At 36.9% G+C, this 42,449-nt stretch carries 33 protein-coding genes; 24 read left to right on the top strand and 9 right to left on the bottom strand.

Annotated features, from left to right (window positions below):
* From ABYT26_RS11310 to ABYT26_RS11240, 15 genes are all read left to right on the top strand, one after another.
* The coding region (locus tag ABYT26_RS11310) for a hypothetical protein (RefSeq protein WP_372753922.1) at positions 1-217 on the top strand (217 nt) is incomplete at its 5' end.
* A gap of 259 nt (positions 218-476) precedes the next feature.
* Positions 477-1,910, top strand: coding sequence for a hypothetical protein (locus tag ABYT26_RS11305; RefSeq protein ID WP_372753920.1), 1,434 nt, complete (start codon positions 477-479; stop codon positions 1,908-1,910).
* Positions 1,911-1,946: 36 nt separating this feature from the next.
* Entirely contained in the window at positions 1,947-3,602 is a 1,656-nt protein-coding gene (locus tag ABYT26_RS11300) for a sulfatase (RefSeq protein WP_372753918.1), read from the top strand.
* Positions 3,603-3,677: 75 nt separating this feature from the next.
* Positions 3,678-6,101, top strand: a complete 2,424-nt coding sequence (locus ABYT26_RS11295) for a glycoside hydrolase family 3 N-terminal domain-containing protein (protein ID WP_372753916.1) — start codon at positions 3,678-3,680, stop codon at positions 6,099-6,101.
* Positions 6,102-6,156: 55 nt separating this feature from the next.
* The gene (locus ABYT26_RS11290; protein WP_372753914.1) at positions 6,157-6,978 is read left to right on the top strand and encodes an alpha/beta hydrolase; all 822 of its coding nucleotides are present in this window, start codon (positions 6,157-6,159) and stop codon (positions 6,976-6,978) included.
* A gap of 132 nt (positions 6,979-7,110) precedes the next feature.
* Positions 7,111-9,786 carry a hypothetical protein gene (locus tag ABYT26_RS11285; RefSeq protein ID WP_372753912.1) on the top strand — a complete coding sequence of 892 codons (2,676 nt, stop codon included), beginning with the start codon at positions 7,111-7,113 and terminating at the stop codon, positions 9,784-9,786.
* 109 nt (positions 9,787-9,895) lie between these two features.
* Positions 9,896-11,110 carry a glycoside hydrolase family 88 protein gene (locus ABYT26_RS11280; RefSeq protein ID WP_372753910.1) on the top strand — a complete coding sequence of 405 codons (1,215 nt, stop codon included), beginning with the start codon at positions 9,896-9,898 and terminating at the stop codon, positions 11,108-11,110.
* Positions 11,111-11,131: 21 nt separating this feature from the next.
* The gene (locus ABYT26_RS11275; RefSeq protein ID WP_372753908.1) at positions 11,132-12,727 is read left to right on the top strand and encodes a sialate O-acetylesterase; all 1,596 of its coding nucleotides are present in this window, start codon (positions 11,132-11,134) and stop codon (positions 12,725-12,727) included.
* A 28-nt stretch (positions 12,728-12,755) separates the two neighbouring features.
* Complete coding sequence (locus ABYT26_RS11270) at positions 12,756-13,445, top strand: SGNH/GDSL hydrolase family protein (RefSeq protein WP_372753906.1); 690 nt, start codon at positions 12,756-12,758, stop codon at positions 13,443-13,445.
* A gap of 48 nt (positions 13,446-13,493) precedes the next feature.
* Positions 13,494-14,426: an ROK family protein gene (locus ABYT26_RS11265; protein WP_372753904.1), complete on the top strand. Its 933-nt coding sequence runs from the start codon at positions 13,494-13,496 to the stop codon at positions 14,424-14,426.
* Between the two features lie 51 nt (positions 14,427-14,477).
* Positions 14,478-15,656, top strand: a complete 1,179-nt coding sequence (locus ABYT26_RS11260; RefSeq protein WP_372753902.1) for a sugar MFS transporter — start codon at positions 14,478-14,480, stop codon at positions 15,654-15,656.
* 812 nt (positions 15,657-16,468) lie between these two features.
* Positions 16,469-18,238, top strand: a complete 1,770-nt coding sequence (locus ABYT26_RS11255) for an MAG1210 family protein (protein WP_372753900.1) — start codon at positions 16,469-16,471, stop codon at positions 18,236-18,238.
* A gap of 36 nt (positions 18,239-18,274) precedes the next feature.
* Positions 18,275-18,943: a LemA family protein gene (locus ABYT26_RS11250; protein ID WP_372753898.1), complete on the top strand. Its 669-nt coding sequence runs from the start codon at positions 18,275-18,277 to the stop codon at positions 18,941-18,943.
* An 882-nt stretch (positions 18,944-19,825) separates the two neighbouring features.
* Positions 19,826-20,335: a hypothetical protein gene (locus ABYT26_RS11245; RefSeq protein ID WP_372753896.1), complete on the top strand. Its 510-nt coding sequence runs from the start codon at positions 19,826-19,828 to the stop codon at positions 20,333-20,335.
* 370 nt (positions 20,336-20,705) lie between these two features.
* Entirely contained in the window at positions 20,706-21,452 is a 747-nt protein-coding gene (locus ABYT26_RS11240; protein ID WP_372753894.1) for a lysostaphin resistance A-like protein, read from the top strand.
* A 481-nt stretch (positions 21,453-21,933) separates the two neighbouring features.
* On the opposite strand, the gene ABYT26_RS11235 is transcribed toward ABYT26_RS11240, so the two are convergent.
* Positions 21,934-22,602 carry an NAD(P)H-dependent oxidoreductase gene (locus tag ABYT26_RS11235; protein ID WP_372753892.1) on the bottom strand — a complete coding sequence of 223 codons (669 nt, stop codon included), beginning with the start codon at positions 22,600-22,602 and terminating at the stop codon, positions 21,934-21,936.
* A gap of 18 nt (positions 22,603-22,620) precedes the next feature.
* On the bottom strand, positions 22,621-23,286 hold the full coding sequence (locus ABYT26_RS11230) for a 4Fe-4S binding protein (protein ID WP_372753890.1): 666 nt from the start codon (positions 23,284-23,286) through the stop codon (positions 22,621-22,623).
* Between the two features lie 282 nt (positions 23,287-23,568).
* Here ABYT26_RS11230 and ABYT26_RS11225 point away from each other — a divergent pair, with 282 nt between their 5' ends.
* Positions 23,569-23,949 (top strand): winged helix-turn-helix transcriptional regulator, encoded by a 381-nt coding sequence (locus tag ABYT26_RS11225; protein WP_372753888.1) that lies wholly within the window; start codon positions 23,569-23,571, stop codon positions 23,947-23,949.
* 183 nt (positions 23,950-24,132) lie between these two features.
* Here ABYT26_RS11225 and ABYT26_RS11220 read toward each other — a convergent pair whose 3' ends face one another.
* Positions 24,133-24,837, bottom strand: a complete 705-nt coding sequence (locus tag ABYT26_RS11220; RefSeq protein WP_372753886.1) for a queuosine precursor transporter — start codon at positions 24,835-24,837, stop codon at positions 24,133-24,135.
* A gap of 475 nt (positions 24,838-25,312) precedes the next feature.
* Here ABYT26_RS11220 and ABYT26_RS11215 point away from each other — a divergent pair, with 475 nt between their 5' ends.
* Together ABYT26_RS11215 and ABYT26_RS11210 are read left to right on the top strand one after the other, a co-directional pair.
* On the top strand, positions 25,313-25,573 hold the full coding sequence (locus tag ABYT26_RS11215) for a metallophosphoesterase (RefSeq protein WP_372753884.1): 261 nt from the start codon (positions 25,313-25,315) through the stop codon (positions 25,571-25,573).
* 13 nt (positions 25,574-25,586) lie between these two features.
* Positions 25,587-26,003 carry a hypothetical protein gene (locus ABYT26_RS11210; protein WP_372753882.1) on the top strand — a complete coding sequence of 139 codons (417 nt, stop codon included), beginning with the start codon at positions 25,587-25,589 and terminating at the stop codon, positions 26,001-26,003.
* A 68-nt stretch (positions 26,004-26,071) separates the two neighbouring features.
* Here ABYT26_RS11210 and ABYT26_RS11205 read toward each other — a convergent pair whose 3' ends face one another.
* Complete coding sequence (locus ABYT26_RS11205) at positions 26,072-26,635, bottom strand: DUF2179 domain-containing protein (RefSeq protein WP_372753880.1); 564 nt, start codon at positions 26,633-26,635, stop codon at positions 26,072-26,074.
* A 165-nt stretch (positions 26,636-26,800) separates the two neighbouring features.
* Between ABYT26_RS11205 and ABYT26_RS11200 the strand changes: the two genes are divergently transcribed.
* Both ABYT26_RS11200 and ABYT26_RS11195 read left to right on the top strand, forming a co-directional pair.
* Positions 26,801-27,688: a DnaJ C-terminal domain-containing protein gene (locus ABYT26_RS11200; RefSeq protein WP_372753878.1), complete on the top strand. Its 888-nt coding sequence runs from the start codon at positions 26,801-26,803 to the stop codon at positions 27,686-27,688.
* 1 nt (position 27,689) lies between these two features.
* Positions 27,690-27,983, top strand: coding sequence for a chaperone modulator CbpM (locus ABYT26_RS11195; protein WP_372753876.1), 294 nt, complete (start codon positions 27,690-27,692; stop codon positions 27,981-27,983).
* Between the two features lie 51 nt (positions 27,984-28,034).
* On the opposite strand, the gene ABYT26_RS11190 is transcribed toward ABYT26_RS11195, so the two are convergent.
* Positions 28,035-28,916: an AraC family transcriptional regulator gene (locus ABYT26_RS11190; RefSeq protein WP_372753874.1), complete on the bottom strand. Its 882-nt coding sequence runs from the start codon at positions 28,914-28,916 to the stop codon at positions 28,035-28,037.
* 136 nt (positions 28,917-29,052) lie between these two features.
* On the opposite strand from ABYT26_RS11190, the gene rhaT reads away from it, so the two are divergent.
* The 4 genes from rhaT to ABYT26_RS11170 all read left to right on the top strand — a co-directional run bounded on the left by rhaT (position 29,053) and on the right by ABYT26_RS11170 (position 34,482).
* A complete protein-coding gene (gene rhaT, locus ABYT26_RS11185) occupies positions 29,053-30,123 on the top strand; it encodes an L-rhamnose/proton symporter RhaT (RefSeq protein ID WP_372753872.1) in 1,071 nt (356 codons plus the stop codon).
* A gap of 143 nt (positions 30,124-30,266) precedes the next feature.
* The gene (locus ABYT26_RS11180) at positions 30,267-31,532 is read left to right on the top strand and encodes an L-rhamnose isomerase (protein ID WP_372753870.1); all 1,266 of its coding nucleotides are present in this window, start codon (positions 30,267-30,269) and stop codon (positions 31,530-31,532) included.
* Between the two features lie 74 nt (positions 31,533-31,606).
* Entirely contained in the window at positions 31,607-32,983 is a 1,377-nt protein-coding gene (locus ABYT26_RS11175; RefSeq protein WP_372753868.1) for an FGGY-family carbohydrate kinase, read from the top strand.
* A 200-nt stretch (positions 32,984-33,183) separates the two neighbouring features.
* The gene (locus ABYT26_RS11170) at positions 33,184-34,482 is read left to right on the top strand and encodes a class II aldolase/adducin family protein (RefSeq protein WP_372753867.1); all 1,299 of its coding nucleotides are present in this window, start codon (positions 33,184-33,186) and stop codon (positions 34,480-34,482) included.
* Positions 34,483-34,534: 52 nt separating this feature from the next.
* Here ABYT26_RS11170 and ABYT26_RS11165 read toward each other — a convergent pair whose 3' ends face one another.
* The 4 genes from ABYT26_RS11165 to ABYT26_RS11150 form a co-directional block, all read right to left on the bottom strand.
* Entirely contained in the window at positions 34,535-37,885 is a 3,351-nt protein-coding gene (locus ABYT26_RS11165; RefSeq protein WP_372753865.1) for a two-component regulator propeller domain-containing protein, read from the bottom strand.
* 484 nt (positions 37,886-38,369) lie between these two features.
* The gene (locus ABYT26_RS11160) at positions 38,370-40,025 is read right to left on the bottom strand and encodes a M1 family metallopeptidase (RefSeq protein ID WP_372753863.1); all 1,656 of its coding nucleotides are present in this window, start codon (positions 40,023-40,025) and stop codon (positions 38,370-38,372) included.
* A 20-nt stretch (positions 40,026-40,045) separates the two neighbouring features.
* On the bottom strand, positions 40,046-41,437 hold the full coding sequence (locus tag ABYT26_RS11155) for an aminopeptidase P family protein (RefSeq protein ID WP_372753861.1): 1,392 nt from the start codon (positions 41,435-41,437) through the stop codon (positions 40,046-40,048).
* Between the two features lie 196 nt (positions 41,438-41,633).
* Positions 41,634-42,449 (bottom strand): alpha/beta hydrolase family protein (locus ABYT26_RS11150; protein WP_372753859.1); only part of this gene is annotated, 816 nt, incomplete at its 5' end.

The raw sequence follows: 42,449 nt of genomic DNA, 5'->3' as shown, positions 1-42,449 counted from the left end.
TGGTGTGGAATGGAACTTATTTAAGAATCCATTGGCATACAGTCGTAAGGTTTTGTGGGACGATGGAACAACGACCTATCAAAATCATTTTGAACGACCTTTCCTTTTGATTGAAGATGGCGTGCCGACTCATTTTTTCGCTGCTACCGGAAATGGGAAAAAAGCCTGGAGTTTCACAAAAACATGGAATATGGTAATTCCTTTGAAAAAAGAGTAGAAGTTCATTTTTTTCCTTGTAAAAGCATTTATCTGGGAAAGATGAAAAGAGGAATGTTTTTAAATTCTATTCGTGGTGAAAACGACATGCATTCGTAAACTCAGTTAAACGACTTGTACGCATTATATAGCGGACTATTTGAAAAATAGTCCGCTTTTTTTTTGCAACATTTTTCCTATTCTTTGAAATTTATATTCTACCAATCAGAATCGTATTTCAGTAATTTGCACTCCTATTAAATTATAAAACGAAAGCGATAATGATATTTTTTGTGAAAAGGTTTAAAAGTAATTTAGCGATACAATTACAGAAAATTATTCTGTTTTGTTGTGCTTTTCTTGCTGTTCAATCAGCATTTTGTTCTGTAAAAGTGAATTCTTTGGTTGAGCTGTTACCCTATCTGAAACAAGATAATGTAGATGTAAAATTAGCTGCTGGAACCTATAGTATATCTCCTGTTGATATTGAAAAAGGAATCTATGGAACAACCGATTTTGAGGATAGAGCTAAAATACTATTGCAATTTTCCGGCAACAACAGCATTTACGATTTTACTGGGGTAACCTTAACTATTGAGACTTCGGTATTTAATTGCTTTGGAACTTACAGAGTTCATGAACTTGTGGTAACAGGTAGCCATAATGTGTTGAAAAATCTTACTATGGTGGATCTCGGTTCGGAACAGGACCAGCCAAACAAAGGGGCTTTAGGCGTTTGTATGGATGGAAGAGATAACCGGGTGGAAGGTTTTCACATGACAGTTAAAGGATCATATCCTTATGGTTATGGCGATGCATTTGGTAAAGGAAAAAGAAACGTAATCAGGCATTTTAAACATTCTGCATTCTTAGTTCGCGGATTACGAAATCATGCTAAAAACTGTCATATTATTCATCGTTCGTATGGTCATGCGATTTTCATGCAGGCAGCAAGTTATCCAACTATTGAAGGATGCGTGGTAGAAGGAAAAATGCGCAGTACGGATGATATTTTAGCAGAAACGTCAGGACCAGCTTTTGATGTTGATTTTAAAACAATTTGGGGATACAAACTTCCTGCTGGTTATATGTTGAGTCTTGGTGAAGCAGGAATCCGAGCTTATGATGGTGGTTCAACCATTATTGATGGGGAAATTTATAAGAGAGGAACCGATAACCCAACAGTTCTAAATTGTACCATAAAACACATGAGAACAGGGGTAACACTGGCACATGCGACGGGCAAAAAATATGTTAAAGGCTGTGTGGCTATAGGATGCGAGAATGGCTATTCTCTGGGTTCGGGTGAAGTAGTTGATTGTAAGGCTGATTGTGCCTATGGTCCTGTGTATTCAAGTACTTACGAACGAGATAGAAACTATAATGCAGATATTACAATAATTCCTGCTGAGGATGAATATTGCAATGGCTCGGGTAGTGTGGCCTACATCGGAGGTAGCGGTCATAAAGTTACTTTGCGAGGTGCAGCCGAAGCTCTAGATCAGGGTTTATCGATAAAAGTGGGTGGCGATAAAGGTAATATTCGTCTTTTGAATGGAAATTTTCCAAATCAAAATAACGTTAAAGGCGCCGATTTTGAGCTTATTAATAGGACTGACTATCCTGTAATATTATCCTCGAAAAGTTCAGGAGTAACAGTTAAATCTGAGGGGGAAGTTATCGATAATGGAACCGATAATCGGGTAATAAAATAAGAAATCAATTGTAATTATTAAAAAAAATAAGGGATTATGAAATTTCAAAAAATTGTATTTGTATTCTTTTGTACAGTGCTTTTTTCTTGTCAAACGGCAAAAAAAGAGAATACAGCGAAAAAGGAATTACCCAAGCGACCCAATATTATTTTCATGATGTCGGACGATCATGCTTATCAGGCAATAAGTGCTTATTCTAATCGTTTGATAGAAACGCCAAATATTGATAGAATCGCAAATAATGGAATGAAATTCACCAATGCTTGTGTTACCAATTCTATTTGCGGACCTTCCAGAGCTACCATATTAACCGGTAAGCATTGTCACATACATGGAAAAACCGATAATGTTTTCCCTTTTGATGAATCACAAATAACATTTCCTCAATTGTTACAAAAAGCAGGTTACCAAACTGCGATGTTTGGAAAATTGCATTTTGGAAACAATCCAAAGGGAATCGATGAATTTAAAATTCTTCCAGGTCAGGGTAGCTATTATAATCCTGAATTTGACACCAATGAAGGTAAAATTACCGTTGAAGGATATGTTACTGATATTATAACAGACATGTCAATCGATTGGTTGGACAATCGCAGAAAAAAGGATGAGCCTTTTGTGATGTTTTATATGCACAAAGCTCCTCATCGCGAATGGTTACCAGCACCACGCTATTTTAAAGAATATACAAAGAAAACATTTGTAGAGCCTGAAACTTTGTTTGACGACTACGAAGGTCGTGGAACTGCTGCTAAGACCGCCGAGATGAACTTGTTGAAGCACATGAACTGGGCAGGAGATTCAAAGCTTTATCCGGAAATGATGGCTGAACTTGGTATTAAAGATGCTTCTGGATGGGATTTGTCCGCTTTTGATAGAGAAGTTGGTCGTATGAATGCTCAACAACGTGCAGTTTGGGATTCAACCTACATGCCTTTAATGGAAGGTTTTAAAGAAAAATATCATAATATGAGTGATACAGAACTAATGAAATGGCGTTACCAGCGTTATATGCAGGATTACCTGGGCTGTATTGCTGCTGTAGATGAGAACGTTGGTCGATTATTGGATCATCTGGAAGAGGAAGATTTAATGGATAATACGATTATTGTTTATACTTCGGATCAGGGATTTTACCTGGGAGAACACGGTTGGTTCGATAAGCGTTTTGTATATAACGAATCGTTTAAAACACCTTTACTAATTAGTTGGCCGGGAGTTGTAGAACCTGGAACAACAAATACAGAAATGGTTCAAAATCTAGATTTTGCGCAAACTTTTCTGGAAGCTGCGGGAGTAGATGCACCTGACGATATGCAGGGAGAAAGTTTAATTCCTTTATTGCAGGGGAATGATGAGGAGTGGACCAGAGATGCGGTTTACTACCATTATTACGAATATCCATCTATTCATATGGTGAAAAGACATTATGCAATTATTACTCAGGAATATAAATTGATTCATTTTTATTACGATGTTGACGAGTGGGAGCTTTACGATCGTAAAAAGGATTTGAATGAAATGCATAATGTTATTGATGATCCTGCTTATGCAGATATTGTTGTAAAGCTTAAGAAAGAGTTAGTAGAAATGCGTAAAAAATATGGAGATAGTTCTCAATTGGATCAGGAATTAATTGATAAATATATTCAGATGAAAGAGAATCCAGACGCAAATTTGGTTCCACTTCATTAAAAATAAGTTGAGCTGCTAAATGAATCGCTTTCGATTCTTTTAGCAGCTTTTTTTACACAGATTAAATAGTAAAGTATGCAATACCGAATTCGAATACAATTGACAACGGTTTTATTACTTTGTTTCGTTTTGTTCTCAGGAATGAAAAAATCTGACAAAGTGATTTATCACAAAGGGTGGATTGATTTTAATAAGAATGGAGTCAAGGATATTTTTGAAGATCCTACTCAGAATGTTGATAGTAGAGTTAAAAATCTATTGTCTCTGATGAATTTAGAAGAGAAAACCTGCCAAATGGCAACACTTTACGGATATGCACGAGTTTTAAAAGATGAGCTGCCAACCGAAGAATGGAAGAATTGCGTTTGGAAGGATGGTATCGCGAATATCGATGAGCATTTAAATACCATTCATAATCGGGAAAAAACATATACACAGTATTCCTTTCCTTACAGTAAGCACGCCGAAGCGATTAATACGGTTCAAAAGTGGTTTGTTGAGGAAACCCGAATGGGAATTCCTGTAGATTTCACCAACGAAGGAGTTCATGGTTTGTGTCATAAAAAAGCAACTCCACTTCCTGCTCCAATTGGTATCGGTTCTACCTGGAACAAAGATTTGGTTTATCAGGCTGGAGAAATGCTTGGGCGTGAAGCAAAAGCTTTGGGCTATACGAATGTGTATGCTCCTATTCTTGATGTTGCCACAGATCAGCGTTGGGGAAGGGTTCTGGAGTGTTATGGCGAATCGCCTTTTCATATTGCCGAAATGGGCAAGCAAATGACTTTAGGAATTCAGTCGCAGGGAGTGGCTTCAACCTTAAAGCATTTCGCTGTTTATAGCATTCCCAAAGGCGCTCGCGATGGTGATGCTCGTGCCGATCCTCATGTTGCGCCTCGTGAAATGCATCAGCTTTACCTTTATCCTTTCCGAAGAGTGATTCAAGAGGCCAAGCCTTTAGGTGTGATGAGTAGTTATAATGATTACGATGGTGTTCCGATTACCGCAAGTCACTATTTTTTAACGGAATTGCTGCGTGAGCAATATGCTTTCGAAGGATATATCGTTTCCGATAGCGAAGCGGTTGAATATGTTTCTGATAAGCATCATGTAGCTGAGGATTATAAAGAGGCGGTAAGACAGGTGGTGGAAGCGGGTTTGAATGTTCGAACTACTTTCCGTACAGCAGAATCGTATATCGAGCCTTTGCGTGAGTTGATTGCAGAAGGGAAACTTTCCATGAAAACCATCGATGCAAGAGTAGGCGAAGTTTTGTCTGTGAAATTTCGATTGGGTTTATTCGATCAGCCTTATGTGGAAAATCCTGCGGAAGCAGACAAATTAGTACACACAAAAAAGGATGAAGCTCTTTCGAAGCAGATCAACCTGGAATCGATGGTGCTGCTGAAAAATGAGAACAATCTTCTTCCTTTAAATATCAGTAAAGTAGGAAAAATCCTGGTTACCGGTCCTTTGGCCGATGAAGTTAGTTTTACCTACAGTCGATATGGTCCAGCCAATAATCCTTCGATTTCGGTTTATCAGGGAATTAAAAAATATGCAGCCGGAAAAGCACAGGTTGACTATGCTAAAGGATGCGATATTGTGGATCCGAACTGGCCGGGAAGTGAAATTATTCCTGAGCCGCTTTCGCTTGATGAGCGGGATGGAATTGCTGCTGCTCTTGAAAAAGCGAAGCAATCGGATGTGATTATTGCTGTTGTGGGAGAAGACGAAAAACGTGTTGGTGAAACCAAGTCGAGAACAAGTCTGGGACTCCCGGGAAGACAATTTCAATTGATACAGGCTTTGTATGCTACCGGAAAACCGGTTGTCTTAGTTCTGATTAACGGACAACCATTGAGCATTAACTGGGAAAATAGATTTCTTCCTGCCATTCTGGAAGCTTGGTTTCCGAGTACTTCGGCTGGTGATGTAATTGCTGAAACTTTGTTTGGAGATAATAATCCAGGCGGAAAGCTATCCGTAACTTTTCCTAAAACAGTAGGTCAAATTCCATTAAATTTCCCGTTTAAACCAGGTTCTCAGGCCGGACAGCCTGGCGAAGGTCCTAATGGATATGGTAACACGCGTGTTTTAGGTCCTTTGTATCCTTTCGGATATGGTTTAAGTTATACTACTTTTGCATACAGTAATTTGAAAGTAAATCCAAAGCAGGCGAACTCACAAGCGGAAATACAGCTTTCCTTTGAGCTAAGTAACACAGGAACCCGAGAGGGAGACGAGGTGGTTCAGCTTTATTTGAAAGATGAAGTGAGTAGTGTAACAACTTACGAGTCGCAGCTTCGTGGTTTCGAGCGGGTTCATTTGCTTCCTGGCGAAACAAAAACGCTTCATTTCACACTTTATCCTGATGATCTGGCTTTGCTTGATAAGAATATGAACTGGACGGTTGAGCCTGGTAAATTTAAAATAATGATAGGAAGTTCATCGGTTGACATTCGTTTGACTGAGGCTTTCGAAATAAAAGCAAATTAGTTCTGATTGTTTCGTTTTGATATTAACAATCAAATGATATAAAAAATAGAAGGTTATGAGAATAGTATTTGTTTTGTTTTTGTTGATTGGTAATGTTTTATTTGCCTCAGCTTCAAGAATAGACACTTTAATGGTTTCCAGTGTGTCTATGGGGAAAGAACTGCCTAATTTGGTGATCGTTCCCGATGCTTATTCGGTTCAGAATAAAGATTTTCCGGTTCTGTATTTGTTGCACGGAGCAACAGGTAATTTTGGCGACTGGTTGCATAAAGTACCGCAACTAAAGCAGTATGTAGACGATTATGGATTTATCATTGTCTGTCCCGATGGCGGTTTTACCAGTTGGTATTTCGATAGTCCTATTGATGCTAAAATGCAGTACGAAACCTATATCACCAAAGAACTATTGACAGTTGTCGATAAAAAATATCATACCATTACCAATCGATCTGGACGAGCCATTGCAGGATTAAGTATGGGCGGACATGGTGCTTTTTATCTGTCTTTTAAACATCAGGATATTTGGGGCGCTGCCGGAAGTACGAGTGGCGGATTAGACATTCGTCCATTTCCCAACAATTGGGATATTTCAAAACGATTGGGTACTTATGCCGAAAATAAAGAAGCATGGGAAGAAAATTCAGTGATCAATTTAGTCTACCTTTTGCAAGGTGATCATCTGAAAATTATATTCGACTGTGGTACGGATGATTTCTTTCACGAGGCTAACAAACGCATGCACGAAAAATTACTTGAACGCAATATTCCGCATGATTATACAGAGCGTCCTGGAAAGCATAATGTCAAGTATTGGGCCAATTCTATCCAATACCAACTTTTATTCTTCGATCAGTTTTTTCGATCAGAAAAGCAGTAAAACCGCTAAGAATCGCATCGGAGAGTTCGTTTTTGCAACAAATTCCATACTTATTGAAACGTAAATTCTGCTTTTCCGATGTTCCTTGAGCTATTTTTGATGAGATAGTAATACTTACAAAAGAATTGTAAAATGGTCTCTAAAAGAATAGCTCTGATTTTTTTTATTTCCTTGAGTTTTTTAATTCAGGCAGGAAGTACTTTTGCTCAAATTCACCCATGTCTCTATGCAAAAAATGAGGATCGGACGGCAATTTTAGCGAAGATAAAAAATGAGGAATGGGCAAAAAAAGCCTGGGAAAATCTTCAGGAAAAAATCAATCCTTATGTCGATCGACATCAATCCGATCCGGAATGGATTACTTCTCGTTTGGCCATGTATTGGAAAGATGGGGAGCGATACACACAATGTTACATCAAAAAACAAAACTGGGATTACGGGGAAGGAAATGCACCGGTTCCAACTGTTCGTCTTCCGGGCATGCGTACCTGGAATAGCTACATCAATGTTCCTTTAGAGGATCGCCTGGCCTACAGCGAAAATGGCGATATGTTGGCTATCGACAGAGCTAGCGATGATAAAACGCCTGTTTTAGTGCCTTACAAAAAGACAGGGCACATGGTTCGTGCAAATAATGGTGAAATTTTAAAATTAGCCGAAAATGCAGCTTTTGCCTACTGGATTACCCAGGAAGATAAGTACGCCAAATTCTCAGCCGATATTTTCTGGACTTGGTTGTTGGGAACCTATTACATGAATCCACCTCTAGATCCTCAGCAATCGACAAATGGCCCTGGAGGCTACAAACCTGGAGGAATCATGGGTTTTTACGACTATGAACAAATTCACGATGATCGCCAAATTAATGCTGCGATCATATATGACTTTTTATACGATTTTTTGAATGAGCATCCTGCAGAACATCTAAAAAGCATAAAGAAAGATGTCACCGAAGTAGCTGGTGTTGTTTTTAAACGATTTATCGATTTAGGTTTAATTCGGGGAGGAAAACGTGGCAACTGGAATGTGAATGGATTCAAAAATATTATTCCCTCTATTTTGGTTCTGGAATCGAACGATTTCTATAAAGATCAAAAAGGAAAAGAACACTACATTCCCTACTACACTAAAATTACAACTGATTACCATGAGGCTTTGCCCGGTTTTATTAAAAATTTCGATGATGTGACAGGCTTATGGCCCGAGTCTCCTGGTTATGCTTCAGGCATGATTGGAGCGATTGTGAAAATGGGAATGCCTCTTTATAAATCAGGAGTAAATACCATTGGCGATAATTCATTGTTGCAAAAGGCAGCCATGGCCAATTTAGGCTGGTTGGATGCTCGTGGTAATTTGGTAGTGGTAGGAGATATGCGCGGAGGTCCTACCGATTTAGCTGTTTTCGACAATATGCTTACTTATTATACCTGGGAGGGTGATACTGAAAATGCAAAAAAAATGGCTACAGTTATTCGCAAGGGCATTGCTTCCGGACAATACAATCGTAACGAAATAGATTGGAAAGGAATTTGCTTGTACGAAGCTCTTCCAGATTCAGGAGACGAATTGCCTTTTCACAGGGCGGCCTATTCCGAACATCATCGTCACATTATCATGAAAAATGGCAATAGTGAGGAAAATGGTTTGATGTTTACCTTATATGGAGGTAGTAAAGGCGGTCATTTGTCACCCAATGGATTAGCCATGCAGTTTTATGGTGATGGCTATGCTTTAAATCCTGATGCTTCGGCTTATGAATCTTACTGGTCGAAAGATGCAGCCTACCATCGTGAAATAACGGGTTCGAATACCATTATGCCAGGTTATACCAAAGGAGAAATTACCATCAATGCAATGGATCCTTCGGTGGATGCATCAAATAGTTTTTACAATACAGCAGAAACCTCTGCTACTTGTTCTTTTGCAGATATTAGCGCTGCTGAAAAACGACGTTTGGTTGCCATGGTGCGAACTTCTGAGACAAGTGGTTATTATGTGGATATTTTTCGTTCCAACCAGGCAGATAATGATTACCTGCAACATATATTGGGAGATGCTGTTTCTCTGGCCGACAATTCAGGAAATCTTTTGAAACTTGGTGCTGTTGATAGTATCAGTCATCCATATCATCGCGCATATTCCTTCTTTAAAAATCCTGTGAAAGTAAATTTCGATAAAGATTTTCAGGGAACCTGGACCATAAATAAAGTTAGGCCAAGTCTGAAAACTACGATGTGGATGATGGGACAAGAGAATCGTGAAATTTATGTGGTAGATGCTCCTCCTTCAACCTTGCGATCTGATATTACCCCCGGAATGGTGAACAGAAGTCCTCAAACTACGCCAACACTTATCGTTCGTCAGAGCAATAATAATGCTCAGGAGCATCCTTTTGTTGCCGTTTTCGAGTCTTATAACGAAGGAGAAAAATCAGTAAAAGAAATTTCAAAATTGCTTAATTCTGATAAATTTGTGGCTCTTTCGGTGAGTTCCAAAGATGGTTCTTCGCAGATTATCTGTAATGCTATTGATAATGAGTTGTATGAACCAGCTTCAGGTCTTACTTTTCAGGGGATTTTGGGAATAGCATCCGAGAATCGGGATGGATTTCAATATCTATACTTAGGGAAAGGTAAATCATTGACAAAAGGAAAATATAGTATCGAAGCTGTTGATGGAGCTATTTCGGCTGAACTGAAGTTGATGGATGGAAAGCTCTACTATTCTTCCGATGGACCAGTGAAAATATCAGTACCGAAAGAAAAGACTAAAGTGTATCCGGCTGGATATCAAATTTGTATTGACTAGAATAGTAAAAGTTAGAACTGAAATAGAATAATTATTCAATTACCTGATGATCTGCAGAATCAGTCATCTGTTTTTAATGGGTTTGTAGATCGAGATAAAAAAGAAAATAATGAGGAAGATGAGCTTTGTGAAAGGAATTATTGCTGTGCTTGGCATTGTATTAATTGCGAATGGATGTGGACTTTTTTCGAAACAGGAAAAACAATCTGAGATCGATCAGGTTCTTGTGTCTAGTGTGGTGAAAATCAAAAAAAGTGCCAGTGAGTTAAAGGATTATAATCATTTTCCACGTCGTATATTTAAGGATAGTACCCATTGGAATTGCGTTATGGTTAAGGATTGGTGCAGTGGGTTTTGGCCGGGCGTACTTTGGTATGCTTACGAGTTTTCGGGCGATGAGGATATAAAAAAACAGGCCGAACTATTTACCGCACCTATTCAAGAAATTGCCTATTCTCCAGCTAATGATCATGATATCGGTTTTCAGGTGTATTGTAGTTATGGGAATGGCTATCGTTTGACTGGAAATCCAGAATACAAAGAAATCATGTTAGCTGCTGCTGATACTTTGGCAACTCTTTACAATCCTATTGTGGGCAGTATTCATTCCTGGCCTTCAAATAAAAATTATCCGCACAACACCATTATCGATAACATGATGAATTTGGAGCTGCTATTTTGGGCAGCGAAAAATGGTGGAGAACAACGATTAAAAGAGATTGCGATTAGTCATGCCGAAGTAACAATGAAGCATATTGTGCGTCCTGATTATTCAGCCTTTCATTTAGGCTCGTTTGATGCTGAAACGGGTGCCTTTATCGAGGGAAAAACACATCAGGGTTATGCCGATAATTCCATGTGGGCGAGAGGACAAACTTGGGGAATTTATGGTTTTGCAATTGCGTATCGTGAATCAGGAAAGAAAGAATTCCTGACAACATCAATGAAAATGGCTGATAAATTTTTAGAGCGTCTTCCTGAAGATGGAATTCCTTACTGGGATTTTGATGCACCAGTTACATCAGAAACTCCCAAAGATGCATCTGCAGCTGCTGTTGCGGCTTGCGGTATGTTGGAACTTTATCAATTAATAGATGATGAGGCGGCAAAGAATAAGTATAGGGAAGCAGCGACATCTTTGCTGCAAATTCTTTCGTCTCCTAAGTATTTAAGTGGAGATAAGAATCAAGCTATTCTGTTGCACTCTACCGGGCACAAACCTAAGAATAAGGAAGTTGATGTGCCTATTATTTATGCCGATTACTACTATTTAGAAGCTCTATTAAAGTTAAAGAAGATAGAGGCCGGTCAGGTAATCGATTAAGAAATCGTTCAAGAAATATAGATGAAAATAAATAGCATTTTAATTGGTTTTGTTTTACTGATTTTACCTCACTTTCTTTTTGCTGAGGTAAGTTTGAATTCGCTTTTTGCGGATCACATGGTGGTACAACAGAAATCGAACATTCCCGTTTGGGGCTGGGCCAATCCTCTGGAAAAAGTGCAGGTAAATGCAAGCTGGGGCGCCAAATCGGAAACGATTGCTCATGCAGACGGTAGCTGGAGTTTGCAGCTGAAAACACCAAAGGCGGGAGGACCTTTTCAAATTGTAATATCCGGAAGCAACCAAATTGTATTGGATGATGTTTTATCGGGGGAAGTGTGGCTTTGCACTGGACAATCGAATATGGATTTTGCCATGTCTAAATTTACGTCAGATTCCCGGGAAGAAAAATATCAGCCTTTGGTCGAATTCATACGAGAAGAGGTGAAAACAGCCAATGATTCTTTTATCCGTCACATCGAAGTAGCGCAAACTTCTTCTCTGTACGAAAAGAAAAACAATTTTAAAGGCGAGTGGAGAAGTGCGACTGCAAATCAAGTTAAAAAGATAACAGCTATCGGCTATTTTTTCGCCAAAGAGTTAAGAAAAGAATTGAATGTGCCGATCGGAATTGTTGAGTGTGCCTGGGGAGGAACCCGAATTCAGCCCTGGTTGTCGGAAGATGCTTACATGGCGGATGAGGAGCTAAAAGCCTTTTTTAACCAGAATCGTGCGGAAGCTAAAATTCTTACTGCCGAAATGAGCAAGGAAGGATATGCAGATACTGTCTATCAAAAGAAATTGAAAATATGGAAAGCAAATAAAAAAAGCGTTCGAAAACCATATCCATCTGTTGATCCGGAAATGGATAAACAAATGCCGGCAACCCTCTACAATGGCATGTTATCGGCTATTATTCCTTTTGCTGTAAAAGGAGTGCTGTGGTATCAGGGAGAGTCTAATTCTCACTATTTGGAAAATGAGTACGAAAAATACTTCACTACTTTAATTGAAAGTTGGAGAGCCGATTGGGGACAAAAAGATTTGCCTTTTTATTGGGCTCAATTAGCAGCTTACCATGTTCCCGATGAACGCTCGGATATGGGTTGGGCGTCGGTGAACGATCAGCTGCGAAGAACTTTAAAATTACGCAATACCGGAATGGCAGTTTTGTATGATATCGGAGAGGCTAAAGATGTGCATCCTCATAATAAAATGGATGCTGGAAGAAGGCTGGCCTTATGGGCTTTGAGTAAGGATTACAAGGTAAAAGTGCCTGCAGTAAGTGGGCCACTCTATAAAAGTCAGAAAATAGTAGGGGAATCCATAGTCATAAAATTCGATCAGGTAGGTTCCGGTTTAATGGTTGGACATAAGGAACTATCAGCGAAGACAATTCCTGTAGATACAGTTTTAAGCTGGTTTCAGATTGCCGGGGAAGATCACATTTGGAAAGCGGCAGAGGCTAAGATCGTTTCGAAAAACACCATCGAAGTTTCCAGCTCGGAAGTAAAAGCTCCACGCATGGTGCGCTACGGATGGTCATCGAATCCGGAAGGTGCAAATTTATACAATAAAGAGGGTTTACCTGCTTCTGTATTTTCCAGTGAAGAATAGTAAAAAAATCAATCTAAAAATAACGAGTATGAAAAGTTTGAAATCACTTTTGGTGATCCTATTTATTGGATGTTTAACATCATCGGTAATGGCTCAGGATTGGGCCAATTTAGAAAGATATGCCAAGGCGAACTCTGAATTGGCTGCTCCATCGGCTGACGAGAACCGTGTTGTATTCATGGGAAATTCCATCACCGAAAAGTGGAAGAAATACGATCCTGCTTTTTTTAGCTCAAATCCATATATCTGTCGGGGGATTAGCGGACAAGTGAGTTCTCAAATGCTACTTCGTTTTCGTCCGGATGTAATTGAATTGCAAGCCAAAGTGGTGGTGATATCGGCAGGAACAAATGATATTGCCGAGAACAAAGGCCCCATAAGCATAGAAGCAATTTCGGGAAATATTTTTTCCATGGTCGAGTTGGCTCAGGCGAACGGAATTAAAGTAGTTATGACAAGTGTTTTGCCTGCTACCTCGTTTTCCTGGCGCAAAGAAATTAAGCCAGCCGATAAAATTTTGGTTCTCAATCAACTGATTAAAGAGTACGCTCAGAAAAATAAGATTGTGTATGTCGATTACTACACATCAATGGTGAATGAGCAAAAAGGATTGAAAAAAGAGTATGGACGCGATACGGTTCATCCTGGTGTTGAAGGGTATAAAGTAATGGAGAAGTTGGTGAAAAAAGCCATTAAAAAAGCGCTGAAAGGCTGCTAGCAGGAAAGAAGAAATTGAAAATAAATCATATCGATATACAATTTAACTATGAAAAAATACGCAATTGGAACAGATGTAGGAGGGAGTCATATTTCTTGTGCTCTTGTTGATCTGGAAAAAGGAGAATTGGTTGAGGGAACTCACAGTGAAGGTGATGTTGACAATAAGGCTGATGAAGCTACAATTCTTAAAAGTTGGGCCGATGTTATCGCTAAATCGATGAAAGGAATCGATAGTAAAGAGCTTGCAGGAATTGGTTTCGGAATGCCCGGACCCTTCGAGTATGCAAACGGAATTGGTCGTTTTGCTCAGGTTGACAAATACGAAAGCTTGAATGGTGTTGATGTAGCTTCGAAATTGAAAATATTACTCAACCTAGACGATGCTACACCTCTTCGCTTTATGAACGATGCCTCTGCTTTTGCAGCCGGGGAAGCTTGGCTGGGAAGTGCTGCCGATGCCGATAAAAGTGTTTCTATTACCTTGGGAACAGGATTCGGATCTGCTTTTATCGATGCTGGAATTCCAATTGTGGAAGGAGATCAGGTTCCTGAAATGGGTTGTGTTTGGCACTTGCCTTATGCCGATGGAATTGCTGATGATTCTTTTTCCACCCGATGGTTCATTAAGCGATACAAGGAGGAAACAGGTTTGGAAGTAAACGGTGCTCGTCCGATTGCCGAAGCAGCTTCTACGAACCCGAAGGCAGCCGAAATATTCAATCAGTATGGTCGCAATATGGGTGAATTCTTAGGTCCATGGCTCAAAAAATTCGATGCCAAAGCTTTGGTGATTGGTGGAAATGTTACCGGAGCCTACAACTTGTTTGGCCCTCCATTCGAAGCCGCTTTGCAAGCTCAGGGAGTAAGCACTCAAATTCATCTTTCCTCCTTAAAAGAGCACGCTGCCATCATTGGAAGTGCTCGTATGCTTTCGGCTGATTACTGGAAAACCATACAACCAATTCTTCCTAAAATGTAAATCACTTTCTAAGCAGAATTAATAGTAAATATCATTTAATAAAATCAAATTATGAATACTAACAAACAATCAATTTCAAAAATCCTTCCAGTACTATTCGGGTTTTTTGTGATGGGTTTTTGCGATGTAGTTGGAATTACTTCGGCTCACGTAAAGGAGGATCTATTGGGTGCCTATAGCCCGGCTTTTCAGGATACCCTATCAAATCTTATTCCGGTAGCCTTATTTTCTATGTTCCTGATTTTTTCCATTCCTACGGGATTGTTAATGAATAAAATCGGACGAAAAAAAACGGTTCTTTTGAGTAATGCAATCACCATTGTGGCGATGTTTATTCCACTAATCGATTATAGTTTTATCACTTCTTTATTTGCATTTGCCTTGTTGGGAATTGCCAATACGATCTTGCAAGTTTCGCTAAATCCACTACTTACCAATGTGGTAAAAGGCGATCGATTGGCCAGTAGTTTAACTGCAGGACAGTTTGTGAAAGCAATCTCTTCCTTCAGCGCTCCTTTTATTGCCGCATTTGCAGCTACTCAGTTGGATAACTGGCAATACATTTTCCCAATTTACGCAGTCATCACACTTCTTTCTACCATCTGGTTGATGTTTACTTCTATTGATGAAGGGCCTGTGGAAGGAAAAGCAAGTTCTTTCGGCGATATCATGGAAATCCTAAAAGATAAAACCATCTTTTTAATGTTCCTGGGAATTTTATTTGTGGTGGGTGTTGATGTAGGAGTAAATACAGCTTCCTCGAAAATTTTAATGGAACGTTGTGGCTTAACGTCTATCGATGCCGGTTACGGACCTAGTGTTTATTTTGCTTTTCGTACTTTGGGTGCCTTTTTAGGAGCTTTTTTCTTGGCGAGATTTTCCTCTTACAAGTTTTTTAAATTGAATATGATTGGTGCTGTATTGGCTTTGATCGCTTTGATTTTTGTGGGCGATAAATTTACCGTTTTTGCCATTTATGCAGTAATCGGATTTACCATTGCTAATATTTTCCCAATTATTTTTGGTCATGCCATTCAATCTCGTCCCGATAAGGCAAACGAAATTTCCGGTTTGATGATTACCGGTGTGTTTGGTGGCGCTATCATTCCATTCATCATGGGATTGATGTCCGATGGACTAGGTTCTCAGGTAGGAGCTGTAATTGTGATTCTTGCAAGTGCATTCTATCTTCTTTACCTGTCTTTTTCTATTAAAGAACAGAAAGCATAATTTTCGTTTTTGCTTGATATGCCAAGCATTATAAATGGGCTGTATTTCTTCGGATTTACAGCCTTTTTTTTGTGTTGTTTTTTTCACACTTGCGTGATATTACGTTTGAAAAACCTCTGTGAATCTCCGTGCTTTCTGTGGTAGAATAATTGATTACGTATGGATTGTATGCCCCTAAATCCCCTAAAGGGGACTTTTTTTGGCTCTATTGTGGAAACTATTTTTTGTAATACGTTCATTTTTGTAGATATCATTAATGACGGCAATTTTCCCTTTCAGGGGAGAAATCCGATAGGGAGAGGGGTGGTAAAAATAAGCTCAACTAGACATGCTGAAAATGTCGGACGAGGACTAAAGAATGATCCTACGTTTTGTTGACTCCTTGTATTTACCCACTGTGCTCATGTGATTCGACCCTAAGAGGTCGGATGTTTGTAGAAATTAGATTCTATAAACACCTGACTTCTTCGGAGTCAAAATGAGTCCTACAGACTAAAAATGGACATTCTTCCTTCTAAAATGGTTATGTATCGATGTTGATGTACAGTAAAATACTCTTTTGAGTGCTATCTTCCGTTGCCTATGAAGAGTGTTTCTTTTTTATCGCTTTCAAAATTTTTCTCTACTAAAAATCTACTGTTTGATCCATTTTATTTTATTTTTGGAACCCTTTTGTAAAAGTGTTGTTCTTTTGATGTCCTGATTGGGGATAAAAACACTTTTTAAAAAAGAAACATGGAAAACAATAGGCATAGTGCTTATTGTTTCATTAAATTTTTATGTGAAAAAGAGCAATGTCTTAAATAAAAACAATGGAAGAAAACGGAAACGAATTAACAATGCATGATATATATTCTCCAGTAGATTCATATCGAACGAATTACAGGCAACAACACAATGAGTCAACTATCAGCTTATTTGATGAGATGGTAGAAAAATCACAAATTGATATTGAGGCCAATCGGGCGACTAATAAGAAAATTTCTGATAATAATGGCCAGACATCGAACACCAATAAGTCCATTAAAAGACGTAAGAATCTCAAAACTTTTGCGATTGTACTTCTGATCATTTCTATAATAGCGATTGTTGTAAGTGTTGTGCAAATCCAGACAGTTTATAATGTAAGCATGTATATTGGAATTATAGTTCTTGCTGTTGCTTTTATTATTTTATCGATATTAATTATAAAAAAAGCGAAAGAAAGGCTAAGTGAACTAGGCAATGTAAAAGATAAATTACTCGAAATATCTAAAAAATTACACAGCGAAGCAGATGAGCAAATGCTTCCACTAAATAGATTGTTGCTTAAGAATTATAATACTGAATTGTTCTCGAAGACGATTCCTCTTGTGAAATTTGATAAAATGTTCGATAGCAAAAGACTAGACTATATGACCGGTAAGTTTGGGCTTAATGCGGCACAACATGCACAAAATATTGAGCAATCTACCCTTTTTGTTCAATCAGGGGAAATAAAAGGAAATCCTTTTTTTATTCGTGAAAAATTACAGCATACTATGGGGACTAAGACATATCAAGGTTCCCTAACCATACATTGGTCAACTACCGAAAGAGATAGTAACGGCAACCGACGAACTGTGAACCATTCTGATACCTTATATGCTAATGTAAATAAGCCGTGTCCTTACTATGCAAATTCGTCGCATCTTGTGTATGGAAATGAAGTTGGAGACAAGTTATCTTTTTCCAGAGAGCCTTCTAATGTTCAAGAATTGAAGGAAAGAAAACTAGAAAAATTAATCGCAAAGAGAAGTAAAGAAATTCAGAAATTATCTGAAAAATCAACTAAAAAAGGAGGCACCTTTACCGCTTTGGGGAACAATCAATTTGATGCTTTATTCTATGCAAAAGATCGTGACAATGAATCACAGTTTAGATTGCTATTCACTCCGCTTGCTCAGCAAGAGTTAATAAAAATGATTAAAGATAGTGAAGTAGGATTCGGTGATGACTTTGCTTTTTTAAAACGCAAAATGATTAATTTTATTTATCCCGATCATTTGAAAAATTCGAAATTAAATGTGAAAGATGATTATTTTACGGGAATTGATTATGATAAAGTTAGGAGTAGGTTTATAGATTATCACAACAGCTACTTTAAGCATATATTCTTTACTTTTGCTCCTATATTTGCTGTGCCACTTTATACTCAGCATCAAACGCAAGAGTACATATATAAAGACTTATATGATAGCAATGTTAGTTTTTATGAGCATGAAATGGTTGCCAATTGCATTGATATAGATGAGATTAAGCCAGCAGGTTTGGTTACCTATAATATTATTAAGACATCTCTTGAAAGTAGTCAGGATAATGTAGATGCTCTTAATGTTCATGTTTGGGGGTATAGGACAGAGGAAAGAGTTGACTATATATCTAAGTATGGGGGCGATGGGCGTTGGCATAAAGTTCCAGTTTATTGGACGGAATATATTGCTGTTGACAAAAAAAGTAGGGTAGAAGTTAAGGTAGCAAAGAATGGTGAAAGTAGTAATGCTGAACAAGCTACTGAAAGCTGGGATCGTGTTGGGAATATACTAGCGCGAATCGTTAAGTAAAAGAAATATCAATTTAAATTATAATGAAATCTTATTATGGCAAATCAATTAGATGAAATGAGTCCTGAATTAGTTAATGAGGAGGGAAGAAATATTAATGTTATTGAAAAAAAGTTAGCTGCAGAAGTAGGTGTAGGCTCCTTTATTTTTGAATTATGCTTGTGGTTATTAGGAATTATTCCTGGTCTTATCTTTTTGTTTATGAAGATTAGTGCAAGGAACTATTTTGATGCTTTACAGCAAAAAATTCAACATAATGCTTCTCAAATAGATAATTATTTAGAGCAAAGAGTTCAGATTTTGAAAAATGCGGTTGCCATTGTTGAGAAGGCTGTTGAACTTGATAAAGATGTTATGAAATCTGTTGCAGCAGTTAGGAGTGGTGCTAGTCTCACAGATGCAAATCGTAATGAAGTTGCTTCAAATCTTGAATCTGCAATGGGCAAAATTAATGTGGCTTTTGAGGCCTACCCAGAGTTAAAGTCTCACCGTTCTTTGGCTGATGCAATGCAACAAAATAGTTATTTACAAAGGGAAATTACCGCATCTAGAGAATTGTATAATGATACAGTTCTTAAATGGAATGCTGATATATTTAGATGGCCTACAAAAAATATAGTAGCAGCTAGATCTGGTTTTACAACCAGAATACCATTTACTGCAAGTAAAGAAATTAAGGATCAAGCAAGAGCAACTTTTTTTTAGAATAGGATAGAGAGAAGATCCTAAAGCTCAAAAAAATATAATATTTTGTATAAAGTAATGGCAGGGGAAATGCCACTCCATCTGCCATTGCTCATACAATTTATTCTGTGCTGCCATTCCCCTAAAAGGGAATTTTTTTAGCTCTATTTTTGAAAGATATTTTTTGTAATACGTTCATTTTTGTAGATATCATTAATGACGGCAATCTCTCCTTTCAGGGGAGAAACCCAATAGGGAGTGGGTGATAAAAATAAGCTCAACTGTCGCGTGATCTTACGTTTGAAAAATCTCTGTGAACCTCTGTGGTAGAAAAATTGCTTATGTATGGGTGTATAACTCCTAAATCCCCTGAAGGGGACTTTTTTTGCTACATTTGAAAATTCCAAAGATTACACACTTTAGCAATTTATTTGGAGTGTAGTTTAAAACAGTCTGAGATATTGTATTCAAACTATTATACACATAGCTTGACTGACTTTAATGGAGTTTGTCTAAATAATTAATTGTTTAGTTACTTACCACATTTACGAGGAGAAAGATTCTTTGTTTGCAGGGAACTCAATCGAGAAAATATTTCTTAGACCTATTAAGAACCAACAAGACCGTTTCTGAAGTGATAAGTTTATGTTTGGTAACTTTGTATTTAAAAGAGATGATAATCAGTAGGTTGTATAATTGTGGATAAAACAGAGAAGAGATAATATCATAAAATTGAAGCGAATAGAAAAGTAAATAACACATTACCAATGTGTAATATACCTGCCGTAGGCGCAAAATAGGCGCGCTAAGCATACACCTGAGGTTGTGTGCCTTAGGTTGGTGAAATCGCACTTTATGTTGGTATTGTAAAGTATGTACAAATAGTATTAAAATAATAAGGAAATGAAAAAGTCAATCAATTATTACATGCGCTCATTGCATGGAGATATAGGGTTCATTGTGCTAGGACTTACAATAATATACTCTTTAAGTGGTATAGTTCTTATTTATAGGCAATCTGATTTTCTAAAATCTGAGAAACAAATAGAAGTCCAACTTTCTCCGAATTTAAGTGAATTAGAACTTGGTGCTAAATTAGAAATGAGACACTTTAAAATTTCAGAAAAGACAGATAACTATTATATTTTTGAAGCAGGTAGTTATAATAGGGAAAATGGATTAGCTGTTTATAATAAGAAATCACTACCCATATTGTTTGAAAAATTAATCGGATTACACAAGGTTTCAAATAAAAGTAAAATTTATTGGGCAACAACAATCTATGGAGTTTTACTATTTTTCTTGGCTATTTCATCGTTATGGATGTTTAAACCAAATTCGAAACGCTTTAAACGTGGAATTATCTTATCGGTAACGGGATTAGTTGTTGCAATTGTATTATTATTACTATAAGTATTTGAATAAATATTAAAATGAACGAAAGTTCAACAATAAATATAGGGCATGGGCTCACAGTATGGTTTGGGAAGTGTAGTACTTTAAATAAGTTCACCGAAGCTTTTGCTTCGGCTAGTGAAAAGAATAAATCTATAACCAAAACAAAAGCTTCGTAAAAGTTAAATTTTGGAAGTTTGGTTTTTCAAAATCATTTACGCTTCACACAGTGAATGTTAACAGTGTATTTTTAGGATACTTTGACGAATATAAATTAAGATCAAAAGAATCGTCAACAAGGGTAGAAACTAAATTAGTCTACAGTCTAATCTTTAACTTGTAAATGATGTGTATTAACGAACATTGTGAAACATATCCAAAAGAAATAATGACTGAAACTGAACTAAAACCTTTTTGGAAAAAGCTATTCAAATTCAATTGGAAATTTGGACTTTTTTTAATTGCATTGATATGTATTCCAAGATTTATTTTGGTTCTGCAAGCAAATCAAACTGGGAATTATGGACCTATAGGTGCAATAATGCTCGTTTCCGCTTTAATTCCATTCATCTTTCTGAACAAATATGGACGAAAGAAAATCGGAATTAAGGGGACTAAAAAAATTGGGGGATTGATTTTATCATTAATCCTTGGTATCGCATTTAGCCTTTTTCTTTTCATCATCGGAAAAGAACTATATGGAGGGTCTTATCATAATTGGTATGAATACATTGGCAAATCTTACAACATTCCAAAAGGCATAGCAGGGAATGACAAATTTATAATGTTCACAATAATGGCGTCAACGGGAATGATTTTTAGTCCTATCGGAGAAGAATTGTTCTTTAGAGGAATAGTCCACGGCAGTTTTGCAAAATCAATTGGAGATAAAAAAGCTTCAGTTGTTGACAGTTTGGCTTTTGCCACAACCCATATCGCGCATTTCGGATTATTGTTCAATATTGGTGTTTGGAATTTTTATCCTATTCCGACAATAATTTGGGTGTCGAGTATGTTCCTTGTGAGTGTTCTGTTTTTCAGAACAAAAAAACTAACAGGTTCATTATTGGGAGCAATATTTTGTCACGCAGGATTTAACTTGGGAATGATTTACAGTATATTTTACTTGCTCTAAAAGTGGACGGAATAAATAACAAAAGCCGCTAACAATGTATATACAAAATAGGCGTGGAACTAGTAAATTCAAAGGTTGTAACCCGCTTCAAAACCGTACCGGTTTGATTGGTTTGAAGCCCGCAATCGCTTACTTTGCATATACTCACCGTAGAGGTGCATTACCCACATTTTACAAAAACTATAAAACATATCACGATGCTTAATAAGATTTTGTGTGAGTATTTTAGAAAATGGATTTCGTTGACACTTTTGGTTTAGATATCAAATGGTATTGCGGCAGAAAATTGTTTTATGTGATTCTTGTCAGCGCGTTCTATCTACTTTACCTATCCTTTTCAATTAAGGAGGTAAAAGCATAAATTCAAATTCGAAAACATAAAGTAAGGCTGTATCTCTCAGGAGCTACAGCCTTTTTATTTGAGGTTTACTTTCAATAAAAAGCAAAAACCTGATCGTTTGTGAGTATGGTCAGTTTTGAATTATTTCACCCAACTCACTACTTCTTCCATAGGGAAACGAGATTGTGGGAATGGAGAATCTTCTTTACGGAAACCAAAGGCTAGCATGGCAGCTACACCTAATTTTTTTGTGTCGACAACAGCTTCCTGCTCTAAAATTTCTTCCACCTTAGCTCTGTCGAAACCTTCAATAGGACAAGAGTCAATGCCGATTTGAGCCGCAGCGGTCATCATGTTTGCGAAGGGAAGGTAAACCTGTTTACAAGCCCAATCGAATATTTTACGATCATCGGTCAGGTCAAATTCATTTTCCATGAATCCTTTAAAAAAGCCCATTTTCATTTCTTCAATCTCAGCAGGCAATTGGTCAATTTTTTGCGATTTGTATTTTAGGTAGTCCGAACCAGCGCGCATTTCGTCGCCTTTGCGAGCCAAAAGAATAACAAAGTGACTTGCCGAAGCCAATTGTTTTTGTGCTCCCCAGCTTGGTTCTGCTAACTTCTCACGCAATGCTACATTCTGCACCACAAGAAATTTCCAGGGTTCCCAGCCAAACGAACTTGGCGAGCGTCTTCCCACTTCCAGGATAAACTCAAAATCTTCCTCGTTAATTTTTTGTTCTGGTTCGAATTCTTTAATAGCTCTTCGGTAGGCGTGTGCTTTTAAAATTTCTTCTTTTTTCGCTTTCATATTCTATCTTTTTTATTCTTAATTGTTAACGTAAATTCTGGTACTGGCTATCTGTTCATTTTCTTTTGTATTTAGGACAGCCTGCTGGGGACAAATTTCCATGCAATTCCCGCAATGCAAACAATTCTCCTGAATAATCTCGTAAGGTTCGTCAGTACGAATGCAATTCTGAGGACATTTCTCTAAACACAAACCACAAGCATTACAATCTTCATTGATTCGATATCCATAAGTTTGGATCTCTTTTCCTCCCCAAGCAAAACTTTTTCTTGTAATGGGTTTGGTACTTAAATCAAAAAACTCTCCTTGTCCTTTATACAAGCAGAACACATTTAGGGCAGTGCGACTTTCAAAGGAGGTATAAATAGTTGCCATGTATGGATTTTTCTTAAAAATCTCTTCTCGTTTATCCGATCCAATATTCCGTACCGATCCAGCAATCGAAATTGCTTTTTTCGACATAGAATTAGTTCCTGAAGTCATTCCGCTTAATGAAACATAGCTTTTATTCATAAGTTGCCTGTAAAAAGCTTTTCCTTTTGCAGTCAGAAAATAGATGCCTTTATCATCCTGCAACATGATATCAATTACTCTGGTTACAGGCAAGCCTTTCTCATCAGTTGTTGCCATAACAACCGAATGAATTTCTTCCCTTAAAATTTTCAGATAAGTTTCTGTTTCCATATTTTCCAGGATCTTGTGTAGACTGTGCTTCTTTTAGAAAACATTTTTTTATGTTGTCATCATTATTTGCATGAATAATACTATCATTTGTATAGTCGCAAAAGTATGTATAGTTTTGATTTCTCACAATAACGGTCGAAAAGGATAGTAGGCGTTGAATTTTGTAAGATTCTGTACATCTGGTTACTATATCGGTAAAAATAAGCTATAAAATGTATAGTTGTGAAACTAAGTATAGTTGTTTACCTTTGATAGATACAATCGGACTAAATAACAATTGCAATGGACAGAAAAGAGCTATCAGAGAAAAGACCAATGATTAGGATTCACGAAAAATTATTTCCTTGTCCGACTAGTGCTGCCATGGAATTAATTGGCGGAAAATGGAAAAGCGTAATTTTAATGCATTTAGTTGAGGCCAAAAAGCGTTACAATGAATTGCGCAAAGAAATGCCAACGATTACCGAACGCACGCTGAGTTTACAGCTGAAACAATTGGAGAAAGACGATTTAATAGCAAGAAAAGTGTACACGAAAACACCCCCTTTAAAAGTGGAATATTCGCTTACCGATTTTGGACATACTGTAATTCCTGTTCTGCAGGCAATTTCGGAATGGGGAATTTATGCCGCGGAAGAAAAAGGTGAATTTATTGTTGAATAAATGAACATTTGTCGTGATAAAAAGTACACGTATTTCTGATGTGTGAGGATGAAATAGGATCGAAAAGCTTCGTGAAAATGCATCATAATTCTAAAGGAATAAAGATTGAAACTAATTTTTTCAAATTATAAAGAAAAGGAATTCCTGCACTCAGCATTCTTAAGATTCAATCGATAAAAGGTTTTACTCTAAATAGAACTTTCCTTTTTTAAAGATTCGTTTGCTCCAATAGATGAATGGTGTATCGGCGGCAGCCACAATGAATTTTAAAAAGTAGGTGGTAATGAATATTTCCCACATCATAGCCGATTCAAATATGCCCCAGAAAGCAATCAGTACAAAAACAGTACTGTCTATAAACTGAGAAACAAAGGTACTTAGGTTGTTGCGAATCCATATCTGCTCGTCTTTTGGAAAATGTTTGCGCCAAAAATGGTAGGCCCACACGTCGTGACGCTGAGAAAGTAGGTAGGCTGCAAGGCTGGCAACAGCAATTCGGGGCATTAAACTGAATATGGTACTGCTTGCTTTGTGGGCTGTGCTAGCAAACTCATCTCCTTCGAGCGGAATAAAAAATAAGGCCAAGTTCATCAGAACAGTCATAGAGATGAGGCTGAAAAATCCAATCCAAACGGCCTTTTTTGCTTCTTCTTTGCCATAGTTTTCCGACAAAATATCGGTTACTAAAAACGAGGAGGCATAAACAATGTTCCCTAAGGTGGCAACAAGTCCGAAAAGCTCAACCGTCTGAATTACTTGAATGTTGGCAACAATAACAGAAATTGGAATCCACATAATCAGCCCCCATTTACCAAAAAGGCGGTAGGCCAAAATAATGAACAGGAAGTTTGCTAGCAACATGACTAGCCATAAAATTTCATTTTGCATTTTTTTAATTTTTTTAGCTGAAGCCGAAAAAGGATATTCACAGTCAATTACTAGTATTCTTTTTTGAACTTCACTGCAGGGTGATGCCACCTGCTTTGTTTCTACTCAATTCGGGATGCAAATGTAAGGAAAATTCTTTGTTTAGTCTTGTTGATTTACGCAATGAAACGGTAAATTTTTTCACTTGTTAAGTGAAAATTGTTTAGTAGCTATTTTTTGAAATTGCAAATGCCATTTAGAGATTAGATCATCCTAAACAGGCAATATTTTATTCTAGTTTCATCGAAAGAATAGAGATGATTGAGTTGAAAGAAATTTAAGTAAGAAGCTTCATTAAATTTTAAATCTTTTTTCAAATCTATAGCATTCTTAAAACTTCTATATTTGTTTAGATCCGACAAAAGAGTTTAAATCATTTTAGCAGGTCTGTTCCTAGGCAGAAAAAATAATTACCTCAAAAATTACTCGAATTAAATTGGGCATATTTCAAGATATTCATGGAAATTTACCTGCCTTAAAAAAGGGAGTCGAAATATTTAGAGAAAATGGATGTGAGAAGATATTTTATGTTGGTGATTTGATTGGAATTAGTCCATATTCAAAAGAATCGATGGATTTTGTCATGGGAAATCACGACTATTGGTATGCCTACGGATTACCAAATCCGACACCAGAATGGATGAGTGAGGAAGAAGTAAGACATTGGACCTGGATAAACCCATCAAATAGGCAATGACTATAGAGATAGAGTGAAGAAATGGAGGTTTTCTCTAGACTACCCAATTGGAGACGGTAGAAAAATAACGTTTCAGCATTATGGTTTAAATAGAGATCAAAATTGGTTTGCACCTGGAATAAAGAATCCAAGTGTTGAAGAATTGGATATTTTATTTGGTGGTATTGATTCTGAAATCATATTCTATGGACATAAACATGATGAAGATGATAGAAAGGGAAGGTGCAGGTATGTTAATTTGGGTTCAGTTGGATGCTACTATAAACCAGAAGTAAGAATAGGAATTTTGGAACTATCAGAGGGTAAATTTGAATTAGAAAAACGGTCAATTCCCTATGATGATGGCCTTATGGAAGAATTTGAAATCAGAAAAGTGCCCGTAAGAGAACGTATCACACATACCTTTATAAAAAGAGATGAAACTCATTAAATGCCATTTTTACTTGAAACCTAAATAGGTATTAGTTTCAGGATAATAGATTTTACGAGTCTAGCTTCTTATTTATACTGGGTTTTCGACCACAGATTTTTTTTGGGACTTGGTAAATAGGAAGGATCGCCAACAAATCGAATGTCTTCTATGGTATAGAATGCTTTGGGATTGTACTGCTTCACAATTGCAATTACCTCTTTCATAACCTTCCTTTTTACAATCAGGAAAACAATACCTACTGCGCCATCTTTTCCTTCTCCGGCTACACAGGTAACTCCATATCCCTTTTGGCGCAATTCATTCACCAAGTCATCCACTTCAGAACGAGTAATGATCCTCAACAATTCATATCCTATTGCTATTTTTTCTTCGATAAGCATACCAATATAGGTACCCATAGCAAATCCAGCTGCATAAGCAATGTAAGTCAGCCAGTTATCAAGGTTTTCCATGATTCGGGTAATGGTGATAATCCAGATCAGGATCTGAAAAAAACCAATCAATGGAGCATATTTGCGATATCCTCGGGAAACCATAATTACACGTATCGTGTCAAGTGAAACATCACAGATACGCGCCATAAATATAAGTACTGGCAGTAGTATATAATCGAAAAAAATAGAGTCCATACTTTCAGATAATATTTAATGGAAAGATTATTACCTGATTGACTAAGATAGATTTGAAATGTAATTGATTTAGAAAATTTGTCATCTTAATCAAGTTGTTTTAGCAATCAAGTAAGAGCTAAAAGTACTAACTTTACTCAATAGCCAACTAAAAAATATAAAAAAATGGCATTTATCGATTATTATAAAGTTTTGAATGTTTCGAAATCTGCAAGCGAAAAGGAAATTAAGGCAGCTTATCGAAAACTTGCTAGGAAGTATCATCCTGATTTAAACCTTGATAATAAGGAAGCAGAGATGAAATTCAAAGAAATAAACGAAGCAAACGAAGTGCTTAGCAACCCCGAAAATCGTAAGAAATACGATAAGTATGGTAAGGATTGGAAGCACGGAGAAGAGTATGAAAAAGCCCAAAGACAAAGACAAGAATATACTCAGCATCAGTCGAGTCAACATGGGTTTTCGGAGCAGGAGTATTCCGATTTCTTCGAATCTATGTTTGGAGGAAGAAGAACATCTTCCAGGCAAGCTCATTCTACAATATTTAAAGGTCAGGATTTTCATGCCGAGTTACACTTGGATTTAAAAGATGTTTACACAAAACACAAACGCGTGTTGACTGTGAATAATAACAACATACGACTCACCATACCTGCAGGAGTAGAGAATGAACAGGTGATTAAAATTAGGGGAAAAGGGGGAGAAGGATTGAATGGAGGTCCCAATGGAGACCTTTACATTAAGTTCATTATCAATAATAGAACACAGTTCAAAAGAGCTGGCAATAATTTGTATAAAAACGTTGATTTAGATCTTTACACTTCACTTTTAGGTGGCGAAATTATGGTAGAGACCTTTAATGGCAATGTGAAACTGAAAATAGCCCCCGAAACACAAAACGAAACGAAAGTAAAATTGAAAGGGAAGGGCTTTCCTGTTTATAAAAAGGAAGGAGAATTTGGCGATTTGATAATTACCTACCGCATTAAGATTCCTTCAAAGCTTAGTAAACGAGAAAAGGAATTATTCAAAGAATTACAAAAAATGAGATAGCATGGAAAAGAATTTAATAGCAATAACAACCCTTTGTTCTCAGTATGAAATTGAATTTTCTTTTATCGATGCTTTGAACAAAACAGGTCTTATTCAAATTGTAATTATTGAACACGATCAATTCATTTACCAAGATCAAATAGGTGATCTTGAAAAAATGATTAGACTTCATAACGAGTTGAATGTTAACTTGGAAGGTATTGATGTGGTTTTTAATCTTCTAGAGAAAGAAAGAGCCTTGAGAAATGAATTAAATGCCCTAAAAAACAGATTAAGGCTTTATGAAAATGACTAAATCTGATTTTTTTAAAGTTCCTCCTGTATTGTATAAGTATGCAGTAGTAATCTAGCTTTTGATTCTAACCGTTTCTCTGATTTCAGAAGGATTTTGCCCAACCTTTTTCTTGAATAGGCGGCTAAAATAATGGATAGACTGGAAGCCGAGTTCGAAACTAATTTCTTTCATCGATTTATTTGTTGTGAGAATCAGCTCCTTCGATCTCATAATTTTTAAATCTAAATGATACTGATGAGGAGAGATTCCCGTGTATTTCTTAAACATCTTACGAAAATAGGAGTAGGCAATGCAATTATCTTCAGCTAGTTTTTGGAGATCTACTTCTTGATCAACATTTTCCTTCATAAAAAATCGTGCCTTTTGAATGAGCTTTTCAATTGGCTTTCCTGAAAAATTGCGCTGTTTTTGCCAGGCAACAATATAGCCAAATAATTTAATTATCAATCCAGCTGCAATGTGTTGATTTCCGGGATCTTCGTTAATTACTAGCTCAAATATTTTATAGTAAGTATCTATAAAATCTTCCCTCACGCCGCAATGAATAACCGACTGTCCTTCCAGAATTTGATTTTCTCGTAAAAAATGTTCGGCGAATTTCCCATTAAAACCAATGTAATGTTCGACCCATCCCTGGCTTTTTGTCGGACGATAACGATGCCATTCATTTTTTCGGATAATGAGTAACGAACCAGGTTTAACGGTAAATTTTCCACGTTCGTTTTCAAGTACTCCTGTTCCCTTTGTAATGTAGTTAATCTGATATTCGTTTAGCTTGCGTCCCTTATCCCACGAAAAGTAGTATCCACTAGGATGTTCTGCCGAGGGATAAGTGATTCCGACAGGAACTTTCGATTTTCCGGCTACATTTAAGTAGAGTCCCCAATCCTTATCTTCATCACTTGCCGAAATGTATTTAAAAAAATCTTTCATGAATGGTCCATAAAGTGCAAACGAAACGCCAATTTGTGTATTGACATCATAGTGTTGTGACGCTATATTTGAGCTTTCATAAGAACTACAATAGCAGAAACAAAAATACCAATTAAATCATACTAAATAGGGAAATATGCAAACGTTATTAGGAATTATTTATCATTCATTAGGTGGAGTTGCATCGGGTAGTTTTTACATGCCTTTTAATAAGGTAAAAGGTTGGGCATGGGAAAGTTTTTGGATTGTTGGTGGTTTGTTTTCATGGTTGATTGTACCACCTATAGCTGCATATTTAACCATTCCAGGCTTTTTTGATATTATCTTAGCGAGTTCTTCCGATATTTTTGTTCTTACATTTACTTTGGGGCTTTGCTGGGGAATTGGCGGCTTAACCTATGGTTTGGGTGTTCGTTATTTGGGCATGTCCTTGGGGAATTCGGTGGTTTTAGGTTTTTGTTCTGCTTTTGGTGCTATTGTACCTTCTATTTACTACAGTATTCATCCTGTATCGGGAAAAATTTCCTTTACTGATATGATGGCTTCTTCGGGGGGCCAAATGGTGCTAATTGGCGTGTTGGTTTGTTTGATTGGAATTGCCTTATGTGGTTATGCTGGCATGTTGAAAGAAGGAGAATTAAGTGAAGAGGAACAGAAGAAAAGTGTTTCAGAATTTAATTTGGTAAAAGGTTTAACCATCGCCATCCTTTCAGGAATTCTAAGTTCATTCTTCAATTTTGGAATTGAGGCAGGTAAAAGTATGGCAGAAGCTGCAGCAGTATTGCCCGATTTTCTGTTCGAAGGTTCTAGTCACCTGTTCCAAAACAATGTAAGTTTTGTAGTCATTCTTTGGGGTGGCTTAACAACGAATTTTATTTGGACTACTATTTTAAGCTTAAAAAATAAGTCCTATAAAGATTTTAGTAATAAATCGACACCGATCCGAAATAATATTTTGTTTTCAGCATTGGCAGGAACCATGTGGTTTCTACAGTTCTTCTTTTACGGAATGGGTGAGAGCAAACTTGGAAATGGTGCTAGTTCTTGGATCCTACACATGTCAACGATCATACTTACTGCAAATTTGTGGGGAATCTACCGAAACGAATGGAAAGGCGTAGCGACTAAAACCAAATGGATGATTAGCATTGGAATAGCCGTTATTCTTGCTTCGGTGGTGATTGTTGGACTTGGAAATGCAATGTAAGCAACACTTTTTGAAATTTTTTTCCTGAAAATAGAGTTGATACGCTTTGTCCGATATTATTAGGAAAAGGAATGAGGAGGAGTAGTTGGTTTTAAAGAGTAAGCTAGAGAATATTTATATTTAAAATAGATAATTTATTTGTTATGGCAAGTGAAGAAATGATAAAGAAAGCCTACGAATTGGCAAAAGAACAATACGCAGCTTTAGGTGTTGATACAGAGGCGGTATTGAATAAAATCAATGAAATTAAAATCAGTCTTCACTGTTGGCAAACTGATGATGTGTCGGGAACTGAGAATCCCGACGGTCAACTTTCTGGAGGCATTCAGGCTACGGGTAATTATCCTGGAAAAGCACGTAATATAGCTGAAATTATGGCTGATCTGGAAAAGGTTATGTCATTATTACCAGGGGAGCAACGCGTAAATGTTCATGCTTTATATGGCGATTTCTCTGAGGGAGCGATTGATCGTGATGCGATTGAAGTAAAGCATTTTCAGGGATGGATAGATTGGTGTAAAAAGCAAGGTATTGGTATGGATTTTAACGGTTCATTCTTTTCTCATGCTAAAGCTGATAGTGGATTTACCTTATCATCGAAAGATGAAAAAATACGTAAGTTTTGGGTAGAACATCTTAAGCGAACACGTGAAATTGCTGCCGAAATTGGGAAGCAATTGGGAAGTCCTTGCGTTTTGAATACCTGGATTCCTGATGGTTCTAAAGATGCGCCCATCGATCGTAACGGAATGCGTTCTCAGTTGACCAAATCATTGGATGAAGGTTTCGCAGCAGATTTTCCAAAAGAACACATGAAGGACGCTGTGGAGAGCAAGGTATTCGGTATCGGCGCTGAGTCGATGACGGTAGGTTCTCACGATTATTACCTGGGTTATGCCATTAAGAATAACAAAATGATTTGTTTGGATAATGGTCACTTTCATCCAACCGAAGTGGTGGGTGATAAAATTTCCTCCTGTCTACAGTTTGTTGATGAAGTGCTGCTTCACGTAACGCGCCCTGTTCGTTGGGATTCCGATCATGTTGTAACTCTTAACGAAGAAGTACAGCTGATTGCTTCGGAAATTGTGCGCAACGATTTTATAGGTCGTGTAAATGTTGGTCTTGACTTTTTTGATGCTTCTATCAACCGGATTGGTGCTTATGTAGTAGGTACACGTGCTGCACAAAAAGCATTTATGATTGCGATGTTGGAGCCAACTTCTACCTTAGTGAAATATGAGGAAAACGGACAGAATTTCGAACGTTTGGCACTTCTTGAGGAGTTAAAAACAAAACCTTTTGGTGCTGTTTGGGATTATTACTGCTTGCAAAATAATGTGCCAGTTGGCGAAGATTATATAGCGAATATACAGGCTTATGAAAAAGAAGTTCTGTCGAAACGATAGGAGAAGAAGTTAAGTGATGAGTGGCAATGCTTTCATCACTTAACTTGTTTTTTAAAGAATGAAAATTACCATAGATGGAAACGAAAGTAATTGCAGTTTTTGATATCGGGAAGACCAATAAAAAGATTCTTCTATTCGATCAGGAATTCAATTTGGTTTATCAATACGAAGAGAAATTTTCTACAACTCGTGATGAGGATGGGTTTGAGTGTGACGATATCCAGTTGATTGAGAATTGGATGGTGAATACTTTAAGTGCTCTTGTAAAGGAAGGAAAGTTCGATATTCAGGCAATTAATTTCTCAACCTATGGTGCTTCTCTTGCTTTTTTAGATAAGGAAGGTAAGTTGTTGACTCCGATTTATAACTATTTAAAAGAGGTAAAACCTGAAATTCAGGAAGCTTTGTTTCAGGAATATGGTGGTGTTGATGAGTTTTGTCGACAAACGGCTAGTCCTGCTTTGGGTATGCTTTTAAATTCGGGAATTCAGGCGCTTTGGCTAAAGCAAGAAAAGAAGGAAATATGGGAGAAAGTAGCTCATACGCTTCATTTTCCGCAGTACCTTTCCTCTATTTTCACTCATCGCTTTATTTCAGAACCTACTTCTATTGGTTGTCATACTTTTATGTGGAATTTCGATCAGATGCAATATCATGCTTACCTAAAAAAGGAAGATGTGAAATTGCCTGAGCCAGTTCGTAACGATGAGCTTTATTCGGCTATCATTCAGGGAAAAGAAATTAAAACAGGTGTTGGAATTCACGATAGTTCGGCTTCTTTGGTTCCTTATCTTCAAAAATCGAAAGACGAATTTATTCTTCTTTCTACCGGTACTTGGTGTATTAGCATGAATCCGTTTAATAAGGAAGCTTTAACAACAAATCAGTTAAAAAACGATTGCTTGTGTTTTCTCACTCCTGAAATGCAACAAGTGAAATCATCACGACTATTCATGGGACATTTTCATGAGGAATGTGTGGTCAAGTTAAATGATTATTTCGCGGCAGATAAAAATAAATTCCGATCAATTAATTATTCTGAAGAGTTGGAGAAGTCCGTAAATCAGAAATATGGAAAAGTTTTACGATTTTTTCCATTGGGAATTGAAAAGTTCGGGGAAGGATTAAAGAAAATAGACTTATCTGTCTTCGCAGATTTTGAGGAGGCCTATACTTGCTTGGTTATGGAATTGACAGAATTGTGCATTCGCTCAATCAACTTGGTGATTCCTAAAAAGGATACAACAAAAACAATATATGTGTCGGGCGGCTTTTCACGCAATGTTATTTTTGTTAGATTGCTTAGCAAGTATTTTAACGATAAAAAAGTGTGTACTTCGGAAATTGATAATGCGAGTGCTTTAGGTGCAGCCATGGTTGTAGCTAAGAATTTAGAAGATTTCACGAGAGATAAAATTAAATTGGAATCGAATAAAAAGACGCTAAGTTAGAGGCAAACAAAAAAGAATATTTGCATGCAAATGTAGGCTGCAAGTTGATAGGAAGAGAAAGAGTAGTTTGTAGTATTAGGCTTTACAGTAGTTATATTTGTTGACTTTAAATGTTCTTGAAAATCAGTAAAACAAACGAATAAAAAATATTTAAATCATGTGTCTCGATATTTGTGTCGGGATACTAACTATAAAGAAAAATGAAAAATTTTAATCCAAATTTATTACATCCCAAAACTCAGTTAACAAAAGTGATAGGGAAAATATACAGAGATGGAATGACCACCACATCGGGAGGAAATATTTCTATTATGGATGAAAATGGCGATATGTGGGTAACTCCATCGGCTATTGATAAAGGAAAATTGACTGAAGACGACATTATTTGTGTGAAAAAAGATGGAACCATCATCGGGAAGCACAAGCCTTCGTCGGAATATCCGTTTCACAAGGCGATTTACGATGCTCGTCCTGAAATTAAAGCCGTAATTCATGCGCATCCACCAGCCTTGGTTTCTTTTAGTATTGTTCGCGAAATACCTAATACCAACATTATTCCTCAGGCCAAAAAGGTATGTGGAAAAATTGGTTATGCCGAATATGAATTGCCAGGTAGTGAGGCTTTGGGAGCAGTAATTGCAAAACAATTTATTGGCACCGATTATATGGCGGTTATCATGGAAAACCATGGAACTGTTTTGGGTGGAACCGATATGTTAGATGCATATACTCGTTTTGAAACCTTAGAATTTTGTTGTCAAACCATTATTAATGCAAAAGGGATTGGCCAGCCAAGCTACTTAACTGACGAGCAAATTGATGCCTATGAAGCTCAAATGCCAGAAGTGCAAAAGAGTAATAGCAAGGTGCCAAATACTTGTATTGAAAAAAGTTTGCGATTGGAAATTGTTGAGTTTGTTCATCGTGCTTGTCGTCAGAAGTTAATGATTAGTTCTTTTGGAACCATTTCGATGCGAACCGAAGGAAACGACTTTTTAATTACGCCAACAGGCATTGCTCGTTGGGATATGAAAACAGAAGATATTGTTCAGATTAAAAATGGCAAACCCGAGGAAGGCAAAACACCTAGCCGTTCCACAAAATTGCATCAGATGATTTATGAGCAAAATCCGAATGTGAATACCATAATTATTACACAATCACCATATTTGATGGCCTACGGAACTACAGGAGTGAAGTTTGATGTGAGAACAATTCCTGAAAGCTGGATCTTTTTGCAAGATGTTCCTTGTTTGCCAATTGAAACACAATTTCAAGGGAATACAACAATTCCTGATATGATTAGCGATACAGTTCCGGCTGTTTTGGTTGCTAACAATTCCTTTTTGGTAACTGGTGGTTCTATGATGCAGGCTTTTGACCGGTTGGAAGTAGCTGAGTTTAGTGCCAAATCTCTAGTGATTGGTGCACCACTAGGTAAAATGGTTCCCATTAACGATGCGCAGGTAGAAGATTTGAGAAAGAAATTTTTAGGCTAAACAGTCCTAAAATACTAAGAGAAAAAAGGTGAGCTGTAAGGTTCACCTTTCTTTATTTTGTTGATTCAAGAGGAAGAGAGAAACAAAACTCGGAGCCTATGCCAACTTCACTTTTTACCCAAATTTTGCCTTTATGTAAATGGATGAAATCCTGACAAATAAGTAAGCCAAGCCCAGTTCCTTTTTCTTTATTGGTTCCTTGACTAATGTATTCGGTATTGTCGTGAAATATGTTTGCTTGCGCTTCACTGCTTATTCCTACGCCATTATCTTTAACGCGAACAATAATCATATTTTCCTTTTTATGGCAAAATAGAGCAATCTCTCCATTCTTGTGCGTGAATTTTATGGCATTAGAAAGTAGATTGCGAATAAGCGTATTTATTAAATCGGTATCTAAGGTCACTAGGAATTCCTCAGATTCAAAGCTCTTTTTAATTTGGATGTTTTTATTTTTGGCCTGAAATTCAGCTATTTTAATGTTATTTTTGAGTAGTTTAATAATATTCTGTGATTTATAGTGAGGCTTAATAGTTCCCCTCTGAGATCTCGACCAAAGTAGTAAACTATCTAAAAGGTCGAATAAAATTGTAGATGAAGAATGGATACTTTTAGCAAATAAGATTTTATCGTCGTCCTCAATATCGTGAAATTCATTGGCAAGCAGATCTGAAAATCCCATAATTGAATTAAAAGGATTTCTAAGATCGTGAGCAATCACAGAAAATAATTTATCTTTTACGAGATTTGCTTCCACGAGCTTATCATGTTGTACTTTAATTTCTTCTGATTGCTGCGAAAGCAATTTATTATTTTCTCTTAACTCAGAAGTTCTTTCTGAAACTTTTGCTTCTAGCAAGTGATTCAATTTTTTTTCATTTTTTATTCGTTTGGAAAAGTAGAAGGCTATGAAGGCAAAAACTATTCCTAGAAACATAATTCTAAACCACCATCGTTCCCAGAATGGGGGAGTAATTTTAATTTTTAAAGAGGTTCCTACGGTGTTCCATAAGCCATCGTTATTCGATGCTTTTACTCTAAAAACATAATTGCCAGCAGGCAAACTTGTATAGGTTGCTTCGTGTTTGTTGCCAATTTCGTTCCATTTCTTATCGTAACCTTCCAAAATATATGCATACTGATTTTTTGATGGAGAAGTATAGTTGAAGGCTGCAAACTCAAAGCTAATAACCGATTGTTTGTAGTTTAGTGTTATGCTTTTGGTTAACCAAATTGGTTTTGATAGGAGTGCATCTTCTGAATCTGGTAAAATTTCTTTGTTAAATAACTTAAAGCCTGTAAGTGCTACTTTGGGTAAATGAGGATTATATTTTACACTATCGGGATGAAAAAAATTATATCCACCTGTGCCACCAAAGAACAATACTCCTTTCTCATTTTTAAAAGATGAATTTTGTCTAAATTCCGTATTTACTAATCCATCTTCAATGTCATAATTCCGTATTTTTTTAGAATTGCCTAGCTTCTTAAATTCTTTATTAAAAAAAACATTTTTTTCAATTTTAGAAAGGCCTTTATTGGTGCTAATCCACAAATTTTCAGTATCATCAAACAAAATGTTGACAATCACATTATCGGGTAATCCTTCATCTTCGCCAAAATGCTCGAATTGCATCGTTTTTTCATTGAGGCGGTTGAGTCCATCAAACGTTCCAATCCAAATATTTCCTTCAGTATCTTCATTAATACTTGTACAATACGAATTACTTAAGCTGTGCTTATCCATATCGTCGTGTGACCAACTGTCATAAGTGTCGTCTTCTCTGTTGTATTTGTAAAGCCCAAATCTTGATGCAATCCAAATACGTCCTTTACTATCTTTATAAACTTTTTGAATGTTTTCAGCTTTAATGCCTTTTTTATTTTTCTCACTAAGCCTACAATCAGTCAGCTTAAAGTCTGATTTGTTAATTGTGAACAATCCCATAACTGTTCCGATCCACATTTCACCTGGTAAACCTTCAGTAATAGAGAAAACATAAGTTTCTTTTGAGTAAACTTTAAATTTGCCTTGTTTTCTATCGTAGAGATATAAACCTTTACCCGTACCTACCCACAAATCACCAGAATGATCAACAAATAGGGCTTTAATATGATTGCTTCCAAAAACATAAGATTCGTTGGTATACATGGAAAACACCTTATGATCTCCTGTTTTTGAATTAAAAAGGTGTAATCCTCCTCCTTCGGTTCCAATCCATGTTCCTTCTTTGCTTTCTGCAAATGAGCTAATTGCATCGTTCCCTATTCTGTTTGAACCCATTGTATAAGGAGTGACTTCATGGAATTTCTTTTGACCATTATAGCACTGATTTACACCTCCTAAATAACTACCAAACCATATATTTCCATCCTTGGCTTCATAGAATGAGAATATGGAGTTCTGGTTGATACTATAGGGATTGTTCTCTTCTTTTTGGTAATGAATAAAGTCAGGTTTCTCTGAAATTTGCTGATTTGGTGATAATTTATCAAGAGCTGTTCTTGTTCCAATCCACAATGCATTATTTCTATCGAAATGCAGTGTTCTAATTATATCATTACTAAGACTATTCTTGTTTTCAGGATCATTTACAAAATGCGTAAAAATTCCCTTTTCTGCATCGTCCAAACGGTCAAGCCCGCTTTTGTATGTGCCGACCCATAATTTTTCTTGCGCATCCATAGCTAAGGCCATAACACGCGATTCAATTAGGCTTGTTGGATTTTCTTTTTCATGAGAGTAATGTTTACGTATTTCTTTGCTTTGCGTATTGTATAGATAGATTCCATTTTTAGCTCCAATCCAAAGTGAATTTTCTCCAGCTTGAACAATTGCTCTTATATTTATATCCTTAAAGTTTTCTTGACTTGTGTGTCGAATAAAATTATCTTTTTCTCGATTATATTCGCACAAGCCATAGTTTGTCCCAAACCATAAGGTTCCTTTTGCATCTTCAAGGATACAGTTTACTGTTTTACTCGAAATTGAGTTGTGATCATTGCTGTTTTCATGATAATTAAAAAAATGATTGGAGTTTTCGTCGTATCTGCTTAAGCTACCGTTTCGGGTGCCAATCCAAATCATTCCATATTGATCTTCGTGTAAAGCCAATATTTCATTACTGCCAATACTAAGAGAATCGTTCGTGTGTTTTTTGTAGTTTGTAAAAGAATAGCCATTAAATCGATTTAGTCCACCTGTTCGTGTCCCAAACCACATAAATCCGTGATGATCCTGAAGAATTGCAAATACAGAGTTTTGAGAGAGTCCATCTTCAACGGTATAATGATTAAATCGAATATCATTATTTTGGGCAAATAAACCCCCAATGGAACCTATAAAAAATATGAAAATTGAGGATAGTGTTCTAAATGAAATCTGTGTTAATTTTACCTTCATACTCAGAGAAAACAGTTTAATTGGCCGCCAAAGGTATGTATTTTTATGCAATCGATCGAGTTTAGTATTTGTATGAAACGACTAAAGTTTAATAAACATACAGCCAATACTTTATCTAATTAATCATGCTATCTTACTTTGCTTGCACTAAAAATAAGATACTCAGTAATTTACTGATGGAATGGCAGACTTTATTGATTAAATTACACTTCTTTCCTTTTTGTGTTGCTTTGAAATATCCTTACGCGAAAAGAAGTGTTGCGTTACATGGTTTTGTAGATTCATTGGTTAAGTATGGACAGAGAAGGATTCAGATTGTCTTTTTCTAATTAATCGTAGTGCTATTTTGGGCACTTTGTATTCCATAAAAAAAGCACCAAGTTTTTCAACTTTAGTGCTTGATTATATGATTATAACTCTTTGTGAATTCAATTTGCAGAATTCTTGCAAGTGTAATCCATTGGGTGATTTCTCAAAATATCATTTACTTTTCTGTATCAACAGTTATAATATTGAAAGCAGAAACGTAAAAATCTTTATCGATTTCCATTTTCTTTATGAGCTTTTCATAGTCCAGGTTTTGCCAATCTGTACTTGGTTTTAACCAGTACAATTCTTCATTTAAGTAAACTTTAACTTTCATATTAAAAGCGTTTATGCAGTTTCCCCAGCGGTAGCGCATTTTTCCATCTACTAAGGCATATTCAAGAGTAGGAATTCGGGTGTCTTTTAAATATTGATTAAATACAGGGATCAAATCTAGTTCGCTTTCTTGGCAGATGTAATTCTCAATTTGTTCTGATTTTACGGTTTGGTGATAAAATTCCTGGTTTAAACCACGAAGAATCTGATTCCATTTTTCATCATCGTTAATAATCTGGCGAATTGTGTGCAGCATGTTAGCCCCTTTTGAATACATGTCGCCCGATCCGGCACTGTTTACATCGTAATTGCCTAGAATTGGTCTGTCGTTTAAAATATTTAAACGTGTACCTCGGCAATAGGCAGCGCCAGCTTCTTTTCCCCAATAGTAGTCTACAAATAAACTTTCAGAATAAGCTATAAAACTTTCGTGTATCCACATGTCGGCCATATCCCAATTGGTAATGTTGTTGGCAAACCATTCATGTCCCGATTCATGTACCAGAATAAAATCAAATTTATCTCCCCATCCGGTTTTACTTTCATCCCGACCTTGGTAGCCATTTTTAAATCCGTTTCCATAGGTTACCGAACTCTGATGCTCCATGCCTGGATAAGGAACTTCTACCAGCTTGTAACTATCTTCATAAAATGGGTAAGGGCCAAACCAATGTTCGAAAGCCTCCAGCATTAAATGTGCCTGTTTAAATTGCTCTTTTGCTTTTTCCAAATTATAGGGGAGAACCCAGTAATTGCAATCTAAATTACCTCTTTCACCTTTATATACATTGCTAAAATTAACATAGTCGCCTACGTTGATATTCACCCCGTAATTGTTTATGGGATTAGATACAAACCAATGCGAAGTATTGGTTCCATTGTTATTGTGCTCTAGTTTACGAAGTCTTCCATTTGAGACATTCATTAAGGGTTCGGGGACTGTAATACTCATCAACATGCTGTCGGGCTCATCGTAAGGATGATCCTTGCAAGGCCACCACAAACTCGCACCAATTCCTTGGTTAGCTGTTACAATCCATGGGTTTCCATTATTATCTTTGCCCCAGCTAACTCCACCTTCCCATGGTGGTCGGATGCTTACGTGTGGTTTTCCGCCAAACTCTACTAGTAAACTTTTTTGTTCATCAACTTTTTGTTTGTTTTTTAAGTTTACAAACCATGCATTTCCATCTTTTCTGAAAGTAAGATCCTTTCCATCCTGCGAAATACTTGTAATTTGCATAGGTGGCTGAAGATCAATTTGCATTACGTTGTTGGGTTTGAGTACGCGATATTCAATTTTATTGCTTCCAAAAAAACTGCTGTCGGCAGGATTTACCTTTACACTTAAGTGGTAGTAAGTCAAATCCCACCAGGCACGCTCCGGGGTGATGCTTCCCCTTAAAGTATCTTGTCGTGTGAAAATTTTATCCTGTGCATATGCTGCTGTTGACAGCAATAGTATGCTTATGATAAAAGTTGAAAATTTCTTAAACATGAATAAATAATTTAGGGTTTTTAGTATGCTTTTGTTCGAATGGCTTCTACCTCTTCAATTGATTTTGGTTTTGCTTTTCCCAATAATTTGGCGCCATTTGGAGTCATAACAAAATCCTCTTCGTTTCTTATCCCTCCAAAGTTGCGGTATGAATCTACTTTTTCCCAATTAATAAAGTCGTTGAACTTGTTTTGACTTCTCCACAGGTCTATTAATTCTGGAATGAAATAAATGCCCGGTTCAATGGTAAATACATGTCCGGCTTGCAATGGCTTGGCAAAGCGCAAGGATTTCAGACCAAACTGAGTACTTTTAGGTTTTCCATCGTATCCCACCCAAACTTCGCCAAGGTCTTCCATATCGTGCACATCCAGCCCCATCATGTGTCCTGTTCCGCAAGGGAAAAATAGTGCGTGTGCGCCAGCTTCAAAAGCATCGTTGGAATCGCCTTTTGTAAATCCCATTGCCTTTAAACCATCGAAGATAGTTGTACAGGCCGCTTTGTGTGCGTTAAAAAACGGAGTGCCTAAACCCAGTGCATCAATGGCCGCTTGGTGAGCATCGAGGGTAAGCTGATAAATTTCTTTTTGAAGTGTAGTGAAGGTTTTACTCACTGGAATGGTGCTCGATAAGTCACCCGCATAACACATTTCGTTTTCGTAACCGGCATCAATCAGGAATAAATCACCTTCGTTAATGATATTTCCGTGAAAGTGATTGTGTAAATTTTGACCATTTTTAGTCGCAATGATCGGGAAGGAAAGGTTCCCTCCGGCGGCTAAAGCAACTTTATGTATTTCGGCGGTAACTTGTGCTTCGGTCATTCCTGGTTTTGCATATTTCATAGCTGCAACATGCATATCAACAGAAACATTAACAGCTTGTTCTATATTAAGAATTTCTTCCGATGATTTAATTTCACGTTGACTCACTACAGCTTTCACCAAATCAACAGAAAATTTTATAGCAATTTCATCGGGAGTAATGCCAATTAAATTTTGCAGCTTTTGTTTGTTTTCGGGTCGGTACAATGGCAAAAAGTGGATGGTTTGCTTTGCGTTTTTTGCATTGGATAATATCGTTGATAAATTTTTAGCAGGTTGAACTTTACTTACACCACATTGTTCTGCTTTCGATGCAATTGTAGGTTGAGTTCCTCGCCAAACAAAATCTTCAACGGTATATTCGTCACCAAATATAATTTCAGCATCATTGTCGATATCAATAACTGCTGCTAACTCTGGGCGGTTTAGTCCAAAATAGTACAGAAAAGTACTGTTCTGCCTAAAATGAAAGGTATTATCGGCGTAATTCATTGGTGATTCATCGTTACCGAAAAACAAAATCAATCCATTTCCAACTTTTTGTTTTAGTTTTTTTCTTCTTTCCAGGTAGGTTGTTTTTTGAAACATATGTTATGATATTTTATAGTTCTTGTTTAAAGATAGGAGAGTTTTATTTTGATGTGATGTTTTTATAATAGTTGATCTGGGGGTAGAAAATCACTATTGAATTTGTTCTGAATGAATTGTTATAGGTTGAAAAAGACAATCAATTTACTTCTATTGAGAGCAAATTGATTGTCAATACTAAAAATGTTATTGTGATTTATTTACCACCTGCAGCTAAATTCTTTTTCCAATAGTTGAGCATGCTCATTCGCAGGTGCATTGTTGTATTTTCTCTTTCGTTAATGCTATGCGAGCGCATTGGGTAATCTATCATTGTAAAATATTTGTTCTGCTTAATTAGTTCATTGGCCAACATTTCACAACTTTGGTAGTGGCAGTTGTCATCACCCGAACCATGAATCAGTAATAAGTTTCCTTCTAGGTTTTTAGCATGTGTAATCGGACTTCCGTCGCGGTAACCTTTTTCGTTGTTTTTGGGTAGATTCATATAGCGTTCCTGATAAATGTTATCGTACAATAGTTGATTGCTGATAAAGGCAATGGCAATACCGGTTTTGTAGATTTCGGGATAGCGGAAGATGCAGTTTAAGGTGTTGGAACCTCCGCCACTCCATCCCCAGATGCCAATGCGATCAGGGTCAACAAAATCCCATTCCATCACTTTTCGAGCACATGCTGCTTGATCGATGGGGGCCAGAATTCCAATTTTTTTGTACACGCTTTTTCGAAATTCTCGACCTCGTGGTGTATCTGTTCCTCTGTTGTCAACGCTCATAACAATATAGCCTTCCTGAGCCAATAACTGATCCCATAAATTTTCAGTCCATTTATCCTGAACTGTTGCCGAGGCAGGTTCGCCATAGACGTAAAAAATCACAGGATATTTTTTCTCAGGATTAAAGTTAGTTGGTTTAATCATCCAGGCATCAAATTCCATCCCCTCATCGGTTTTTATTTTTAAGAATTCTTTTTTAGGGATATTGTATTTTGCTATCGTATTTTTTAGTTCACC

This window comes from Labilibaculum sp. (genome assembly GCF_041595635.1).
Taxonomy (GTDB): Bacteria; Bacteroidota; Bacteroidia; order Bacteroidales; family Marinifilaceae; genus Labilibaculum.
This window is presented reverse-complemented; position numbering and strand designations above follow the sequence as displayed.

Coding starts and splice junctions, on each gene's coding strand:
- ABYT26_RS11305 (WP_372753920.1), top strand. CDS start 477: ATGATATTTTTTGTGAAAAGGTTTAAAAGTAATTTAGCGATACAATTA.
- ABYT26_RS11300 (WP_372753918.1), top strand. CDS start 1,947: ATGAAATTTCAAAAAATTGTATTTGTATTCTTTTGTACAGTGCTTTTT.
- ABYT26_RS11295 (WP_372753916.1), top strand. CDS start 3,678: ATGCAATACCGAATTCGAATACAATTGACAACGGTTTTATTACTTTGT.
- ABYT26_RS11290 (WP_372753914.1), top strand. CDS start 6,157: ATGAGAATAGTATTTGTTTTGTTTTTGTTGATTGGTAATGTTTTATTT.
- ABYT26_RS11285 (WP_372753912.1), top strand. CDS start 7,111: ATGGTCTCTAAAAGAATAGCTCTGATTTTTTTTATTTCCTTGAGTTTT.
- ABYT26_RS11280 (WP_372753910.1), top strand. CDS start 9,896: ATGAGGAAGATGAGCTTTGTGAAAGGAATTATTGCTGTGCTTGGCATT.
- ABYT26_RS11275 (WP_372753908.1), top strand. CDS start 11,132: ATGAAAATAAATAGCATTTTAATTGGTTTTGTTTTACTGATTTTACCT.
- ABYT26_RS11270 (WP_372753906.1), top strand. CDS start 12,756: ATGAAAAGTTTGAAATCACTTTTGGTGATCCTATTTATTGGATGTTTA.
- ABYT26_RS11265 (WP_372753904.1), top strand. CDS start 13,494: ATGAAAAAATACGCAATTGGAACAGATGTAGGAGGGAGTCATATTTCT.
- ABYT26_RS11260 (WP_372753902.1), top strand. CDS start 14,478: ATGAATACTAACAAACAATCAATTTCAAAAATCCTTCCAGTACTATTC.
- ABYT26_RS11255 (WP_372753900.1), top strand. CDS start 16,469: ATGGAAGAAAACGGAAACGAATTAACAATGCATGATATATATTCTCCA.
- ABYT26_RS11250 (WP_372753898.1), top strand. CDS start 18,275: ATGGCAAATCAATTAGATGAAATGAGTCCTGAATTAGTTAATGAGGAG.
- ABYT26_RS11245 (WP_372753896.1), top strand. CDS start 19,826: ATGAAAAAGTCAATCAATTATTACATGCGCTCATTGCATGGAGATATA.
- ABYT26_RS11240 (WP_372753894.1), top strand. CDS start 20,706: ATGACTGAAACTGAACTAAAACCTTTTTGGAAAAAGCTATTCAAATTC.
- ABYT26_RS11235 (WP_372753892.1), bottom strand. CDS start 22,602: ATGAAAGCGAAAAAAGAAGAAATTTTAAAAGCACACGCCTACCGAAGA.
- ABYT26_RS11230 (WP_372753890.1), bottom strand. CDS start 23,286: ATGGAAACAGAAACTTATCTGAAAATTTTAAGGGAAGAAATTCATTCG.
- ABYT26_RS11225 (WP_372753888.1), top strand. CDS start 23,569: ATGGACAGAAAAGAGCTATCAGAGAAAAGACCAATGATTAGGATTCAC.
- ABYT26_RS11220 (WP_372753886.1), bottom strand. CDS start 24,837: ATGCAAAATGAAATTTTATGGCTAGTCATGTTGCTAGCAAACTTCCTG.
- ABYT26_RS11205 (WP_372753880.1), bottom strand. CDS start 26,635: ATGGACTCTATTTTTTTCGATTATATACTACTGCCAGTACTTATATTT.
- ABYT26_RS11200 (WP_372753878.1), top strand. CDS start 26,801: ATGGCATTTATCGATTATTATAAAGTTTTGAATGTTTCGAAATCTGCA.
- ABYT26_RS11195 (WP_372753876.1), top strand. CDS start 27,690: ATGGAAAAGAATTTAATAGCAATAACAACCCTTTGTTCTCAGTATGAA.
- ABYT26_RS11190 (WP_372753874.1), bottom strand. CDS start 28,916: ATGAAAGATTTTTTTAAATACATTTCGGCAAGTGATGAAGATAAGGAT.
- rhaT (WP_372753872.1), top strand. CDS start 29,053: ATGCAAACGTTATTAGGAATTATTTATCATTCATTAGGTGGAGTTGCA.
- ABYT26_RS11180 (WP_372753870.1), top strand. CDS start 30,267: ATGGCAAGTGAAGAAATGATAAAGAAAGCCTACGAATTGGCAAAAGAA.
- ABYT26_RS11175 (WP_372753868.1), top strand. CDS start 31,607: ATGGAAACGAAAGTAATTGCAGTTTTTGATATCGGGAAGACCAATAAA.
- ABYT26_RS11170 (WP_372753867.1), top strand. CDS start 33,184: ATGAAAAATTTTAATCCAAATTTATTACATCCCAAAACTCAGTTAACA.
- ABYT26_RS11165 (WP_372753865.1), bottom strand. CDS start 37,885: ATGAAGGTAAAATTAACACAGATTTCATTTAGAACACTATCCTCAATT.
- ABYT26_RS11160 (WP_372753863.1), bottom strand. CDS start 40,025: ATGTTTAAGAAATTTTCAACTTTTATCATAAGCATACTATTGCTGTCA.
- ABYT26_RS11155 (WP_372753861.1), bottom strand. CDS start 41,437: ATGTTTCAAAAAACAACCTACCTGGAAAGAAGAAAAAAACTAAAACAA.